The organism is Roseovarius ramblicola, from assembly GCF_042430665.1.
GTDB classification, from domain to species: domain Bacteria; phylum Pseudomonadota; class Alphaproteobacteria; order Rhodobacterales; family Rhodobacteraceae; genus Roseovarius; species Roseovarius ramblicola.
The window spans coordinates 1-43,595 of the sequence record NZ_JBHMEC010000024.1 but is presented as its reverse complement, the minus strand read 5'-3'; the positions used below and the strand labels follow the sequence as shown (position 1 = coordinate 43,595).

At 65.1% G+C, this 43,595-nt stretch carries 38 protein-coding genes, 1 tRNA gene and 1 pseudogene; 25 read left to right on the top strand and 15 right to left on the bottom strand.

Translation table 11 applies throughout. The annotated features are described in order from the left end of the window. The 3 genes from ACFFU4_RS14790 to ACFFU4_RS14780 all read left to right on the top strand — a co-directional run. Positions 1-236: EF-Tu C-terminal domain-related protein (locus ACFFU4_RS14790; RefSeq protein ID WP_446692669.1), on the top strand; the 236-nt coding region annotated here is incomplete at its 5' end. A 119-nt stretch (positions 237-355) separates the two neighbouring features. Continuing rightward, on the top strand, positions 356-1,387 hold the full coding sequence (locus ACFFU4_RS14785; protein WP_377070584.1) for an SDR family oxidoreductase: 1,032 nt from the start codon (positions 356-358) through the stop codon (positions 1,385-1,387). 154 nt (positions 1,388-1,541) lie between these two features. Then, the gene (locus tag ACFFU4_RS14780; RefSeq protein ID WP_377070583.1) at positions 1,542-2,225 is read left to right on the top strand and encodes a CatB-related O-acetyltransferase; all 684 of its coding nucleotides are present in this window, start codon (positions 1,542-1,544) and stop codon (positions 2,223-2,225) included. Between the two features lie 223 nt (positions 2,226-2,448). Here ACFFU4_RS14780 and ACFFU4_RS14775 read toward each other — a convergent pair whose 3' ends face one another. The 8 genes from ACFFU4_RS14775 to ACFFU4_RS14740 form a co-directional block, all read right to left on the bottom strand. Further along, complete coding sequence (locus ACFFU4_RS14775) at positions 2,449-3,510, bottom strand: ATP-binding cassette domain-containing protein (protein ID WP_377070582.1); 1,062 nt, start codon at positions 3,508-3,510, stop codon at positions 2,449-2,451. A gap of 14 nt (positions 3,511-3,524) precedes the next feature. Further along, positions 3,525-4,568, bottom strand: a complete 1,044-nt coding sequence (locus ACFFU4_RS14770; protein WP_377070581.1) for an ABC transporter permease — start codon at positions 4,566-4,568, stop codon at positions 3,525-3,527. Between the two features lie 97 nt (positions 4,569-4,665). Next, positions 4,666-5,628, bottom strand: coding sequence for an ABC transporter substrate-binding protein (locus ACFFU4_RS14765; protein WP_377070580.1), 963 nt, complete (start codon positions 5,626-5,628; stop codon positions 4,666-4,668). Positions 5,629-5,681: 53 nt separating this feature from the next. Then, complete coding sequence (locus ACFFU4_RS14760; RefSeq protein ID WP_377070579.1) at positions 5,682-6,395, bottom strand: DUF3726 domain-containing protein; 714 nt, start codon at positions 6,393-6,395, stop codon at positions 5,682-5,684. After that, positions 6,395-8,008, bottom strand: coding sequence for a hypothetical protein (locus ACFFU4_RS14755; RefSeq protein ID WP_377070578.1), 1,614 nt, complete (start codon positions 8,006-8,008; stop codon positions 6,395-6,397). Before ACFFU4_RS14755 ends, ACFFU4_RS14760 begins: the two co-directional genes overlap by 1 nt. Before the next feature lie 62 nt (positions 8,009-8,070). Continuing rightward, entirely contained in the window at positions 8,071-9,078 is a 1,008-nt protein-coding gene (locus ACFFU4_RS14750) for a membrane dipeptidase (RefSeq protein ID WP_377070577.1), read from the bottom strand. After that, positions 9,075-10,526, bottom strand: a complete 1,452-nt coding sequence (locus ACFFU4_RS14745; protein ID WP_377070576.1) for an aldehyde dehydrogenase family protein — start codon at positions 10,524-10,526, stop codon at positions 9,075-9,077. The genes ACFFU4_RS14750 and ACFFU4_RS14745 overlap by 4 nt, the downstream gene beginning before the upstream one ends. A gap of 27 nt (positions 10,527-10,553) precedes the next feature. Beyond that, a complete protein-coding gene (locus ACFFU4_RS14740; RefSeq protein ID WP_377070575.1) occupies positions 10,554-11,555 on the bottom strand; it encodes an Ldh family oxidoreductase in 1,002 nt (333 codons plus the stop codon). A gap of 100 nt (positions 11,556-11,655) precedes the next feature. Here ACFFU4_RS14740 and ACFFU4_RS14735 point away from each other — a divergent pair, with 100 nt between their 5' ends. The 13 genes from ACFFU4_RS14735 to rpoC all read left to right on the top strand — a co-directional run bounded on the left by ACFFU4_RS14735 (position 11,656) and on the right by rpoC (position 26,907). Further along, positions 11,656-12,570 carry a LysR family transcriptional regulator gene (locus ACFFU4_RS14735; protein WP_377070573.1) on the top strand — a complete coding sequence of 305 codons (915 nt, stop codon included), beginning with the start codon at positions 11,656-11,658 and terminating at the stop codon, positions 12,568-12,570. Positions 12,571-12,584: 14 nt separating this feature from the next. Further along, positions 12,585-12,660: transfer RNA gene (locus tag ACFFU4_RS14730), tRNA-Trp, on the top strand. Positions 12,661-12,930: 270 nt separating this feature from the next. Next, entirely contained in the window at positions 12,931-13,500 is a 570-nt protein-coding gene (locus ACFFU4_RS14725) for a hypothetical protein (protein ID WP_377070572.1), read from the top strand. Positions 13,501-13,574: 74 nt separating this feature from the next. After that, positions 13,575-13,772: a preprotein translocase subunit SecE gene (gene secE / locus ACFFU4_RS14720; RefSeq protein ID WP_377070585.1), complete on the top strand. Its 198-nt coding sequence runs from the start codon at positions 13,575-13,577 to the stop codon at positions 13,770-13,772. 80 nt (positions 13,773-13,852) lie between these two features. Beyond that, complete coding sequence (locus ACFFU4_RS14715; protein ID WP_377070571.1) at positions 13,853-14,596, top strand: hypothetical protein; 744 nt, start codon at positions 13,853-13,855, stop codon at positions 14,594-14,596. Then, positions 14,596-15,036, top strand: a complete 441-nt coding sequence (locus ACFFU4_RS14710) for a hypothetical protein (protein WP_377070570.1) — start codon at positions 14,596-14,598, stop codon at positions 15,034-15,036. The genes ACFFU4_RS14715 and ACFFU4_RS14710 overlap by 1 nt, the downstream gene beginning before the upstream one ends. Positions 15,037-15,196: 160 nt before the next feature. Next, positions 15,197-15,730: a transcription termination/antitermination protein NusG gene (gene nusG, locus ACFFU4_RS14705; protein WP_377070569.1), complete on the top strand. Its 534-nt coding sequence runs from the start codon at positions 15,197-15,199 to the stop codon at positions 15,728-15,730. 108 nt (positions 15,731-15,838) lie between these two features. Next, entirely contained in the window at positions 15,839-16,264 is a 426-nt protein-coding gene (rplK, locus tag ACFFU4_RS14700; RefSeq protein WP_377070568.1) for a 50S ribosomal protein L11, read from the top strand. Next, complete coding sequence (gene rplA, locus ACFFU4_RS14695) at positions 16,264-16,962, top strand: 50S ribosomal protein L1 (RefSeq protein ID WP_377070567.1); 699 nt, start codon at positions 16,264-16,266, stop codon at positions 16,960-16,962. The genes rplK and rplA overlap by 1 nt, the downstream gene beginning before the upstream one ends. A gap of 254 nt (positions 16,963-17,216) precedes the next feature. Then, positions 17,217-17,735 (top strand): 50S ribosomal protein L10, encoded by a 519-nt coding sequence (gene rplJ / locus ACFFU4_RS14690; RefSeq protein WP_377070566.1) that lies wholly within the window; start codon positions 17,217-17,219, stop codon positions 17,733-17,735. A 74-nt stretch (positions 17,736-17,809) separates the two neighbouring features. Beyond that, on the top strand, positions 17,810-18,187 hold the full coding sequence (gene rplL, locus ACFFU4_RS14685; RefSeq protein ID WP_377070565.1) for a 50S ribosomal protein L7/L12: 378 nt from the start codon (positions 17,810-17,812) through the stop codon (positions 18,185-18,187). A gap of 234 nt (positions 18,188-18,421) precedes the next feature. After that, the gene (rpoB, locus tag ACFFU4_RS14680; RefSeq protein ID WP_377070564.1) at positions 18,422-22,558 is read left to right on the top strand and encodes a DNA-directed RNA polymerase subunit beta; all 4,137 of its coding nucleotides are present in this window, start codon (positions 18,422-18,424) and stop codon (positions 22,556-22,558) included. A 98-nt stretch (positions 22,559-22,656) separates the two neighbouring features. After that, positions 22,657-26,907 carry a DNA-directed RNA polymerase subunit beta' gene (gene rpoC / locus ACFFU4_RS14675; RefSeq protein WP_377070563.1) on the top strand — a complete coding sequence of 1,417 codons (4,251 nt, stop codon included), beginning with the start codon at positions 22,657-22,659 and terminating at the stop codon, positions 26,905-26,907. Between the two features lie 530 nt (positions 26,908-27,437). Here rpoC and ACFFU4_RS14670 read toward each other — a convergent pair. The 5 genes from ACFFU4_RS14670 to cobU all read right to left on the bottom strand — a co-directional run bounded on the left by ACFFU4_RS14670 (position 27,438) and on the right by cobU (position 32,575). After that, positions 27,438-29,471 carry a dipeptide ABC transporter ATP-binding protein gene (locus tag ACFFU4_RS14670; protein ID WP_377070562.1) on the bottom strand — a complete coding sequence of 678 codons (2,034 nt, stop codon included), beginning with the start codon at positions 29,469-29,471 and terminating at the stop codon, positions 27,438-27,440. After that, the gene (locus ACFFU4_RS14665) at positions 29,472-30,347 is read right to left on the bottom strand and encodes an ABC transporter permease (protein WP_377070561.1); all 876 of its coding nucleotides are present in this window, start codon (positions 30,345-30,347) and stop codon (positions 29,472-29,474) included. After that, entirely contained in the window at positions 30,344-31,303 is a 960-nt protein-coding gene (locus ACFFU4_RS14660; protein ID WP_377070560.1) for an ABC transporter permease, read from the bottom strand. The genes ACFFU4_RS14665 and ACFFU4_RS14660 overlap by 4 nt, the downstream gene beginning before the upstream one ends. Positions 31,304-31,484: 181 nt before the next feature. After that, on the bottom strand, positions 31,485-32,057 hold the full coding sequence (locus tag ACFFU4_RS14655; protein WP_377070559.1) for a histidine phosphatase family protein: 573 nt from the start codon (positions 32,055-32,057) through the stop codon (positions 31,485-31,487). Next, a complete protein-coding gene (gene cobU / locus ACFFU4_RS14650) occupies positions 32,054-32,575 on the bottom strand; it encodes a bifunctional adenosylcobinamide kinase/adenosylcobinamide-phosphate guanylyltransferase (protein WP_377070558.1) in 522 nt (173 codons plus the stop codon). The genes ACFFU4_RS14655 and cobU overlap by 4 nt, the downstream gene beginning before the upstream one ends. Before the next feature lie 108 nt (positions 32,576-32,683). Between cobU and ACFFU4_RS14645 the strand changes: the two genes are divergently transcribed. From ACFFU4_RS14645 to dut (ACFFU4_RS14605), 9 genes and pseudogenes are all read left to right on the top strand, one after another. After that, positions 32,684-33,562 (top strand): RNA polymerase factor sigma-32, encoded by an 879-nt coding sequence (locus tag ACFFU4_RS14645; RefSeq protein WP_377070556.1) that lies wholly within the window; start codon positions 32,684-32,686, stop codon positions 33,560-33,562. Beyond that, positions 33,559-34,329 carry a ChaN family lipoprotein gene (locus ACFFU4_RS14640; RefSeq protein WP_377070555.1) on the top strand — a complete coding sequence of 257 codons (771 nt, stop codon included), beginning with the start codon at positions 33,559-33,561 and terminating at the stop codon, positions 34,327-34,329. The genes ACFFU4_RS14645 and ACFFU4_RS14640 overlap by 4 nt, the downstream gene beginning before the upstream one ends. 68 nt (positions 34,330-34,397) lie before the next feature. Further along, positions 34,398-35,591, top strand: a complete 1,194-nt coding sequence (coaBC, locus tag ACFFU4_RS14635) for a bifunctional phosphopantothenoylcysteine decarboxylase/phosphopantothenate--cysteine ligase CoaBC (RefSeq protein WP_377070554.1) — start codon at positions 34,398-34,400, stop codon at positions 35,589-35,591. A 40-nt stretch (positions 35,592-35,631) separates the two neighbouring features. Continuing rightward, positions 35,632-35,919, top strand: a pseudogene (gene dut, locus ACFFU4_RS14630) (dUTP diphosphatase); the annotation flags it as partial. Between the two features lie 87 nt (positions 35,920-36,006). Beyond that, complete coding sequence (locus ACFFU4_RS14625) at positions 36,007-37,287, top strand: site-specific integrase (protein ID WP_377070553.1); 1,281 nt, start codon at positions 36,007-36,009, stop codon at positions 37,285-37,287. After that, positions 37,280-39,358: a hypothetical protein gene (locus ACFFU4_RS14620; RefSeq protein ID WP_377070552.1), complete on the top strand. Its 2,079-nt coding sequence runs from the start codon at positions 37,280-37,282 to the stop codon at positions 39,356-39,358. The genes ACFFU4_RS14625 and ACFFU4_RS14620 overlap by 8 nt, the downstream gene beginning before the upstream one ends. Continuing rightward, entirely contained in the window at positions 39,358-41,397 is a 2,040-nt protein-coding gene (locus tag ACFFU4_RS14615; RefSeq protein WP_377070551.1) for a hypothetical protein, read from the top strand. Before ACFFU4_RS14620 ends, ACFFU4_RS14615 begins: the two co-directional genes overlap by 1 nt. Further along, positions 41,394-41,879, top strand: a complete 486-nt coding sequence (locus tag ACFFU4_RS14610; protein ID WP_377070550.1) for a hypothetical protein — start codon at positions 41,394-41,396, stop codon at positions 41,877-41,879. Before ACFFU4_RS14615 ends, ACFFU4_RS14610 begins: the two co-directional genes overlap by 4 nt. After that, positions 41,866-42,315 carry a dUTP diphosphatase gene (gene dut, locus ACFFU4_RS14605; protein ID WP_377070549.1) on the top strand — a complete coding sequence of 150 codons (450 nt, stop codon included), beginning with the start codon at positions 41,866-41,868 and terminating at the stop codon, positions 42,313-42,315. The genes ACFFU4_RS14610 and dut (ACFFU4_RS14605) overlap by 14 nt, the downstream gene beginning before the upstream one ends. 158 nt (positions 42,316-42,473) lie before the next feature. Here the strand turns inward: dut (ACFFU4_RS14605) and ACFFU4_RS14600 are convergent, their stop codons facing one another. Both ACFFU4_RS14600 and ACFFU4_RS14595 read right to left on the bottom strand, forming a co-directional pair. Then, entirely contained in the window at positions 42,474-42,758 is a 285-nt protein-coding gene (locus tag ACFFU4_RS14600; protein ID WP_377070548.1) for a CopG family ribbon-helix-helix protein, read from the bottom strand. A 402-nt stretch (positions 42,759-43,160) separates the two neighbouring features. Then, a complete protein-coding gene (locus ACFFU4_RS14595; RefSeq protein WP_377070547.1) occupies positions 43,161-43,445 on the bottom strand; it encodes a hypothetical protein in 285 nt (94 codons plus the stop codon). Positions 43,446-43,595: the final 150 nt, after the last annotated feature.

Sequence of the window (43,595 nt, the reverse complement as noted above, 5' to 3'; positions counted from 1 at the left end):
GCGGGCGGCACACGCCGTTCTTTGCCAACTACCGTCCGCAGTTCTACTTCCGCACCACGGACGTGACTGGCACGGTGGAGCTTCCCGAAGGAACCGAGATGGTGATGCCCGGCGACAACCTGAAATTCGCCGTCGACCTGATCGCGCCGATCGCCATGGAGGACGGCCTGCGCTTCGCCATCCGCGAAGGCGGCCGCACCGTCGGCGCCGGCGTCGTCAGCAAGATCATCGAGTGACCTTTCGGTCAAACTGATTGCAAAGGGCGCCCCACCGGGCGCCCTTTTTCTATGATGGGTGTTTTGTTTCGGCACCTGCCCTATAGTACCCGGATAACCTATTCCTTGAGGCGGTTCATATGGCATCGACGACCCCTGTTTTTGTCACTGGTGCGTCGGGTTTTATCGCGCGCCATATCGTGTTGCAGCTTCTTCAGAAGGGTCATGTCGTGCGCGGCTCGGTCCGGTCCGAGGCGAAGGCGGCACATGTACGCACGACCATGGAGAAAGAGCTGGGAGACCCTCTGGACGAGGACCGGTTGAGTTTTGCGCTGCTGGACCTCAAGGATGACGCAGGTTGGGCCGATGCACTTGCAGGCACGGGCGTGTTGATCCATACGGCATCGCCCTTTCCGATGACGATGCCAAAGGACGAAGATGACCTTATCCGTCCGGCGGTGGATGGTACGTTGCGGGCGCTTGAGGCGGCGCAGTCTGCCGGTGTGAACCGGGTTGTAATGACCTCTTCGGTGGTGGCGGTGGTCTATCAGAATCCGATGCCCGACCATGCGCTCATGACCGAGGCGAACTGGAGCGACCCGGAAAGCCCCGCCTGTCACGCCTATGCGAAATCCAAGACCCTGGCCGAGCGCGCGGCCTGGAAATACGTTAAGGTTCATCCGGAGATCGAGCTGACCGTCATTAACCCCGGCTTTGTCATGGGGCCACCGCTGGACGATGATTTCGGAACGTCGATGGATTTTGTGAAACGCGTGCTTGGCGGCAAGGATCCGGTCGTGCCACGGCTGAAACTGGACATTGTGGATGTGCGCGACATTGCACGCATGCATGTGGCCGCGCTGTCAAAACCCGAGACAGTTGGTGAGCGTCTAATCGGTGTCTCTGACCAGATGTGGTTGCGGCAATTCGCGGATTGCTTGCGAGGTGCCTACCCCGACCGCCGCATTGCCAGACGGGAGGCACCGGACTGGGTTTTTCGGGCCTTGGGCATTTTCGACAAGGCGATTGCGGGAATCGTCCCGGCTTTGGGCAAGGATGTGGGATCGAGCGGCAGCAAGGCGCGCGCGATGCTGGGGATGGATTTTATCCCGGCGGAACAGGCGGTGCAGGCGGCTGCAGGTTTCCTGATTGAACGCGGGCATATGGGCTGATCCGGGTCGGTGCCCCGGGATTTGAGGCAGCGGAGAAAGCCGGGTGCGCAATCGGGCTGGCGTTACGCTTCCATTTGTTCCCGGCCTCTGGTAGCGGTTGCAACCCAGCCAATGGAGGAAGCCATGAACAAAGCCGCCTGATCGCCAACCCCTGATGACACGCGACCAGATGCGAGGCTTTGACATGCCTGGACCCTTTCCCGACCCCACGACCCGCAATCCCGTGATCCTGCCGGATGGCAGCCCCCATGCCGGCACAGTATTCCTGCGCGCGGTGCTCGATCACCCGCGCATCACGGTGGGCGAATACAGCTATGCCAGCAGCGCCACCCCGCCCGCGGACTGGGCCGCGCGGCTGGCCCCCTACCTCTACCCCGGATCACCCGAACAATTGGTCATCGGCAGGTTCTGTCAGATTGCCGATGGCGTGGAATTCATCACCGCTTCGGCCAATCACCGGCATGACGGCATTTCGTCCTATCCGTTCGCGATTTTCAACGGATCGGCCGATCCAGCGCGCCCGTCCATGCCCGGTCCGGGTGACGACACGATGCTGGGGCACGACGTCTGGTTGGGCCGCGGGGCTACGGTGTTGCCCGGCGCGCGTATCGGCAATGGCGTCATCGTCGGCGCGGGCGCGGTGGTTGGAGGCGTGGTTCCCGCCTACTCCGTCGTCACGGGAAACCCCGCGCGCGCGCTGCGGCGGCGCTTTGCGCCCGGCGACGTCGCACGGCTCGAGGCACTCGCCTGGTGGGACTGGCCCATTGAACGAATCATGGCGCAGGAGGCCGCGATCTGCGGTGCGGATATCGCGGCGCTGGAGGCGGCGAAACCCTGACCGGCGCGCCTGACGCTCCGTATTCGGCAGGCACAAGGCCAGGCGGGGGCAACATGCCGCGCCGGCGGCCGGCACGCGGACGCGGTGGACGCCGGCGGTTTCGTGGGTGTTCCGGTCCGAGCGGGCGGGGATTACCCAATGATCTCAACGCCAGCGCCCATTTACTACGCATGCGGTTCTGCTGCTGCATACGGCGGTATGTGGTGCAGGGTCCGCGCCCCTTTCAAACCGCGCGGGCGCGCATGCCGTCATCGGCGGCGCTGGTGGGGACGAGCGCGCGCACGAGGTTCTGCATGTCGAGGACACCCACCTGACGACCGTCGCGCATGACCCGGTAGCTGAGCGCGGTATCCCCGCCGGAGACGGCGATCACCGATTCCAGCGTGTCGTCGGGCCCGACCTCTCCCGCGAACGGCCCGCTGCCGTCCGCGCCTGCGGTCATCACCGAGCGCACGCGCAGCACCCGCGCGCGGTTGATGTCGCTGATGAAGTCGACGATGTAGGGATCGTTGGGGTGCAGCAGGATGTCCTGCGGCTCGCCCTGTTGGACCACCCGGCCATCCTTGAGGATCACGAGGTGATCGGCGAGCTTGAGCGCCTCGTCGAGGTCGTGGCTGATGAAGATGACGGTCTTGTGCAGCTCTTCCTGCAATTCGAGCAGCAGGTCCTGCATGTCGGTGCGGATGAGCGGATCGAGCGCGGAAAACGCCTCGTCCATCAGCATGATGGGCGAATCCGAGGCCAGCGCGCGGGCGATGCCCACCCGCTGTTGCATCCCGCCCGAGAGCTGATGCGGATATTGCCCGCCCTGGCCGCCGAGGCCCACGCGGTCGAGCCACCTGAGCGCGTCGTCCTGGTAGTCGGCCCGGCGCTCGCCGCGCACGGCGCGGGCCATGCCGGTGTTTTCCAGCACGGTGCGGTGCGGCAGCAGCGCGAAATGCTGGAACACCATCGACATCTGCTGCCGCCGCAGGCGGCGCATGTCGCGTTCGCCATAGGCCAGCACGTCCTCGCCATCGAGCAGGATTTGCCCCGCCGTCGGCTCGATCAGCCGGTTAAGGTGGCGGATCAGCGTGGATTTGCCAGAGCCCGAGAGCCCCATGATGACGGTGATATCGCCGCCGCGCATGTCGACATTGATGTCCTGCAGGCCCAGCACATGCCGGTGCTTTTCCATCAGGTCCGGCTTGCCCATGCCGGCGCGCACATGTTCCAGCGCGCGCTGCGGGTCCGACCCGAAGATCTTGTAGAGATTGCGGATCGAGATCTTGACGTCTTTGTCCATTCCAGCGGCCCCGTTCATGAGTTTCTCTGCGCCGCACTTGCGGCATTGACGCGGGCCAGCGCCGCCTTGGTCACCCGGTCGAGGATCACCGCCAGAAGCACGATGCCCAGACCGGCGATCAGACCGACGCCCAGTTCCAGGTTGCGGATGCCGCGCAGCACCAGCACGCCCAGACCGGGGGCCGACACCAGCGAGGCGATTACCACCATGGCGAGGCTCATCATGATGGTCTGGTTCACCCCCGCCATGATATTGGGCAGCGCCAGCGGGATCTGCACCCCATAGAGCTTTTGCCGGTCGGTCATGCCGAACGCCTCGGCGGCCTCGATCACCTCCTTGTCGACCAGCCGGATACCGAGATCGGTCAGTCGGATGACCGGCACGATGGCATAGAGGATGATCGCGATGCCGTAGAGTTTCGGCTCGGTCACCGAAAAGAGGAAGATCAGCGGAATGAGATAGACGAAGGGCGGCAGTGTCTGGAGCATGTCCAGCACGGGGATCGTCAGGCGCTGCATCGTGTCACTGCGCGACATGGCGATGCCTATGGGCACGCCCAACAGCACGCATAGAAACGCGCAGACGAAGATGATCGCCAGCGTCTGCATGGCGAAGTTATAATGGTCGATGAACGCCAGAAAGAGGATCGAAAAGGCGACAAAGCCCACCAGCTTCATGGATTTCGACGCGAACCAGACCACCGCCAGCAGGATCGGGATCATGATGAACCACGGTGTGTTCTGGAACGCGTAGAGCGCGCCCTCCAGAAACCAGCTCAGCGGTTGGGTGATCGGGTCGAGCACCACCTTGAGCGAATCCTTGACGCCGAGAAAGCTGGTCTCGACCCCCTTGGTCAGGTCGCGGGTCCGGGCGATCGCCGGGCACGCCTCGTTCAGCGCATCGAGAGAGGGAAAAGGCAACTCCCAGATGGGGGTGCCCTCACCGCCGCCCGAGCCCTGGGCGAGCAGGTCGGCCATGCTCATCGGGCCGGTGCTCGCATCCTTGTCGCACCACTCCCGCAGGCCGAGCCCGTTGAAGATGAAATCATATGTCGCCATGTTTCGGCTCTCCCTGCGCAGGCCCTTGGGCAGGCCTTGTCGTGGTCTTGGGCAGGTGGGGCCGCGCGCATGGCACGGCCCCGCCCATGGGCATGATTTACTTGATGATGCCGCTCAGCTTCTCGGCGGCGGCGTCATTGACCCAGCCCTTCCAGGTGTCGCTGTTCTGCGTCAGGAAATGGACGGCGGCCTCTTCTGCCGAGGCGCTGTTGTCGGCCTGCCATGCCAGCAGGTTGCTCAGCTCCTGCGTGCCGAAGGAGATGTTGCTCACCAGTTCGAACACCTCGGGGTTACGCTCTGCGAAATCCGAGGTGACGACGGTCAGCACCGGAGCCGCCGGGTAGGCGGATTTGCCGGGGTTTTCGCAATCCTGCGTCTGGTTGCAGTCGTGGATTTCGGCGATATGCGGCCCCATGTCCACGGCCACCATGTTGTAACGGCCCAGCACGGCGGTCGGCCCCCAGTAATAGCCGAACCACGGTTCCTTGTTCTCGTAGGCCGAGGCCATGGCGGCGGGCAGCGTGTCGCCCGAGCCGTGGTTGAACACCTCGATGCCGTGGCCCTCGAAATCGAACGCCTTGACGAGGTTGTCATTGGCGATCCGGCAGCCCCAGCCGTCGGGGCAGTTGTGGAAGCGCCCGCCGACCAGTTCGGGATTGGCGAGGATGCCCTCGATGGTGGCGAGTTCGGGGTGCTCTTCCACCAGATAGTCGGGCACCCACCAGTTCTCGCTGCCGCCCTCGGCAAAGACATCGGCCGCCTTCTTGACCTTGCCTTCCTCTTCGAGCTTGAAATAGGCGGGGGCCGAATTGACCCAGAGTTCGGGCACGACGTCGGGCTCGTTGTTCTCGGCCAGCGAGGTGATCGCGGTGGTGGTGGCCGAGGGCACCAGCGTCACGTCGCAGCCATAGCCCTGCTCCATCAGGAACTCGGTGATCTTCGAAATGATCGAGCCCGAGGCCCAGTTCATCTCGGCGACAGAGACTTCGCCGCATTCGGCATGTGCCATCGCGGGCGCGGTCAGCGCGCCGAAGGCCAGTGCAAGTGTCAGTTTTTTCATGGTCTTTCTCCCGGTTGAGTGATCTTCATCATGGTAGGTCGTCTTGTTGCGGGTCAATCGTTGTCATCCCCCGCAGCCCCCGCCCCGGCGCGCGAGGCGGCCGAGGGCGGGACGGTGACGCGCAATGCCAGAGCATCGAGCGCCTGCCAGTCGGTAAGTGCGATGCCCTGGATCGGCACGCTGTAAACTGTCGGTATCGCGTCGGTATCGGGGCGGTCCAGAGTGGCGATGCGCAGATCGGCGGGGGCCTCGTGCTCTTGCCCCGGGGGCAGGGTGATCGGACCGGTCCCGTCCCGATCCAGCGTGACGTCCGCGCCACCCCAACGGATCCGCAGCGGCAGGTCAAGCCTTGTGGCCGAACGCGCCACGAAGGGCAGCAGGACAAGCGGGTGCGCGACGGTCTCGATAGACAGGCCGTCCTCGCCCGGCCCCTCGGGCAGCCCGGCATGATCGGCAAGCGCCAGCCCCGCGCGCAGCGGACAGAGCGGCCCGGTGGGGGCGCGCCAGCGGCCCTGTTCGGGCACCGGGCGCGCCAGCGTGGCGCAATCCCGCAACCAGTTCAACACGAGTGAAGGCCCGGAAAGCCCCGCGCGCGTCAGCCACGCAGCGGCCCATCCCGCCTCTTCCGCCTCGCCCCAGCTCAGCCCGCACCCGCGCGCGGCCTTGAAGCACAGCGCGTTGATCTCCGACAGCGACAGGCGCACCGTGGCGGCGTGATGCGCGTGGGGCTCCGAGGCGCTGTGCGCGGGGTCGTTGGGCGGCAGCATCACGATGCCTCCTCCCGGTTCAATTCGTCGGGGTAGGGCGCGCCCTGAAAGAGGCTGATCCGCACCCACCGATCCGAGCGCGGATCGAAGCGTGTCGCGCCGAAAAACGCCAACTTGCAACGCAGCAGGTCGATGGGCAGCATCCCGGCATCAATCAGGTTGTCGCGAATTTCCGCGAACGGGTGGCGCGCGGCGATCTGTACGCGGCGCACCATCAGGCGGTGTTCGGGATGGGCCAGCAGGAACCGTGCCAGCGGGGCATCACCGTCCTCCTCCTGCAGGGCGTGCCACAGCGCCGCCGCCTGCCGCCCGGTATCGAGCGGCAACTCGCGGCTTGCGCCCTCCTCCTCAAACCGCTCGCCAAGGCGCGGCTCCAGCTTTTCCTCGGAGATGTACCAGAATCGCGCGCAATGGGCGGGGTCGGTGTAATCGGTGTCGATGGCCCAGTCGTAGTGCGCTTGCAGGATGTCGCGCAACGCGGCCACGCGCATCGCGCCGTCGATGCCGAAATGCGCCTCTTCGTCGGCCTGCATGCACGCGCCCAACCCGTCGATCAGATCGCCATGCGGCTCCAGCATCGCGGCGAGCAGCGCCTCCTGTGCCTCCAGCGGCAGATGCGCCTGCCCCCAGTGCCAGAGCGCGTCCCAGGGCTGTGGGGCGGCCGCGTCCCAGCCCTCTGCGACGAAGCGATCCAGCCGGGCCAGACCATCGCGCAGATCGGTCAGCTTGGCCTGCTGTATCGGGTGTGCGCTCTGCCAGTCGGTGGCGTTTTGCACCGCCGCCGCGAGCGCCGTGTGAAAGCCGGCGCGTGCCGCCGCGTCCGCAGTTTCTTGCGCGCGCACGCGGGCCAGCGCCTCTTCGCGGGCCATCATCCAGTTGTTGAGAAGCACCGGGTGCCGCACCAGAAACGGTGCCATGCCGAGGCCGGTGGAATTGCCCACGCCAAGGCCCCGGCGCAGATCCTTGCGCAGGGGCACCGCCGCCGCGCCGCCCCGCGCGCGCGCCAGATGTTCGACCAGATCGACGGTAAAGGCGCGGGTCAGCCAGACCGACAGCATCTCGGCCTGAAAGGGCGCGTTCAGAGCGGGCCGCCCGGCGATCATCGCGCGGTCGGCGGCCCCGAACTTGCCCGAGCCGTAGACGGCGGTGGTGCGCATCAGATAGCCGGTCTCGCGCAGCATCGCCTCGTCGGGCTGTTGCCCCGCCGCCAGCCGCTCGACCACATGGTTGAAGAGCCGAACCGACCGGTTCGCGCGGCTGAGCGACAGCTCGCGCGGGCTGACCCGCCCGGCCTCTTGCAGCGGCACATTGGCCGCGAGCCGGTCCAGATCACCGGCATCCGGTGTGCCATCGAACAGCGCGAAGGTCGCGTCCCAGGCGGTGGCGATCACCCGGTCAGAGCGCTGGTCGGCGGGCAGGTCATGGCCGAACGCCACGAGGCTGAGATCGCCGCCGGGTGTGCGCATCCGGTAGACCGCGCGGCCCACGCCGCGCGCGTCCATGTCCCAGACCGGGCGGTCGAAGACCCAGCCCTCGGCCTCGATCCGGCGCAGCAATTGCCGCAGGAACGACAGCCGCGTCGGGTGGCTGCATCCCATCCGGTCGAGGCGCATGACCTCCGACGGCGGTCGCCGGAACGCTGCTGCCTGCGGCATGGGGTTGCGATCCGCGCAGGTCACTGCGCGGCCTCCCGCTGCCGGGTGTCGGCTGCGCCGAAGCTCTCGGCAAAGAAGCGCGCCCAGTTGCCGCCCATGATCCCCGCCACCTCCGCGTGGCTCATGCCGGTGGCGAGCAGCCCCTGCGCGATATTGTCGAAATCGCGGTTGTCGCGGAACCAGTCGGGCATCGGCGGAAAGCCGGGCGCGTCGGCGCTGCCCTCGCCGAAGTCGCGGTGCTTGGTCCAGCGGCCCGCACGCATCCAGTCCACCACGCTGTCGGGCTGATCCTGGCACAGGTCCGAGCCGATGCCGACCCGGTCGATGCCCATCCGCTCGGCGGTGCGGGCGATCATCGCGCAGAATTCCGTCAGCGTGCAGTCGCCGCCGCCCTTCAGGTGATGCGGATAGAGCGAAAAGCCCAGCATCCCGCCGCTTTCCGCCAGCGCGTCGAGCACGCGATCCGACTTGTTGCGCCGGGCGGGGTGCCAGCTTGCCGGGTTGGCGTGGGTGATGGCGATGGGGCGCGTCGAATGCGCGATGGCCTCCAGCGTGGAGCGCTCAGAGGAATGGCTCATGTCCACCACCAGCCCCACCCGGTTCATCTCGGTCACCACCTCGCGGCCCATGCGGGTGAGGCCGGTATCCTCGGCCTCGTAACAGCCCGTCGCCAGCAGCGACTGGTTGTTGTAGGTCAGTTGCATGAAGCGCAGGCCAAGCCGGTGCAGCACCTCGATGAGGCCGATATCGTCCTCCATGCAGGAGGGATTCTGCGAGCCGAAGAAGATCGCGGTGCGATTGGTCGCCCGGCCCAGCGCGATGTCATCGGCGGTGAAGCCCTGAAAGATCAGGTCGGGGAAGCGCTCGAACCAGCGGTTCCATGCCTCGATATTGAGCACCGTCTCGCGGAAATTCTCGTGGTACGTGATCGTCACATGCACCGCATCGACCGCGCCCGCGCGCATCTGCCGGAAAATATCCTCCGACCAGTTGGCATATTGCAGGGCGTCGATGCGGGGTGGCGTCATGCGGGCACCCCCGAATGGATGTAGGAGGTCTTGACCGTGGTGTAGAATTCCTCGGCATAGCGGCCCTGTTCGCGGGGGCCATAGCTCGATGCGCCGCGCCCGCCGAAGGGAACGTGGTAATCGGTGCCGGCGGTGGGCAGGTTGACCATCACGCAGCCTGCGCGCGCGTTGCGGCGGAAATGGGTGGCGCGGGCGAGCGAGCGGGTCATGATCCCCGCCGTCAGGCCGAATTCGGTTTCGTTGGCCATGTTGAGCGCCTCGTCGTAGCTGCCCGCCTTGAGGATGCAGGTGACGGGGGCGAACATTTCCTCGCGGTTGATGCGCATGGCATTGTCGGTGCCCGCGAACACGGCGGGGGCCATGTAATAGCCGTCGGTCGCGCGCTCCAGCCGGGTGCCGCCGCAGAGGAGGTCCGCGCCCTCGGACTGGCCGAGTTTGATGTAATCGAGATTGCCGCTGAGCTGCCCCTCGCTGACGACGGGGCCGATCTGCGTGCCGTCTTCCAGCGCGTGACCGACCTTGAGCGCCTGCGTGGCGGCGACCAGCTTTTCGACGAAGGCGTCGTGAATGCCGTCCTGCACGATCAGCCGCGAGGCGGCGGTGCATTTCTGCCCGGTGCCGCCGAAGGCTGCGTTCGCCGCGTGGGCCACGGCAAGATCGAGATCGCAATCGTCGCAGATCACCATCGGGTTCTTCGATCCCATCTCCATCTGGATCCTGGTCATGTTGACCATCGCCGCCGCCGCGATGCCGCGGCCTACCGGAACGGACCCGGTGAAGCTGATGGCGTCCACCTGTGCGCTCTCGACCAGGCGTTGCCCCACTTCGCGCCCCGGCCCCATGACGAGGTTGAAGAGGCCCTCGGGGAGGTCCTGCCGCACGATGATTTCGGTCAGCGCCACGGCGCTCGCCGGGGTCTGGTTGGCGGGTTTCCAGATCACCGCGTTGCCGAAGGCCAATGCGGGCGCGATCTTCCACGCGGGCGTGGCGATGGGGAAGTTCCACGGGCTGATGATCGCCACCACGCCCACCGGCTCGCGGCGCACGTCGATCTCGATATCCGGGCGCACGCTGTCGGCGGTGTCGCCAAGCTGGCGCAGCGCCTCTGCGGCGAAATAGGTAAAGAATTGCCCGGCGCGGTAGGTCTCGCCCTTGCCCTCGGCCAGCGGCTTGCCCTCTTCGCGGGCGATCATGGCCCCGATCTCCTCGGCGCGGGCCATCAACTCGGTGCCGATGGCCATCAGCACATCGTGGCGTTTCTGCGGGCCGGTGGCACCCCATGCCGCTTGTGCTGTGCGCGCGGCGGCAAGGGCGGCGTCAAGCTGTGCCGCGTCGGCCTGCGCGTAGTGGCCGATCACGTCCGAAAGGTCGGACGGGTTGCGATTCTCGGCGGTGCTGGCACCGGTCTGCCATTGGCCTGCGATGAAATTGCGGGTCTCGTTGGTCATGCTCGTCCTTTTGGTTGTCGCCGGGCCTCAGGCCGCCGCGATCCGGTCCAACAGCTCTTGGGGTACCGTGACGCCCCCGGCCTCGATGCGGGCGCGGTTGGCGGCGCGGCGGGCGCCGGGCAGGCGGGCGCCCTCCTGCTCGGCGATGCTCTGGGCCAGCCGCGCCATGGCGGGGCCGAAGGCGTCGCCGGAGAACGCGCCCGGGTCCACCGCGATGAAGAATTGCCCGGTGCCGGGCGGGCCGCCCTTGGGACCGGAGAAGGGGCTGGCGTCGAGGCCGAGATTGCCCCCGGAGAGAGCGGCGGCGAAGATCTCGACCATCAGCCCCGCGCCAAAGCCCTTTTGCCCGCCCGCGGGGCGCATCGAGCCTGCGAGCGCGGCCTCGGCGTCCTCGGTCGGGTTGCCGCTCGAGTCGAGCGCCCAGCCCGGCTCGATCGGCTCGCCCTGGCGGGCGCGCAGCACGATCTCGGATTTGGCGATGGCGCTGGCGGACTGGTCGATGACCAGCCGCGCGCCGCCGGACTCATCGGGCACGGCGAGCGCGAAGGGATTGGTGCCGATCACCGGGCGGTGGCCGCCGGTGGGGGCCATCGAGGCGGGCGCGTTGGTGAAACAGAGGCCCACCAGCCCGTCACAGGCCAGCCGCTCGGCATGGTGGCCCAGCACGCCGCAATTATAGGAGCGGTGCACGGACATGGCGGCGATGCCCTGCTCGCGGGCAGCGGAGGTGAAGACAGGCCAGCCCGCGTCGATGGCGGCATGGGCAAAGCCGTGGGCGGCATCGACGCGCACCGCGCCGGGGCGGGGGCGGGCGACCTGTGGCGCGGCATCGCCCAGCACCTTGCCGCAGCGCAGATGCTCGGCATAGACGGGCACGTACATGAGGCCGTGGCTGCGGATGCCGTCGCGTTCGGCGAGCCGGGTGGAGCGTGCCACCGGGGCCGCCTGCGCGACTGAGGCGCCGGCGCGCACAAGCGCGTCGCGCGCGAGGGTTTCGATACTGTCAAGCTCCAGATGCTGTGCCGTCACGCGGGCCCCCTTTTGCAACGGGCCGAGGGTGTCGAGGGCATGGCATAAGGTCAATCGAATTTAACTTGACCGTATTTCAATCATTCTGAAGTATGGGGGCATGATCGGCATCACCTCCCTGCGCGTGTTCGTGCATGTCGCGGAGTGCGGCAATATCCGCGATGCGGCGGCGCGGCTCTATCGCACGCCCTCGGCGGTTTCGATGACGCTGAAGAGCCTTGAGCAGGATTTTGGCGCGCCGCTGTTCGAGAGCGACCGCAAGAACCGGCTGACCGGGCTGGGCGAAGAGGTGCGGGGGATCGCGGCGGAGATGCTGCGCGAGCACGACCGCGCGCTGGAACGGATCGAGGCGGTGGCGACGGGGCGGCAGGGGCGGCTGCAACTCGCGTCGGTGCCGTCGGTCGCCGCCGAGTTGCTGCCGGGGCTGCTGGCGGGATTTCTCGACGCGCGGCCCGGCGTGACCATCGAACTGGTCGATACCGACAGCCGCAGCGTGCACGCGATGGTGGCCGATGGCACGGTCGAACTGGGTATCGCGGGGCCGGTGGCGCGCGGCGCGGGGCTCAGTTTCGCGCCGCTGTTTCGCGATCCGTTCCGGCTGGTCTGTCGGCGGGGTCATCCGCTGGCCGCAGGGGCGGGACCGGTGGGCTGGGATGCGTTGGCAGGCGAGCGGATCATCGGCAACGACGCGGCAAGCGCCATCGCGGCGGGCGGCTACCGGGCGCTGGTCGCCGCCTCGGCGCTCCGGGCGCGTAACGTCATCTCGCTTTTGGCGCTGGTGCGGGCGGGTGCCGGGGTGACGCTGCTGCCGCGGCTGGCCACGGTCTCGCTGACGCCGGATCTGGTGGCTCTGCCGCTGGCCGACGGGACGGCAGAGCGCGAGGTGGGCGTGGTGCTGCGCGAGGGGCGCAGCCCCGGCCCGGTCTGCGCCGCCTTTCTCGATTGCCTGACGCGGGCCTGTCCGCCGCCGATTTCCGGCGCACGCCCGCTTGACGGGCCGGGCGAAAGGCAATAACACGCCGCCTCGACAGGGGTATAGCTCAGCTGGTAGAGCGACGGTCTCCAAAACCGTAGGTCGCGGGTTCGAACCCTGCTGCCCCTGCCATATCCCTCGGTTCAGTGATGTGCGTTGCGACCGTCGGGTTGCCGCCCGCGTCTGTGCCCGTGCCCGTGCCCCGGCCATGCGGCAAGAGCATCCATCAATCGACAAATAAGTCTAAATTGTGGTGAAAATGCGAATTTCCACATTTTTGACCCGCATTTGCCACGTTTGCGCCACATTTGCGCCCCACCCACGCCGCCAATCGGCATTGGCCTTGCGCCGGGTGCCGATCCGCGTGGGGGCGTGGACACAAGATTAAAGAGTGCTGCCATCATGACACATCACATGGATGCCGGGCCTGCCCGGACCGAACATGTCGCCGCCGGGCTCGATGGCGGCGAGGGCCGGTCGCCAGAGGATGCGGCGACCACGGAGATCGCGGTCCATAACGCCGTGCGCAGGATCGAGAAGCTGATGCGCGAGGATCGCAGGCGGCGCGCGCGCGACGGGCTGCCGGATCTGACGCTGCCCGACGACCTTGCGGCCGCGGCGGCCGCGCGCGGGGCGAAGAGGCGGCATCCCCGCACCGTGACGCATGCGCGCGGGGCGCTGGCGCGGCTTCTTGCGTGGCGGCCCGGGCCGGCGCACGGGGCGTGGGCGGCGGTCTTTGCCGCGGTGCTTGTCTGGCCGGCGACGGTGCTCGCCCTGCTGTTCACGGGCTTCGTGATCTGCCTTGCGGGCGTGGCGCTGTTCGGCCCCGAAATCCTCGAACGGCTGCGCGAGCGGGCGGAGCGGCTTGTCGCGCGGAGCGGCGAGCGGGGCGGTGCCGCCGCGGATGCGGATGAAGAGATGCCGGAGGCGCGCGCCGCACGGTCCGAGCGGCTGCACGACCTGCGCGGCTGAGCGCGCTCGGCCCTTGAATTCGGGGCGTGGCCCGCGTATGTCGCGCCATGTCGAATTCAGGAAAGACCGTGCAGATGGCCCAAACCAACCCGCTCCAGTTCATTCAGCAGGTCCGCTCGGAAGTGTCCAAGGTGGTCTGGCCCACCCGGCGCGAGGTGCTTCTGACCACGGTGATGGTGTTCATCATGGCGACGCTGACGGCGATCTTCTTCGCGCTGGTCGATCTGGCGATCCGCAGCGGTTTGCAGGGTGTCCTCGGCATTTTCGGGTGACCCGCGCGCCACGGGACACTTGACCGCCCCCGCCGCGTTGGCGCACCCTGTGGATGACGCGGTAGCAGGGCGGCGGGCGCATGGCGGAAACCTTCTGGACATCCGGCCCGGGACCATCCGGTGTCTCGACCGATCACGACGAGCGCGCGGCGTTCGAGCGCGCCATCGAGGTGCTGCGCGCGGATGTGACCGCCGCGGCGGCGATGGCGACCAACGATGCGCAGGTGCGCCTGCTCTACCAGCGGCAGATTTCCGAGGCGGCGATCGAGCTTGAGCGCGCGGTGCGGGCCGGGCGGCTGAGCTGGGCGCAGGCCGCGGACGAGGCGATGCTGCTGCGCAACACCACGCTGGAGGCGCTGCGCGGGCGCACCTCGCCCGTGGGGCGCGCGCTGGCCGAGCAGATGAAATCCTCGGGCCTGAACCGGCAGACCCTCCTGACGCGCTATACCAAGCGGCTGTTCGGTGCGGGGGTGCGTTTCGATCAGTTGTCGGCCGCGGACCAGAACCGCGTCTATGCCGAGATCGTGCGCGCCTCGGGCCGCGCCAATCCGCGCGTGAACGCGATGATGCGGCGCGCCTCGCGCTTTGGGCGGGGCCTCATCGTGCTGAGCATAGGGGTGTCTGTCTACAACATCGCGGTGGCCGACGACCCCGGCGCTCAGGCGGTCGAGGAAGGGGCCGTGATGGGCGGCGGCATCGGGGGCGGTGTCGTCGGCGGCGCGGCGGCGGGCCTCGTCTGCGGGCCGGGCGCGCCGGTCTGCGTGGGTATCGGTGCCTTTGTCGGCGGGGCGCTGGGCGCGTTCGGCGTGAGCCTGTTCTTCTGATGGCCGCGGGCTGGCAGGTGCTGGAGCGGCGCGAGGGGCCGGACGGTCCGGTCCTGCGGCTGCGCTGCGATGATCCGGGTCCCGAGCTGTGGGTGCCGGGGCGGCATGTGCTGGAGGTGTTCGCGGTCGGGGAGGAGTGGATCGTGTTCTCCGATCACGACATCCCTCACGAGGAGCTGCTGGAGCTGAGCCTCGTGTCGGGGGGCGACATCGTGGAGCAGGCGAGCCTTGCCTTTCCCGGCTGGGCGAGCGCGGGGATCGTGCCCGAGCGGCTGGCGCCGCGGGTTTTCGGCTTTGACTTTCCCGCCGGGCGGCGCTGGCGGCTCGAACTGGGGAGGCGGCCCGCGCTGGTGCGGCCGCGGCTGGGCGTGGACCGGCACGGGCGATGGCGGGCGCGGCTGTGGCTGTCGTCCGCGAGATTTGCGGCAGAATGCCCTTGAAATCAGGGTGAAACGGGGATAGTCCGCCCCGTACCCCGAACGATGGCGCGCGACGATTCGTGTTGCGCGCCGATTTTCATTTGGGGACTGCGGCTCCAGCCGCTTGAAAGATCAGGGAAATACGGCCCAAGGCCGGTCAAGACAAGGGTATGGAGCGGCGATGGCAAAGCGGTGGTACTCGGTGAGCGTTCTCTCGAATTTCGAGAAGAAGATCGCCGAGCAGATCAGGCAGGCAGTCGCCGATAACGGCCTCGAGGACGAGATCGACGAGGTTCTCGTGCCGACCGAGGAGGTGATCGAGATTCGCCGCGGCAAGAAGGTCACCGCCGAGCGGCGTTTCATGCCGGGCTATGTGCTGGTGCACATGGAAATGTCGGATCGCGGCTATCACATGATCAATTCGATCAACCGCGTCACCGGCTTTCTCGGGCCGCAGGGCCGCCCGATGCCGATGCGCGACGCCGAGGTGAACGCCATCCTCAACCGCGTGCAGGAAGGCGAGGAGAGCCCGCGCACGCTGATCCATTTCGAGATCGGCGAGAAGGTCAAGGTCAACGACGGCCCGTTCGAGGATTTCGACGGAATGGTCGAATATGTCGACGACGACAACCAGCGCCTGAAGGTGTCGGTGTCGATCTTCGGCCGGGAGACGCCGGTCGAACTGGAATTCACGCAGGTCACCAAGCAGACCTGACCGTGTGAACCGTGGGAGGCGAGGCGGCCGCGGCCGCCGGGCCGGACCACGCAACGAGAGAGCCGGAGGGGCGCGTCCCGACGGTGTTGGACGTAAAGGAGAGGCCAAATGGCCAAGAAACTGATCGGGAAGCTGAAGCTCCAGGTGAAAGCCGGGCAAGCCAACCCCAGCCCGCCCGTCGGCCCCGCACTGGGCCAGCGCGGCATCAACATCATGGAATTCTGCAAGGCGTTCAACGCCAAGACGGCGGAGATGGAGCCGGGTGCCCCCTGTCCGACGGTGATTTCCTATTATCAGGACAAGTCCTTTGACATGGACATCAAGACGCCGCCGGCGTCCTACTACCTGAAGAAGGCAAGCAAGCTGAAATCCGGCTCCAAGACGCCGGGCCGCGCCACCGCCGGCACTGTCAGCACCAAGCAGGTGCGCGAGATCGCCGAGGCGAAGTGGAAGGACCTGAACGCGAACGACGTCGAATCCGCGATGAAGATCATCCTCGGGTCCGCGCGCTCCATGGGCATCGAGGTGAAGTGATGGCAAAGCTTGGAAAACGCACCCGCGCCCTGCGCGAAGCCGCCGCCGGCAAGGACAATCTCAGCGTCGAGGACGCGGTCGCGCTCATCAAGGGCAACGCCACCGCGAAATTCGACGAGACGGTTGAAATCTCGCTGAATCTCGGCGTCGATCCGCGCCACGCCGATCAGATGGTGCGCGGTGTCGTCGGCCTGCCCAACGGCACCGGCAAGACCGTGCGCGTCGCCGTCTTTGCCCGCGGTGCCAAGGCCGAGGAGGCCGAGGCCGCAGGGGCCGACATCGTCGGTGCCGAGGACCTGATGGAGACCATTCAGGGCGGCACGATCGAATTCGACCGCTGCATCGCCACGCCCGACATGATGCCGGTCGTGGGCCGCTTGGGCAAGATCCTGGGCCCGCGCAACCTGATGCCGAACCCCAAGGTCGGTACGGTCACCATGGACGTGGCGCAGGCCGTCACGGACGCCAAGGGCGGGCAGGTGCAGTTCAAGGCCGAGAAGGCCGGTGTCGTGCATGCCGGCGTCGGCAAGGCGTCGTTCGACGCCGCGAAGCTGGCCGAGAACGTGCGCGCCTTTGTCTCTGCCGTGCAGAAGGCGAAGCCCGCCGGGGCCAAGGGCACCTACGTCAAGAAAATCTCGCTGTCGTCCACGATGGGCGCAGGCGTGTCGATCGACGTCAGCAGCGCCGCTGTAGAATGAGAATTTGCTCCCGTGCCCTGGCGCGGGGGCGAATGGCAGGGTCGCGAGCCGGCCCTGTCCTGTCCGAGACGGAGGGTTCATCGCAACCGCGGTGAATAATTCCTTCCCGAGATGGGGAACGAGATGAGATTTCCGGCGGCGGTATTCGCTCTCGGGTGATCTTGGCCTCGGGACCCTGACATTGGACCCGAACGCCGCCCCCTCGGGGTGGCACAACTGAGCCGGGGGGAAACCCCCGAATTTGGAGTGAAACTGTGGATAGAGCCCAGAAAGAGAAAGTGGTCGATGAACTCGGCCAGATCTTCGAAAGCTCTGGCGTCGTGGTGGTTGCCCACTACACGGGTCTGACAGTTGCCGAGATGCAGGATCTTCGTGCCCGTGCCCGTGCGGCCGAGGCATCGGTCCGCGTCGCCAAGAACAGGCTCGCCAAGATCGCCCTTGAGGGCAAGCCCTGCGCAAGCATCGCTGACTACCTCTCGGGCATGACCGTGCTCACCTTCTCCGAAGACCCCGTGGCAGCAGCCAAGGTCGCGGAGGGCTTTGCCAAGGACAACAAGAAGTTTGAAATCCTTGGTGGGGCAATGGGCGAGACGGCACTGGACCGTGCCGGTGTCGAGGCCACGTCGAAACTGCCGTCGCGCGATGAACTCATCGCGACGATTGCCGGCATGATCGGCGCACCTGCCTCGAACATCGCGGGGGCCATTGGCGCACCTGCTTCGAACATCGCGAGCATCCTCTCGACCATCGAAGAGAAGGCCGAGGCCGCGTAAGGCAAACTGTAACATTCGCGTAGGGTTTGTTTCCCGACGTTGGAACACATCTAGAGAACGGAAAGAGCTGAAAAATGGCTGATCTGAAAAAACTCGCGGAAGAGATCGTCAACCTGACGCTTCTCGAAGCACAGGAACTGAAAACCATCCTCAAGGACGAGTACGGCATCGAGCCCGCCGCCGGCGGCGCGGTCATGATGGCCGGTCCCGCCGAGGCCGGCGGCGAGGCCGAAGAGGAGCAGACCGAATTCGACGTGATCCTGAAATCGGCAGGCGCCTCGAAGATCAACGTGATCAAGGAAGTTCGCGCGATCACCGGTCTGGGCCTCAAGGAAGCCAAGGACCTCGTCGAGGCCGGTGGCAAGGCCGTCAAGGAGCAGATCTCCAAGACGGAAGCCGAAGAGATCAAGGGCAAGCTGGAAGCAGCCGGCGCCGAGGTCGAACTCAAGTGATCACGCGCTAAGTGTGGCACGACAAAAGGCTGGGCCCGGAAAATCCGGGCCCGGCCGAACCTGTCTCAGAGAGGCCCCGGATGCGACGGGGGTTCTTTCAGGCGAGGTTCGCGCGATCGGGAGGCCTCTGGTGGGACAGGGGCCGGGAATGGATCGCCCCGCCATCTCGGAGGACCGCGGCGCTGGAGCCCGACAGCGTAAGCGGCCGGTGAGAAACGAAAGGTGAGATCAATCATGGCTCAGACCTACCTCGGCCAGAAGCGTTTGCGCAGGTTCTATGGCAAGATTCGCGAAGTTCTGGAGATGCCGAACCTCATCGAGGTGCAGAAATCCTCGTATGACCTGTTCCTGAACTCCGGCGACGAGCCCGAGCCGCAGGACGGCGAGGGGATCAAGGGCGTCTTTCAGTCGGCCTTTCCGATCAAGGATTTCAACGAGACCAGCGTGCTCGAATTCGTCAGCTACGAGCTGGAGAAGCCGAAATACGACGTCGAGGAGTGCATGCAGCGCGACATGACCTATGCCGCGCCGCTCAAGGTCAAGCTGCGGCTGATCGTGTTCGATCTGGACGACGATACCGGCGCGAAATCCGTCAAGGATATCAAGGAGCAGGACGTGTTCATGGGCGACATGCCGCTCATGACCCATAACGGCACCTTTGTCGTTAACGGCACCGAGCGCGTGGTCGTCAGCCAGATGCACCGCTCGCCCGGCGTGTTCTTCGACCACGACAAGGGCAAGACGCACAGCTCCGGCAAGCTGTTGTTCACCTGCCGCATCATCCCCTATCGCGGTTCGTGGCTCGATTTCGAATTCGACGCCAAGGACATCGTCCATGCCCGCATCGACCGTCGCCGCAAGCTGCCGGTGACGACGCTGCTCTATGCGCTGGGTCTCGATCAGGAAGGCATCATGAATGCCTATTACGACACGGTCGATTACAAGCTGAAGAAGAAAAAGGGCTGGGTCACCACATTCTTCCCCGAGCGGGTGCGCGGCACCCGCCCGACCTATGACCTGGTGGATGCCAAGACCGGCGAGGTGATCTGCGAGGCGGGCAAGAAGGTGACGCCGCGCGCCGTCAAGCAGCTCATCGACGAGGGCAAGGTCACCAACCTGCTGGTGCCGTTCGAGCAGATCGTCGGCAAGTTCGTGGCGCGCGACATCATCGACGAGGAAACCGGCGCGATCCATGTCGAGGCGGGCGACGAACTGACGCTCGAGCACGACAAGGACGGCACGGTGACCGGCGGCACGCTGCAAGCGCTGCTGGATGCCGGGGTGACCGACATTCCGGTGCTCGACATCGACGGTATCAACGTGGGGCCCTATATCCGCAACACCATGGCCGCGGACAAGAACATGAACCGCGAGAGCGCGCTCATGGATATCTATCGTGTGATGCGCCCCGGCGAGCCGCCCACCGAGGAGGCCGCGACCGCGCTCTTCGAGACGCTGTTCTTTGACGCCGAGCGCTATGACCTGAGCGCGGTGGGCCGCGTCAAGATGAACATGCGCCTCAACCTCGACAAGCCCGACACGCAGCGCACGCTCGACCGCGACGATATCGTGGCCTGTGTGCGCGCGCTGGTGGAGCTGCGCGACGGCAAGGGCGATATCGACGATATCGACCACCTCGGCAACCGCCGGGTGCGCTCGGTCGGCGAGCTGATGGAGAACCAGTATCGCGTGGGTCTGCTGCGCATGGAGCGCGCGATCAAGGAGCGGATGTCATCGGTCGAGATCGACACGGTGATGCCGCAGGACCTGATCAACGCCAAGCCGGCGGCGGCGGCGGTGCGCGAATTCTTTGGCTCCTCGCAGCTTTCGCAGTTCATGGACCAGACCAACCCGCTATCGGAAGTGACGCACAAGCGCCGCCTGTCGGCGCTCGGGCCGGGGGGCCTCACGCGTGAGCGCGCGGGCTTTGAGGTGCGCGACGTGCACCCCACCCACTATGGCCGGATGTGCCCGATCGAGACGCCGGAAGGCCCGAATATCGGCCTGATCAACAGCCTCGCCACCTTCGCGCGGGTCAACAAGTACGGCTTCATCGAGACGCCCTATCGCCGCGTCGAGAACGGGCAGGTCACCGACGAGGTGGTCTACATGTCCGCCACCGAGGAGATGCGCCACACCGTGGCGCAGGCCAACGCGACGCTCGACGAGGGCGGCAAGTTCGTCAACGAGATGGTCAACACGCGGCGCTCGGGCGAGTACATGCTTGCCCCGGTGGAGCACGTCGACCTGATCGACGTCAGCCCCAAGCAGCTTGTGTCGGTGGCCGCCTCGCTGATCCCGTTCCTGGAAAACGACGACGCCAACCGCGCGCTCATGGGCTCGAACATGCAGCGGCAATCGGTGCCGACCCTGCGCTCGGAGGCGCCGCTTGTCGGCACCGGCATCGAGGGCAAGGTGGCAGAGGATTCCGGTGCCGCCATCATGGCGCGCCGCACCGGCGTGATCGACCAGGTCGACGCGCAGCGCATCGTGGTGCGCGCCACCGAGGATCTCGAGATCGGCGATCCCGGTGTCGATATCTACCGGCTGCGCAAGTTCCAGCGCTCGAACCAGAATAGCTGCATCAACCAGCGCCCGCTGGTCAAGGTGGGCGACACGGTCGACAAGGGCGAGGTGATCGCCGACGGCCCCTGCACCGACATGGGCGAGCTGGCGCTGGGCAAGAACGTGATCGCCGCGTTCATGCCGTGGAACGGCTATAACTACGAGGACTCGATCCTGATCTCGGAGCGGATCGTGCGCGACGACGTGTTCACGAGCGTCCATATCGAGGAATTCGAGGTGGCTGCCCGCGACACCAAGCTGGGACCGGAAGAGATCACCCGCGACATTCCCAACGTCGGCGAGGAGGCGTTGCGCAACCTCGACGAGGCGGGGATCGTCTATATCGGGGCCGACGTGCAGCCCGGCGACATCCTGGTGGGCAAGATCACCCCCAAGGGCGAGAGCCCGATGACGCCCGAGGAAAAGCTGCTGCGCGCGATCTTTGGCGAGAAGGCCAGCGACGTGCGCGACACGAGCCTGCGCGTCAAGCCGGGTGATTTCGGCACCGTGGTCGAGGTGCGTGTGTTCAACCGCCACGGCGTGGAAAAGGACGAGCGTGCGCTTCAGATCGAGCGCGAGGAGGTCGAGCGCCTGGCGCGTGACCGCGATGACGAGATGGCGATCCTGGAGCGCAACATCTATGCGCGCCTCAAGGCGCTCATCCTCGGCAAGGTGGCGGTCAAGGGGCCCAAGGGCATCAAGGCCAATTCCGAGATCACCGAGGAATTGCTGGCGACGCTGACCCGCGGCCAGTGGTGGCAGCTTGCCCTCAAGGACGAGGCGGACGCGCAGGTGGTAGAGGCGCTGCACGAGCAGTTCGAGGTGCAAAAGCGCACCCTCGAGGCGCGGTTCGAGGACAAGGTGGAGAAGGTGCGCCGCGGCGACGACCTGCCGCCGGGCGTGATGAAGATGGTCAAGGTCTTCATCGCCATCAAGCGCAAGCTGCAACCCGGCGACAAGATGGCCGGGCGCCACGGCAACAAGGGCGTGATCTCCAAGGTGATCCCGATGGAGGACATGCCGTTCCTGGCCGATGGCACGCCGGTCGATGTCTGCCTCAACCCGCTGGGCGTGCCCAGCCGGATGAACGTGGGCCAGATCCTCGAGACGCATATGGGCTGGGCCGCGCGCGGCCTCGGGCTGCAGATCGACGAGGCGCTCAAGGACTATCGCCGCAGCGGCGACCTGACCCCGGTGCGCGAGGCGATGCGCATCGCCTATGGCGACGCGGTCTACGAGGAGGGCATCGGCGGCATGGACGAGGAGACCCTCGTCGAGGCGGCGGGCAACGTGACGAACGGTGTGCCGATCGCGACCCCTGTCTTTGACGGTGCCAAGGAACCCGATGTCAACGACGCGCTGCGGCGCGCCGGCTTTGACGAGAGCGGGCAGTCGGTGCTGTTCGACGGGCGCACGGGCGAGCAATTTTCGCGCCCGGTGACCGTGGGCGTCAAGTACCTGCTCAAGCTGCACCACCTTGTCGACGACAAGATCCACGCGCGCTCGACCGGGCCCTACAGCCTCGTCACCCAGCAGCCGCTGGGCGGCAAGGCGCAGTTCGGCGGCCAGCGCTTCGGCGAGATGGAGGTCTGGGCACTGGAAGCCTATGGCGCCGCCTACACGCTTCAGGAGATGCTCACCGTCAAGTCCGACGACGTGGCGGGCCGCACCAAGGTCTACGAGAGCATCGTCAAGGGCGAGGACAATTTCGAAGCCGGTGTGCCGGAATCGTTCAACGTGCTCGTGAAAGAGGTGCGGGGTCTCGGCCTCAACATGGAACTCCTGGATGCGGAGGAGGATGAGTAAGCGCCGCGCGCCGGACCCTTTCAAAGGGTCCGGTCCGTTTTCTTTTCAAGAAAACGGCGTTGTCCCTCCTTTCACCGCCAGCCTCTAAGGATATGAAAATGAACCAGGAACTCACCAACAACCCGTTCAACCCCTCGGCTCCGGCCAAGGTGTTCGACGAAATCAAGGTCAGCCTAGCCAGCCCCGAGCGCATCCTGTCGTGGTCCTATGGCGAGATCAAGAAGCCCGAGACCATCAACTACCGCACGTTCAAGCCCGAGCGTGATGGCCTTTTCTGCGCGCGTATCTTTGGCCCGATCAAGGATTACGAGTGCCTGTGCGGCAAGTACAAGCGCATGAAGTATCGCGGTGTCGTCTGCGAGAAATGCGGTGTCGAGGTGACGCTGCAAAAGGTCCGTCGCGAGCGCATGGGCCATATCGAACTGGCCGCGCCCTGCGCGCATATCTGGTTCCTGAAATCGCTGCCGTCGCGCATCGGCCTGATGCTTGACATGACGCTGCGCGATCTGGAGCGGGTGCTCTATTTCGAGAACTACGTGGTGATCGAGCCCGGTCTGACCGATCTGACCTATGGCCAGATGCTGTCGGAAGAAGAGTTCATGGACGCGCAGGACGCCTATGGCATGGACGCCTTCACCGCCAATATCGGTGCCGAGGCGATCCGCGAGATGCTGGCCAATATCGACCTCGAGAACGAGGCCGAGACGCTGCGCGCCGATCTCAAGGAAGCCACCGGCGAGCTGAAGCCCAAGAAGATCATCAAGCGGCTCAAGGTGGTCGAGAGCTTCCTCGAATCCGGCAACCGCCCGGAATGGATGGTGATGACGGTGCTGCCGGTCATCCCGCCCGAACTGCGCCCGCTGGTGCCGCTCGACGGGGGCCGCTTCGCGACCTCGGACCTCAACGATCTCTATCGCCGCGTGATCAACCGCAACAACCGCCTCAAGCGGCTCATCGAGCTGCGCGCGCCCGACATCATCGTGCGCAACGAAAAGCGGATGCTGCAGGAGGCGGTGGACGCGCTGTTTGACAACGGCCGCCGCGGCCGCGTCATCACCGGCGCCAACAAGCGTCCGCTCAAGTCGCTGTCGGACATGCTCAAGGGCAAGCAGGGCCGGTTCCGCCAGAACCTGCTGGGCAAGCGGGTCGATTTCTCGGGCCGCTCGGTGATCGTGACCGGCCCGGAGCTCAAGCTGCATCAATGCGGCCTGCCCAAGAAGATGGCGCTGGAGCTGTTCAAGCCGTTCATCTATTCGCGGCTGGAGGCCAAGGGCCTCAGCAGCACGGTGAAGCAGGCCAAGAAGCTCGTGGAAAAAGAGCGCCCCGAGGTCTGGGACATCCTCGACGAGGTGATCCGCGAACATCCCGTGATGCTCAACCGCGCGCCGACGCTGCACCGACTGGGCATCCAGGCGTTTGAGCCGATGCTCATCGAGGGCAAGGCCATCCAGCTTCACCCGCTGGTCTGCGCCGCCTTCAACGCCGACTTCGACGGCGACCAGATGGCCGTGCACGTCCCCCTCTCGCTGGAAGCCCAGCTTGAGGCGCGGGTGCTGATGATGTCCACCAACAACGTGCTGTCACCGGCCAACGGCGCGCCGATCATCGTGCCGTCGCAGGACATGATCCTCGGGCTCTACTACGTGACGCTGGAGCGCGAGGGGATGAAGGGCGAGGGCATGGTGTTCTCGTCGCTCGACGAGGTGCAGCACGCGCTCGACGCCGGCGAGGTGCACCTGCATGCCGGGATCACTGTCCGCGTGCCGCAGATCGACGACGAGGGGCTCGAGACCTTTGCCCGCGTCGAGACCACGCCGGGGCGCGCCAAGCTCGGCGCGATGCTGCCGCCCAATGCCAAGGCGCCGTTCAGCCTCGTGAACCGCCTGCTGCGCAAGAAGGAGGTGCAGCAGGTGATCGACACCGTCTACCGCTATTGCGGGCAGAAGGAATCGGTCATCTTCTGCGACCAGATCATGACCATGGGCTTCCGTGAGGCGTTCAAGGCCGGGATTTCCTTTGGCAAGGACGACATGGTGATCCCCGAGCAGAAGTGGCCGATCGTCGAGGAGACCCGCTCGCTCGTGAAGGGATTCGAGCAGCAGTACATGGACGGTCTCATCACCCAGGGCGAGAAGTACAACAAGGTCGTCGATGCCTGGTCCAAGTGCAACGACAAGGTGACCGAGGCGATGATGGGCGCCATTTCCGCCGAGAAGCGCGACGCTGACGGCGGTGTGATGGAGCCCAACAGCGTCTATATGATGGCCCACTCCGGTGCCCGTGGCTCGGTCACGCAGATGAAGCAGCTTGGCGGCATGCGCGGCCTGATGGCCAAACCCTCGGGCGACATCATCGAGACGCCGATCATCTCGAACTTCAAGGAGGGCCTGACCGTTCTTGAGTACTTCAACTCGACCCACGGCGCGCGCAAGGGCCTCAGCGACACCGCGCTCAAGACCGCGAACTCGGGCTACCTGACCCGTCGCCTGGTGGACGTGTCGCAGGACTGCATCGTGCGCCACCACGATTGCGGCACCGAGCGCGCGATCACCGTCGAGGCGGCGGTCAATGACGGCGAGGTGATCGCCTCGCTGGCCGAACGCAGCCTGGGCCGCGTCGCCGCCGATGACATCGTCGATCCGTTGACCGAGCGCGTCATCGCCTCGGCCGGCGAGCTCATCGACGAGCGCATGGCCGACGCCCTCGGCGAGACCGCGATCCAGAGCGTGCGCCTGCGCTCGCCGCTGACCTGCGAGGTCGATGACGGGGTCTGTGCGATGTGCTACGGGCGCGACCTTGCGCGCGGCACGCTGGTCAACATCGGCGAGGCGGTGGGCATCATCGCCGCGCAGTCGATCGGCGAGCCGGGCACGCAGCTCACCATGCGCACCTTCCATATCGGGGGCGTCGCGCAGGGCGGGCAGCAATCCTTCCAGGAATCGAGCCAGGAAGGCACCATCGCCTTTGACAGCGCGCAGACGCTGGTCAACTCGCGCGGCGAAACGCTGGTGATGGGCCGCAACATGAAGCTGCGGATCATGTCCGACGCGGGTGTGGAACTGGCCAGCCACAAGCTCGGCTATGGCACCAAGCTGTTCGTGGAAGAGGGCGAGAAGATCGCCCGCGGCCAGAAGCTCTTCGAGTGGGACCCGTACACCCTGCCGATCCTCGCCGAGAGGCCGGGCAAGGCCAGGTTCGTCGATCTCGTCACCGGTGTCGCCGTGCGCGACGTCACCGACGAGGCGACGGGCATGACCCAGAAGATCGTGACCGACTGGCGCGCGGCCCCGCGCGGCAACGAGCTCAAGCCCGAGATCTTCATCATCGGCGAGGATGGCGAACCGGTGCGCAACGACGCGGGCAACCCGGTGATCTACCCGATGTCGGTGGACGCGATCCTGTCGGTCGAGGACGGGCAGACCGTCGAGGCCGGCGACGTGGTGGCGCGTATCCCGCGCGAGGGCGGCAAGACCAAGGACATCACCGGCGGTCTGCCGCGGGTGGCGGAACTGTTCGAGGCGCGCCGACCCAAGGACCATGCCATCATCGCCGAGATCGACGGCTATGTGCGCTTTGGCAAGGACTACAAGAACAAGCGCCGCATCGCCATCGAGCCCGCCGACGAGAGCCGCGAGCCGGTGGAATACATGGTGCCCAAGGGCAAGCACATCCCGGTGCAGGAGGGCGACTACGTCCAGAAGGGCGACTACATCATGGACGGCAACCCGGCGCCGCATGATATCCTGTCGATCCTCGGGGTCGAGGCGCTGGCCAACTACATGATCGACGAAGTGCAGGAGGTTTACCGCCTGCAGGGCGTGAAGATCAACGACAAGCACATCGAGGTCATCGTGCGCCAGATGCTCCAGAAATGGGAGATCGACGAGTCGGGCGACACCACGCTCCTGAAGGGCGAGCATCTCGACAAGGTCGAGTTCGACGAGGCCAACGCCAAGGCCGAGGCCCGCGGCGGACGCCCCGCCACCGGCGAGCCGATCCTCTTGGGCATCACCAAGGCGTCGTTGCAGACGCGGTCGTTCATCTCGGCGGCGTCGTTCCAGGAGACGACGCGCGTGCTCACCGAGGCTTCGGTGCAGGGCAAGCGCGACCGGCTCGTCGGGCTCAAGGAGAACGTCATCGTCGGGCGCCTCATCCCGGCGGGCACGGGGCGGGCCACGGCAGAGGTGCGCCGTGTCGCCCAGGGCCGCGACAACGTGGTGATCGAGGCCCGTCGCGAGGAGGCCGAAGCCGCCGCAGCACTCGCCGCGCCGATCATGGACGAAGGCGACATGAGCGCCGACGACGTGTTCGACAATTTCGTGGAGACACCGGAGAGCCGCGAGGACTGATCGCCTCGGTCAGATGAGACAGGAAAGCCCGGCCAAACGGCCGGGCTTTTTTGTGGACGGCTGTCAGGCGCAATGGTCGATGCTGCGGGTGCGCAACTTGTGTGCAAATGGCAGGGGTGAGCCTGAAGGAGACATTGGGGGTGAGCCGCGCCATCGCATGTCCGCGGGCAGGCGACCCTACCGTCTTTTCAGTGCACTTTATCCCTGCAAACCCGCAAGACATGCAATCGGCGCGCTGGCTTGACCACATCGCCTGTCCGTCACGCCGAAGGCGTGCCGCGTATACCGGCGCACCTCCGGTGCGACGGGGCGGACATGCGATGGCGCGGCGGGCTTCGCCCTTGATTCCGCGCCGGGGCCAGAAAGGCGAATGACAGGTATAGGCCAAACCGCGCCCTTCACAACGGATTCGGGCACAGACTGTTCCGGCCCGCATACCCGGCATCGCGGATCGCAAGCGCGGCGAAATTCGGCGCCGCTGCTTTCTTGACGGGGTGCTGCCATGCAATGAAAGCGGCCCCGAAATCTGTTCAGGACGCCGCCTGTTCCCCCTCCCGCGCGCGCAGATCCTCGAGCGGGATGTGGCAGTGGATGACGTGGCCCTCCGCCGTTTCCCGCGCGGGCGGCGTGTCGGTCTCGCAGATGGTGCCGCACTTCACCGGGCAGCGCCGCTGGAACGGGCAGCCCTGCGCGGGCGGGGCAAGCTCGGCGGCGTCCTCGGCCAGCAGGCGCGGCGCGTGGTCGGGATCGGGGGCGAGGACCGCGCCGAGCAGCACGTCGGTATAGGGATGGTGGGGTGGGGCAAAGACCGCCTCGGTCGGTCCCGCCTCGCAGATGCGCCCCTGATAGAGCACCGCCACCCGGTCCGATAGCGCGCGCACCACCGTCAGATCGTGGCTGACGAAGATGAAGCCGGTGCCGTGGCGCGCCTTGAGATCGCCCAGCAATTCGAGCACCGCGGCCTGCACCGAGACATCGAGCGCCGAGGTGATCTCGTCGCACAGCACCGCCTCGGGCCCGGCGGCAAAGGCGCGCGCCACCGCCACGCGCTGTTTCTCGCCGCCCGAAAGCTGCCCGGGCAGCCGGTCGAGGTAATGCGCGCCGAGGCGCACGGTGTCGAGCAGCTCGGCGGCGCGGTCGCGGCAGGGCTGGCCGCGCAGCCCGAAATAGAGCCGCAGCGGCTGGGCGAGGATGTCGCCCACGGACTGGCGCGGGTTCAGGCTCTCGTCAGGGTTCTGGAAGATCATCTGGATACGGCGCAGCGTCTCGGGGCGGCGGCGCTCGGCGGCGGTGGCCAGGTCGGTGCCGTCCTCCAGCGCGATCCGTCCTCCGGCGGGCGGCAGCAGGCCCGCGATGGCGCGCAGGATCGTGGACTTGCCGCTGCCCGATTCGCCCACGAGGCCCAGCGTCTCGCCGCGTCGGAGCGTGAGGTCGATGCCGTCGACAGTGGCCGGGGGGCGCGGCGCGCCGCGCAGCCGTGCCAGAATGCCGGGGCTGTCATAGCGCACCGCCAGCGCGCGGGTGGTGAGAAGCGGCGGGCCATCGGGCGATGCGGCGGGCGGGGCGCTCTCGGCGTGGCCGAGCGGGCCCACCTTTTCGGGATAGAGGCAGCGCGCGCGCTGATCGTCGCGTGTGTCGATCATCGGAGGCGGGGCGGCGCGGCAGTCATCGGTCGCGAGGGCGCAGCGCGGGGCAAAGGCACAGCCGGTTCGCGGCATGTCGGGCGTGGGCGGCCGCCCGCCGAGCGCGCGGGGCAGGGCGCGCGCGCCGAGCCGGGGGATCGCCGCCAGCAGCGCCGCCGCGTATGGATGCGTGGGCGCGGTCAGCACCGACCGCGCCGGCCCCGCGAGCACCGTTTCGCCCGCGTAGAGCACGTGAACGCGGTCGCAGACCTGCGCGATCACGCCGAGATCGTGGCTGACATAGACCATCGCCATGTCGCGCTCGCGCGCCAGCCCGCGCAGCAGCGCGAGGATATGGGCCTGCGTGGTCACGTCGAGCCCGGTGGTGGGCTCGTCGAGCAGGAGCGCCTCGGGCTCGCCCGCCAGCGCCATGGCGATCGCCACGCGCTGTTGCTGCCCGCCCGAGAGCTCGTGCGGGTAGCGGGTGAGGATGGTGTCGGGATCGGGCAGGCGCACCTGCGCCAGCAGGTCGCGGGCGCGGTCGCGGTGGCTCGCCGGGTCGTGGTCGCAGTGCAGGCGCAGCGACTCGGCGATCTGCGCGCCGATGCGCTGCGTCGGCGTCAGCGCCTGCCCCGAGTTCTGCGGGATCAGGCCCAGCTTGCCGCCGCGGATGCGCGACAGGGCAGGGGGCGCGAGGGCAAACATGTCCTGCCCGTCGAACCGCGCCTCGCCACCCAGCCGCGCCAGCCCGTGGCGCAGATAGCCCATCGCGGCGAGCGCCAGCGTGCTCTTGCCCGAGCCGCTCTCGCCCACGATGCCCACGCTCTCGCCCCGGCAGACCGCCAGATCGACCTCGTGAAGCACCGGAAGCATCGCGCCCGAGCGCCCGCGAAATCCGACGCTGAGCCCGGAGATGTCGATCAGGGGGGGCTGTGTGCTCATTCAGATCACCGCCTTGCGGGCGCGGTCGAGCCCCAGTGTCTTGGCCAGCGCGTCGGCGGTGAGGTTGATGCCGATGATCAGCGTCGAGAGCGCCACCACCGGCGCGATCACCCCCAACGGCGCCAGCGACATGTAGACCCGCGCATCCGACACCATCAGCCCCCAGTCGGGGCGCGGCGGGGCCACGCCGAAGCCCAGGAACGACAGCGCCGAGAACCCCAGCAGCATCCACGACCAGCGCATCGCGCCCTCCACCAGCAGCGTGTCGGTCACGTTGGGCAGGATCTCGCGGCGCACGATGTCGAGCGGGCGGTGGCCGCGCGCCCGCGCCGCCGAGACGAAATCGCGCGCCACCACCTCGTGCGCGGCGGCGCGCGCCACCCGGATCACAGGGATGCCGAAGAAAAAGGCGAGCGTCGGCAGCAGCACCTCGCCACCGGTGCCGAACACGGTGATGAGCACCAGCAGCGGCAGGATGCCGGGCAGGGCGAGAAACGCATCGACCAGCCGCATCGCCACCTCGTCGGGCCAGCCGCCGCGCAGCCCCAGCCAGACGCCGGTGAGCCCGCCCCAGATGAGCGCCACCGGCGTGGCGATGCCGGTGATCAGCAGCGCCTCGCGCCCGCCCAGCATCACGCGGGTCAGCACGTCACGCCCGAGGTGGTCGGTGCCCAGCCAGTGCATGGCCGAGGGCCCCGAGAGCGTACCGGTGGCGTCCATCGCCTTGTAGTCATAGGGCACGATCCACGGGCTGAGAATGGCGAGCGCCAGGTGAAACGTGACCAGGGCGAGGCCGATGGCCCCGGAGGGCCGCGCCAGCATGTCGCGCAGCACGCCGCCCGCGCGCGCCCTGACGGAGAGCGCCGCCCCGCTCATCGCTGCCTCGCGCGGTGGCTGCGCAGGCGCGGGTTGAGCGCCAGGCTGAGGATGTCGGCCACGAGGTTGACGCCCACATAGGTCGCCGCAACGATCATCGTGACCGCCTGCACCACCGGCAGGTCGCGGTCGGAAATGGCATCGACCAGAAGCCGCCCGAGCCCCGGATAGTTGAACACCACCTCCACCACCACGACGCCGCCCAGCAGCCACGCCACGGTAAGCGCGATCACGTTGATCGCGGGCAACAGCGCGTTGGGCAGCGCGTGACGGAACACGATGCGCCAGTAGGGCACGCCCTTGAGCGTGGCCATCTGCACGTATTCGCTTGCCATCGCGTCGATCACCGAGGCGCGGATCATCCGCATGACATGGGCGATCATCAGCATCGTCAGCACCGTCGAGGCGAGGATGAACTCAGGGAAGAATTCCAGCGGCGGCGCGTCGGCGGGGGTGAGCACGATGGCGGGCACCCAGCCCAGCCAGATCGCGAAGACGAGAATCAGCACCGTCGCGGCGACGAATTCGGGGATCGTCATGGCGAGGATCGCACCGGTGGAGAACAGCAGGTCCGGCCAGCGGTCGCGATTGAGCCCTGCCGCGACGCCCAGAGATATCGCCAGCGGGATGCCCACCGCCAGCGCCCCCGCCGCCAGCAAGAGCGAGTTGCGCACCCGGTAGCCGACCATCTGCGCGATGCTCTCCTGCCCGCCCGCCGACATGCCAAGATCGCCCTGCACCACGCCCGCCGCCCACTCGGCATAGCGGGCGAGGGCGGGGGTATCGAGCCCCATCGCGTCGCGACAGGCGGCCAGCGCCTCGCCGTGCGCGTCGCGTTCCAGGATGGCGGTGCAGGCATCGCCCGGCAGCGCCTCGACCCCGAGAAAGATGATGACGGACACCAGCCAGACAGTCACCAGACCGAGCGCGAAGCGCCGTGCGATCATCCCCAACATGCAGCCGTGTCTCCCCGAGATCGGCCCTTGGCCGGGCCGTTTGAATCCGGAGCTTAGACCAGCCGCGCGCCCCGCGTCGAGAGGGGCGTGCGCCGCGTTGGTGGTTTGCGGTCAATTTCGTGTGTCGGACGCAAGGCGGACAGCGCGCGTCCGTGCCGGTGCGCCCCGGTCCCCGGCCCTGTCAGGGACGGTGATTCACGCTCCCGAGCCGCCAGCCGCCGTCCCGCCAGTGCAGGTCTGTCACCGACAAGGGATCGATGCGGTGGCCGAACGCCTCGAACGCGGCGATGCCCGTTGCCGCCTGAACCTGCGTCAGGATGGTGCCCATATGCGCCACGACGACGATGTCGCGGCCGGCATGGGCCGCGCGCAACCGCGCCACCGCGCGGCCAGCGCGGGCCGATATCTCGTGCCAGCTCTCGCCTCCGGGCGGGCGCACATCGCCCGGCGCGTCCCAGAAGGCGCGCAGCCGGTCCTGATCGGCGATGGTGTCGAACGCCTGCATTTCCCACGTGCCGAAATGGATCTCGCGCAGGTCCGGGTCGTCGGGCAGGCGCGGGCGCGGCCCGGCGATGGCGTCGGCGGTGGCGCGCGCGCGGGCGAGGTCCGACGAGATCACCAGCGCGCCCCCCGGCAGATGCGCCGCCAGCCGCGCGATCCGGGCGGTATCGCTCAGGTCGGCGGGCAGGTCGGACCAGCCGACCATGCCCGTCGCGTGGGTAGGCCCGTGCCGGACCCAGAACAGCCGGCTCATGGCAGCCGCCCCTTGAGCACCTGCGGCAGCCCCGCGATGACGTTGACCACCAGACCGGCGCGCGCCGCCAGCCGCTGGTTGAGCGCGCCCTGCGCCGCCTGAAACCGCCGCGCCAGCGCGTTGTCGGGCACCACCGACAGCCCCACCTCGTTGGAAACCACGACGACCGGCGCGGTGCAGGCGGCGAGCGCGCCCATGAGCGCGGCCTCCGCCGCGGCGAGATCGCTCTCGGCCAGCAGGTGGTTGGAGAGCCACATGGTCGCGCAGTCCAGAAGCACAACCTCGCCCGCCTGCGCCTGCCCGAGCGCAGGGGAGAGATCGCGCGGCGCCTCGATCGTGCGCCATTCGGGCCCGCGCCGCGCGCGGTGCCGGTCGAGCCGCGCGCGCATTTCCGCGTCATGCGCCTCCGCCGTCGCGAGATAGACCCGCGCCCCCCCTGCCGAGGCAACAAGTCCCTCGGCAAAAACGGATTTTCCGGAAGATGCCCCGCCGAGAACAAGGCTGAGACGGGGTATCATGAGTCTGAAACCCTCCATATTGTGATCCGGTTGCCCCTTGTCTGCGTAGCACCGGGTGACTTGCTCGAAAAGAGCGCATCCGCACCAGACGCATGACAGGGGGATCACATGCCGCTCGATGCACCGCAGACAAGTACCATGTCCCGCACCGCGATGAAGGCGGAGATGCTGGACGCGGAGACGGAACTCGCGCTGGCCTATGCCTGGCGTGACCACCGCGACGAGGCGGCGCTGCACCGGCTGATCACCGCCTACATGCGGCTGGCGATCTCGATGGCATCCAAGTTCCGCCGCTACGGCGCGCCGATGAACGACCTCATCCAGGAGGCGGGGCTTGGCCTGATGAAGGCCGCCGACAAGTTCGACCCGGACCGGGGCGTGCGCTTTTCGACCTATGCCGTGTGGTGGATCAAGGCCAGCATCCAGGATTACGTGATGCGCAACTGGTCGATGGTGCGCACCGGCTCCACCTCCAGCCAGAAATCGCTGTTCTTCAACATGCGCCGCGTGCAGGCGCGGATCGAGCGCGAGGCGATGGCCAATGGCGAGGAACTCGACGGCTTTCAGTTGCGCGAGATGATCGCGCACGAGGTGGGTGTGCCGCTGCGCGATGTCGAGATGATGGAGGGGCGGCTCTCGGGCGGGGATTTCTCGCTCAACGCGACGCAATCCACCGAGGACGAAGGCCGCGAGTGGATCGACACGATCGAGGACGAGGGCGCGCGCGGCGATGTCGGCGTCGAGCGCGATCTCGACATGGGTGCGCTGCGCGGCTGGCTCGCGCAGGCGATGACCAACCTGACCGAACGCGAGAGTTTCATCGTGCGCGAGCGCAAGCTGCGCGAGGCGCCCCGCACGCTCGAAAGCCTCGGCGAGGAGTTGAACCTCAGCAAGGAGCGGGTGCGCCAGATCGAGGCGGCGGCGTTCCAGAAGATGCGCCGCTATCTTGAAAGACACGCGGGCGAGGTGCAGAACCTGCTCGCATGAGCCTGCGCCTTGCCCTCGTCTGTGCACTGAGCCTCGTCGCCCTGCCGGTCGCGGCGCAGGATGTGATGATCCTGGGCGAGGTGCACGACAACCCGGCCCATCATACCGAACAGGCCCGCCGCGTCGCCGCGCTCGGGCCCCGCGCGCTCGTCTTCGAGATGCTGACGCCCGCTCAGGCGGCGCGCGTGACGCCCGGGCTGATCGCCGACCCGGAGGCGATGGCAGAGGCGCTCGGCTGGGCCGATAGCGGCTGGCCGGAATTCTCCATGTATCACCCGATCTTTGCCGCCGCGCCCGGGGCGGCGATCTATGGCGCACAGGTGCCGCGCGCCGCGGCGCGCGACGTGTTCGGGGCCGGCCCTGCCGAGGCGTTCGGGCCGGAAGCGGCGGCCTATGGCCTGAGCGGGCCGCTGCCCGAGGCGGAACAGCAGGCACGCGAGGCGATGCAGATGTCGGCGCATTGCGACGCCCTGCCCGAAGAGATGCTGCCCGGGATGGTGGCGGTGCAGCGTTTGCGCGACGCGGTGCTGGCGCGCGCCGTGGTGCGGGCGATCGACGAGACCGGCGGGCCGGTTGCCGTGATCACCGGCAATGGCCATGCGCGGCGCGACCACGGGGTGCCCGTCTATCTCGGCCGCGTGGTTCCCGGTCTCGACCTGCATGTGCTGGGACAGACCGAGGACGGCGCGCCGCTTGCGGGCGGTTTCGACGAGGTGGTCTCGGCCCCGGGCGTGGACCGGCCCGACCCCTGCGATGCCTTCCGCTGAGCCACGCCGCCTTGCACCGCCCCCCGCCGCGCCATAGGGTCTGACCAGACTTGGCGGGAGATATGGAAATGCTGGCCTCGCGGCGCATTCTCTTGATCATCGGCGGCGGGATCGCGGCCTACAAGGCGCTCGACCTGATCCGCCGCCTGCGCGAGCGCGGGGCCGAGGTGGTGCCGGTGCTGACGCGGGCGGGGGCGGAATTCGTCACGCCCCTATCGGTCTCGGCGCTGGCGGGGCGCAAGGTGTTCTCCGACCTGTTCGACCTGACCGACGAGGCCGAGATGGGGCACATCGAACTCAGCCGGTCCGCCGACCTGATCGTGGTGGCCCCTGCCACCGCCGACCTGGTGGCGAAGATGGCGCAAGGCCGCGCCGACGACCTCGCCTCGACGCTGCTGCTGGCGACCGACACGCCCGTGCTGCTCGCCCCGGCGATGAATGTGCGCATGTGGCAGCACGCGGCCACGCAGCGCAATATCGGGACGCTGAAGGGCGACGGGATCGGGTTCGTCGGTCCGAACGAGGGCGACATGGCCTGTGGCGAGTATGGGCCGGGGCGTATGACCGAAGTGGCCGAAATCCGGGCGGCGATTGAGGCGGCGCTGGCCGATGGGCCGCTCCGGGGGCGGCGCGTGCTGGTCACGTCCGGCCCCACCCACGAGCCCATCGACCCGGTGCGCTACATCGCCAACCGCTCGTCGGGTGCGCAGGGTGCGGCGATCGCGGGCGCGCTGGCCGCGCTGGGGGCGGAGGTGGTCTTTGTCACCGGCCCCGCCACCGTGCCACCCCCCGAGGGGGTGGCGGTGGTCCGCGTCGAGACCGCGCAGGAGATGCTGGTGGCGGTGCAGGGGGCGCTGCCCGCCGATGCCGCGATCTTTGCCGCCGCCGTGGCCGACTGGCGCGTGGCCGGACCGAGCGACCGGAAGATCAAGAAGCGCGCGGGCGGTGCCCCGGCGCTGGAGTTTGCCGAGAATCCCGACATCCTCGCCACCGTGAGCGCGATGGACGAGGGGCGCCCGGCCCTCGTCATTGGCTTTGCCGCCGAGACCTGCGATGTGCTCGGGAACGCCACCGCCAAGCGCGCGCGGAAGGGCTGTGACTGGATCCTCGCCAACGACGTGAGCGCCGGGACGGGGATCATGGGCGGGACCGAGAATGCCGTGACGCTCGTCACCGCGGACGGGGTGGAAGACTGGCCGCGCATGGGCAAGCGCGAGGTGGCGCGCAAGCTGGCCGACCGGATCGCGCAGGCGCTGGCGTGAGGATTTTGAGTATTTTAGCCAAGAAGAAGGCGGGGGACGGATGCCGAGCATCGAGGTCGCATGGGAAGACGGAGCGGATCGTGCGCTGGGCCTGCCCGCCTACGCGACGGCGGGGGCGGCGGGGGCCGACCTGCGCGCGAATTTCCCCGACCGGGGCGCGGTGACGCTGGTGCCGGGCGCACGGGCGCTGGTGCCGACAGGGCTGCGCATCGCGATCCCTGAGGGCTATGAGGTGCAGTTGCGTCCGCGCTCCGGGCTGGCGCTCAGACACGGGATCACCCTGCCCAACAGCCCCGGCACCATCGACAGCGATTATCGCGGTTATCTACATAGGCATTGATACCGACTAATTTAGATTGACCGGTCGGACCATCCATTTTACTTTAGACACGCGGGAAGCGTTTTAAGGTGACCGATGGCCTATCTCATCATTTCCCATCCTCGGCACTACCGTCACACCGAATTGTCCCATATTCCGGGCATCTGGACACGGGACTGGACGCTTTGGACGGAAGGCGTTGATTATCTGATTGCGAAAGGAACCGGAAAATTTAGCAAGGGAAGGGAGTGCTCTCCCTATGCGTATGAGCAGGCGCCTTCATGGTCGCCCTCGAAGGGGTCCGCGCGGACCCCTTCGAGGGCGACCATGAAGGCGGTCGGGCATGACCTCACAAACTTTCTCGACTGGTGCGAGGCGCGGGCCGTAGATTGGCGAGAGATAGGTTACCGGGACCTTATCCAGCACTACCAAGGTGACATGCAGGCTGGCAAATGGAATCAGCGGCAGCGAGGAGTTCCTCTCGCTTCATCAACTATCAACCGCCGCATACTTTTCGTTTGCGACTTTTTGTCGTTCGCAGCGCATAAGGGATATCGAGGCCCTTTTGAGGTGGAATATTTAACAGTCCTCGACCCGAGACAGAAGAGAAGTTTCACGAAAAGTCGCGATGGAAAGGTTAGACAGCATCCGAGGGATCTCCGCATTCCGACCATCGAGGAAGCTGCGCACTGGTTGGAGGCCCTAAAGAATGAGCGCGGGCGCACTCCTAATCTGATGGCGAAATCGGCCATTGGAATAGCTCTGCGGGCGGAAGAGCTGCTGCTGCTGCGCGCTGATCAAGTTCCTGCCATGCCGGAACGGGATGTTAGGACAGTCGCCATGCGTGTCTGCTATGGTGCTAAGGGCGGGCGTGATCCTCACGATCCGGAGAAAAAAGGCAAACCGCGCGACGTCCGGGTGTCTGTTAAACTCCTCGCCGAGCTTCACGGCTATATGAGCGGGCACAGAAAGCTCTGCCTCAAGAGGTTTCGCGACCGAAACCCAGGCAAGTCGCTGCCCAAGGAACTATTTTTGTCGAAGCATACTGGCAGGCCGTTGAGCTACAGCCGTTTTTACGCGCTGTGGAGATCCGTCGAGCTGCCTTTCAATGGCTTCTCTCCACATGTGGCGCGGCATATGTGGGCTTGTTACACACTGGTCGAAAAAATCCGGGAAGAAGTCGAGCTGTCCACTGGCGTCGATGGGCCGCTGCGTGGTGTAGCCGCCAATATGCACGAAACCCTAATCCAGACATATATATTGCCGCAGCTGGGGCACGTGGATGAAAAGACGTCTCAGATGTACCTGCGGTGGGTCGTCGACCTTTTCGACATGACGAGCCCGCGCGAAAGCTGGTGGGATTTCCTGAATGAGTAAGTTCGCAAAGGCACGCCGTGAGGCTGCGATCGAGCCGCTTGATCTGGCACAGATCGAGGTGGTCGTTCCGTTCTCTATAGAACCTTTGGATTTCAGCTTGGTTACCAAAAAAGGCCCTTACGTCGATGTAGACCTCAGACGTTATAGAGACGGCGACAGTTGCGTCGGCATTGTTGGATTTCCCGAGCTGATCGAGGAGCTTCTGCTGGTTGTCAGGCGAATGATAGGTCCGCGTCCGTCATCCCCAGGCTCTGTAAAAACATGGATCAGTTTTCGCCTCCCGCTACTGTTCATGTGGCTCACGCGTTTGAAACGTGAGATCGGCTCAGCGCCCGTGCGCGTGGCGGAATTCGAAGATAGCCATGGCGAATTGTTCAAAAGACATATCCTTGAGCTTGGAGGGAAGCCAAAGGGGCGGCAGAAGCAGTATTCCGCCATTTGGAGCCTTTTGACGGAAGCACGAGGAGATGATGCGCCCCCTCTGAATTGGCCATCTATCAAAGTTGCGGAGGAGATAGAAGAGCACCCAGATGTCGACCCTCGCGCGGTGAAGGCTCTCTATAACGCGTGCAAACGTGTTGTTGACGAGGCTTTCGCCGACCAGCGCCGAGGCAGCGCATGGCTGGAAGAAGGCGTCGACCCCCGCGATGCGGAAGGTGAACGCAGGACTTGTCAGAAGGGCAAACGGGGCGCCGTCAAGAATCCAGTTTGGCACGACCATGCCAACCTTGCAGTTTTGACCAAAAAGCTCATCCGCGACCGGATCGTCGGAACGTCTAACCTCGATGAGAAAACCAAGACGAAGTTCGATAACCATACAGGCGTGGTCGCCAAAATGTCGGTCGGCGTCACACGTCAGAAACTCGAGGCGGCGATAGCACCGACACCGCTGGAAGTGGCCGCCTCGATCTTGATCGTGTCGATGGAAACGGGATGGATCGATCCGGTCGGCAACATCGATCTAAGCAGTGAATGGTATATACTGCGAGGAACGGTGGATCCCCATGCGCTCGGGAAAACTGAAACCGTGGTACTTCAGGCCGTAAGACCCAAGACCCGCAAGGTTGTCACCGCGGTAGGGATGGCTGGTTCAAGGTTCCGCAGTTACCAACTAATCAGGTTCATGGAGACTCGTACTGCGTTTCTGCGCGAATGCCTGCGGGAACGCAGGGATCTTCTGGCTGCCGAGCCCAATTCGGAGGCATCACGCTGTGAGATGGCTGACATTGACGCAAGACTAAAGTCTCCTTGGCTATACTATTCTTCAAAGTGCAATCGGCTGAATTTCTCCAAGGGCACCGAGATCGCTTTCGTTATGAGTGATCAGCTCAAGAAACTGAGGCAGCGTGCAATAGCCTCCCTGAAGCCAAGCCAAAAGAACGACGCCGAGTTGATCGCCGCAATCGGTAGGCTGAAGTGGTCAGATATGCGCGACGCTTTCGCCTCACATATTTATGCGAGTTCTGGCAACAACATATTCTTGGTTAAGCAAGCGTTGGCGCACGCTGACGTCGGAACGACCCGCGCCTATTTGCGTCAGCGCCGTCAGATACGTCAGAGGTTCGACGCCTTCCGAGACGTAGTGGAAACAGCTTTAACCGAAGTGGACGAAGGTCGTTCGATTGATCCAACCCTTTTGTTTTTGGCAAACAATTACAAGGACTTTGGGGAATCTGACAGAGACAAACTCTTTGCCTATCGTACAAGGATGGGTATGGGTTGTGCAAATCCTACGGATCCCGAGCATCACTTAGCGCCCAATCATCCTCACGGCGCGCGCTGTGCGGTGCAGCGATGCATTCTATGTCGCCACGGCATCGTCTTCAGCGACGCGTTTGAGGGCCTCGCGGATCGCCACGCTGATCTCGTCTGGCTGCGCAGAAATACTCCACCAAATCGCTGGCTGACCTCCACGCTTAGTTGGGAATTGGAAGCCATCGAATACGTGCGCGATAGGGTGTTCGCGGCTTCGACGGAACGGTTCGTCGCCCGATCCGAGAACCGTGTGGTTAACATCAACGCAGGCAAACTCTTCGTTTTTGACGATCCAGAGGTTATTGGGGGACGTTGATGGACGCTACAGCCCAGAAACGCGTGGCCAGAGAATTTTACAATGGCTTCCAACCGCGGTTCAGCTTCAGCAATGCGTGGACCTGCGCTTGGGAAGACTTGGCCGAGTTTCCGGTTTCGCCGGTCTCTGTCGCAAGCAACGATCGCGCCTCCCTTGTGGAAGACGATATTTGGTTGCTGGCGGAAATATGGCTTCCAATAAACTGGCGATCAACAGCCGATAGAACGGTTGATTTTACGAAAGCCGTGCCGGCTGGTTGGGGAAAGGCTGATGCCGAAAGCTTGAAGCGCCGCATAAAAAGATTAGCGTTATTGGATGGATTTTTGACTTTGCGCATAAGCTCGCAGACGTCGAACCCCCCTACTCCTGCGACATGGGCAAATAAAACGCGTAGCTTGATTGGCGCGGTACGGCATTCTTTGGAAATTCTCCGTCCAGACAATAAGGTCTCGTCTTGCCCGGACGGCCCGACGCTGTTCGCCGGATTGTCACCTGAAAAATTCAGAGAACTTCAGACTGCTTGCCCATCGTGGAACAATGTCTGCATCTCTCGCCTAAACGGCCTTTTGGCTGGAGGTTTTATCGATGATTGGCCAGCTCCTGACGTTGAGCGCATAAAACACCAGAAACGCGAAAACTCAAAAGCTGACCAACCTTTTACGGACACCACGTTCACAGAGATCGTCCGAGCAGCGCTATGGTTATGTGAGATTCAGCACGACGTATTACAGGCATATTTGGACCTTCGAGACATCGGCAGAATACCCAAAGGTGGAAAGAGACGAGTAGCCACTCCAACGTATCGGCGTGAATGTGTGCGCAATTGGTCGTCATCAGCCCTCCGTGAGGGCACGCCTTTTCCGTACAAGGTTTCGCTCTCAGGGCCGCAGAGACGAACCACCAAATATAGTGCGTGGCCACTCGATACAGTGAGGGGGTTACGAGATCTTGTGTGGTGCTGTCAGATCGCCAATGCCGTAATAATATTGGCATCGACCGGGATGCGGGTCGGCGAACTCACTGCACTCCCTGCAAGCGCCTTGGGGCAGGTCGGCGGACGAATCTACATCAACGGCTCAACCTTCAAGGATACTGACGCGATACAGGGGCAGGCGCGCCAGTGGCCGCTCCCTCGATTGGCCTGCCGTGCAGTCGAAGGTCAAATCGCATTGGCTCATGCTCTGGGCGACGGAGGAGCTCTCTGGGTCTCGTTCATTGGTGACAAAAACAGCTCTGGAATCCCGGACCTCGGTCATGGGCTTGTCAATTTTGGAAAGCGGGTCGGGCTTCATGGTGGGAGGTCGCTCCACGATCTGGACGGGACTCTCAGTCCCCACCGATTCCGCTACACTATCGCGCGTCTTATCGCATTGTCCCTGACTAACGCATCCCAGGTATTGTTTGACGTGCTCGGGCATGACGACGTCGAGGTGACGTTGGGCTATGCGCACCGTGATCCGGAATTGCTCGAGGAAATCAACAAGGTCCGGCGCGAGGTCAAGGCGATCCGGGTCCAGGAGGCTTTCCGTGATGTCGAGGGTAACGGCGGAGGGGCGGCCGCTTTGCTTCGGCGGATCAAGTCGGAGATGCTCGCGCGCTCCGGCAAGGACGAATTGGACACCGACGACATCGGCGAGGCTGGGGAAATCCTGGGCGAGGCCGAGCTGGTCAAGCATGGAGTTCTCTGCACCGCTCAACCTCTGGAAAGGGGTGCCTGTTCCTCGAGCCTTGGTCTGAGAGACTTTGCTTCGTGCACTTCAGCATGCGTCCATCATCTTGAATTTGCCGCAAAGCGACAGGATCGAAAACTCGCGCTGGAACAGATCCTGAGCCAGATCGGTCGTGCCGAAGACGGATCGCGCGTGTTTCTTCAGGGCCAGGTTCTCGCCAACCTGCACGCGTTTCCGGGGCTAATTGATGAATATGCGTCCGACCCCCGACTGTCGACTGCGTTTCGAGATTGCGACAGACGGACTTGGGATGCATTGCCGAGCGATCTTCGGCAGCGCTTAAACTCTTTATTGGAATATGAACGATGAGCGAGAAGCCGACCGGTGCCCACTTGGCAAGGCATCAAAAAAAACGGAAGGAGTCGACGTTGGAGAGGGCGAAGTCCGCCATGCGAGCCATCGAGGCGGAAATCAAAGAACACGGCACCTACCCCTATAACAATGGAGTTCTTAACATGACTGAGGTTTGTAAACGGGCGGGAATCGGTAGCACGACACTACGGAATAAGCATCACCATCCCATTCGGGATTCCGTCAAGAGATGGCTCGATTCTATTGAGAAAAGGGCGGCCACAAACCTGGCGGACGTGCACGCCGCCCACCGGGAGAAGATCTCATTTTATGAAGAAGCCCTGAGAAAAGTGAACGCGGAAGCTGTAGAATGGAGAGCCGAAATGGTCATTCTTGCAGAAGAAAATCGCGAACTCCGAGAGCAGATCGCCAATATGTCCTTCGATAAAGCGACCGTCGTTGGTATCAAGCAGAGAAAGAACCAAGATGACAGAAATTAAGTTTAAGCGCGTAGACGGCAACCATGACCTACCGGTTCCCGCTTATGCCACCGCCGGTGCCGCCGGAATGGATCTTCCTGCGTTTCTTCCGGACGGCCCGATAACTTTTGGGCACGGGGAGTTAAAGATGGTCTCCACTGGCTTCTGTGTCGAACTTCCTCCCAATACGGAGATGCAGGTTCGGCCGCGCTCAGGCCTTGCCCTAAAGCACGGCTTCATCATTCCTAATAGTCCGGGTACGGTAGACGAGGATTATCGCGGTTGCGTGATAGTTGGACTCTACTATCTCGGGCAGAAGCCCTACACCATCAGTCATGGTGATCGGATTGCCCAAGCCGTCATTGCGGACGTCAGGCGTCTCCCTATTGTGCTTGTAGATAAACTTTCCAATACAAAACGCGGTATCGGCGGATTCGGGTCGACTGGATTGAACTGATCTGTTTCACTCCAGCGAAGGCCGACCTGCTGTATTTCTTAGGAAGCCTCAGCATACCCACTGACAGATTAGAACAAAGTACGAACAAGCACGCATTGCCGACACCGCCTGTAATTCAGTGTCTACGAGATGCGCCGCGCTTTCCAGGAAGGCGATCTTCATGCTTTGTCGGGAGTGATGTCAGTCTTTGGTGGGGAGATCTCGCTTTCGCTATCCCACGAGTCGATCCAGGCATTCATCGCTTCGGCGGAGATAAATTTTCCCTGGTCTGCTTCTTCAATGGCAGAGTAGATTTCCGCGCGTTTGGCTGCCTTGGATTCCAGCATTGAGCGGATGGCACGCACCGCGAGCTGCGCAGGCGGACGGCCCTCGATCTCCGCCTCCTTCTCCAGTGATCTCCTCAATTCATCGTCGAGGCAAATCGAATACGGTGTGGCGCCCATGTCGTATTCCTTTCGGTGCTGATGAGCTACAATGTAATACACGATGAAGCCAAGGGTAAGCGATGCCCGATGAGCATCTCGTTAAACGAGGCTCTCGAAGATCTTTTCGACGAATGACGCGTTGTAACAGGCAAAGCTTTCTAAGCTGCCAGAGATGTCTTCAACACTTGCCGTCAGTGGCTGGCACCTGCCGGGCCTTCTTCCTATTTGGCGGCAGTCATTCGAGCGGCAAGACAGAGACCAAGCAGTGGAACGGATGTGCTCGAAGGTGTAGCTTGGGAACATGAACGATCGCCCCGCCTACAAGATGACGCGCCAAGAGCTTGAAGATGAAGTTCGCCTCCTGCGGGCGGCGCTCGCGCGCGTCGGCGGCAGGATCAGGTCCGCTCTCGCCACAGCCCATTATCTATCGAAGGCCTGCGAAATTCTTACAAAGGCGGTGGCTTTTTCGTGGGTGGAATAGTGGCTTATGTCTGCAGGGTCGACGCAGTAACTATCGAGTTGAGCTAATCGCTCGAAAACCCAACCCAGCCCCATCAATGCAACCCTTGCTTCGTCCCGTGCCTGTCTCGCTGAGACCGCGCCGATACCGATCACCGCAATGGCGCAAAGATTTTCTGGCTTTTGGGAGAAATGCCGAAAGCCCTGTACGTGGAAACGTGTATTGTATCGGTTTTCCAGCCACATGTGGACTTCGGCAAGATCACGACAAACCCTGTCATCAATCTCGTGGAACTGGCTTTCTGTTCGGCCTGTGTTTCGTAGAGAGTGAGCTACTCCCCGTCTCTTGGACAGGATCTGGCGTAAATCAAGCTACTCTTTGCACCTGCTGATCGG

Excerpts from the sequence above, each read along its gene's own strand:
- ACFFU4_RS14725 (WP_377070572.1), top strand. The coding sequence starts at position 12,931 with ATGACACATCACATGGATGCCGGGCCTGCCCGGACCGAACATGTCGCC.
- ACFFU4_RS14760 (WP_377070579.1), bottom strand. The coding sequence starts at position 6,395 with ATGCTGCCGCCCAACGACCCCGCGCACAGCGCCTCGGAGCCCCACGCG.
- ACFFU4_RS14765 (WP_377070580.1), bottom strand. The coding sequence starts at position 5,628 with ATGAAAAAACTGACACTTGCACTGGCCTTCGGCGCGCTGACCGCGCCC.
- rpoB (WP_377070564.1), top strand. The coding sequence starts at position 18,422 with ATGGCTCAGACCTACCTCGGCCAGAAGCGTTTGCGCAGGTTCTATGGC.
- nusG (WP_377070569.1), top strand. The coding sequence starts at position 15,197 with ATGGCAAAGCGGTGGTACTCGGTGAGCGTTCTCTCGAATTTCGAGAAG.
- ACFFU4_RS14620 (WP_377070552.1), top strand. The coding sequence starts at position 37,280 with ATGAGTAAGTTCGCAAAGGCACGCCGTGAGGCTGCGATCGAGCCGCTT.
- ACFFU4_RS14710 (WP_377070570.1), top strand. The coding sequence starts at position 14,596 with ATGGCCGCGGGCTGGCAGGTGCTGGAGCGGCGCGAGGGGCCGGACGGT.
- ACFFU4_RS14625 (WP_377070553.1), top strand. The coding sequence starts at position 36,007 with ATGGCCTATCTCATCATTTCCCATCCTCGGCACTACCGTCACACCGAA.
- ACFFU4_RS14750 (WP_377070577.1), bottom strand. The coding sequence starts at position 9,078 with ATGACGCCACCCCGCATCGACGCCCTGCAATATGCCAACTGGTCGGAG.
- ACFFU4_RS14715 (WP_377070571.1), top strand. The coding sequence starts at position 13,853 with ATGGCGGAAACCTTCTGGACATCCGGCCCGGGACCATCCGGTGTCTCG.
- ACFFU4_RS14785 (WP_377070584.1), top strand. The coding sequence starts at position 356 with ATGGCATCGACGACCCCTGTTTTTGTCACTGGTGCGTCGGGTTTTATC.
- coaBC (WP_377070554.1), top strand. The coding sequence starts at position 34,398 with ATGCTGGCCTCGCGGCGCATTCTCTTGATCATCGGCGGCGGGATCGCG.
- ACFFU4_RS14770 (WP_377070581.1), bottom strand. The coding sequence starts at position 4,568 with ATGGCGACATATGATTTCATCTTCAACGGGCTCGGCCTGCGGGAGTGG.
- cobU (WP_377070558.1), bottom strand. The coding sequence starts at position 32,575 with ATGATACCCCGTCTCAGCCTTGTTCTCGGCGGGGCATCTTCCGGAAAA.
- rplL (WP_377070565.1), top strand. The coding sequence starts at position 17,810 with ATGGCTGATCTGAAAAAACTCGCGGAAGAGATCGTCAACCTGACGCTT.
- ACFFU4_RS14755 (WP_377070578.1), bottom strand. The coding sequence starts at position 8,008 with ATGCGCCTCGACCGGATGGGATGCAGCCACCCGACGCGGCTGTCGTTC.
- ACFFU4_RS14640 (WP_377070555.1), top strand. The coding sequence starts at position 33,559 with ATGAGCCTGCGCCTTGCCCTCGTCTGTGCACTGAGCCTCGTCGCCCTG.
- rpoC (WP_377070563.1), top strand. The coding sequence starts at position 22,657 with ATGAACCAGGAACTCACCAACAACCCGTTCAACCCCTCGGCTCCGGCC.
- secE (WP_377070585.1), top strand. The coding sequence starts at position 13,575 with ATGGCCCAAACCAACCCGCTCCAGTTCATTCAGCAGGTCCGCTCGGAA.
- ACFFU4_RS14595 (WP_377070547.1), bottom strand. The coding sequence starts at position 43,445 with ATGTGGCTGGAAAACCGATACAATACACGTTTCCACGTACAGGGCTTT.
- rplA (WP_377070567.1), top strand. The coding sequence starts at position 16,264 with ATGGCAAAGCTTGGAAAACGCACCCGCGCCCTGCGCGAAGCCGCCGCC.
- ACFFU4_RS14615 (WP_377070551.1), top strand. The coding sequence starts at position 39,358 with ATGGACGCTACAGCCCAGAAACGCGTGGCCAGAGAATTTTACAATGGC.
- ACFFU4_RS14745 (WP_377070576.1), bottom strand. The coding sequence starts at position 10,526 with ATGACCAACGAGACCCGCAATTTCATCGCAGGCCAATGGCAGACCGGT.
- ACFFU4_RS14670 (WP_377070562.1), bottom strand. The coding sequence starts at position 29,471 with ATGAGCACACAGCCCCCCCTGATCGACATCTCCGGGCTCAGCGTCGGA.
- ACFFU4_RS14655 (WP_377070559.1), bottom strand. The coding sequence starts at position 32,057 with ATGAGCCGGCTGTTCTGGGTCCGGCACGGGCCTACCCACGCGACGGGC.
- rplK (WP_377070568.1), top strand. The coding sequence starts at position 15,839 with ATGGCCAAGAAACTGATCGGGAAGCTGAAGCTCCAGGTGAAAGCCGGG.
- dut (WP_377070549.1), top strand. The coding sequence starts at position 41,866 with ATGACAGAAATTAAGTTTAAGCGCGTAGACGGCAACCATGACCTACCG.
- ACFFU4_RS14610 (WP_377070550.1), top strand. The coding sequence starts at position 41,394 with ATGAGCGAGAAGCCGACCGGTGCCCACTTGGCAAGGCATCAAAAAAAA.
- ACFFU4_RS14665 (WP_377070561.1), bottom strand. The coding sequence starts at position 30,347 with ATGAGCGGGGCGGCGCTCTCCGTCAGGGCGCGCGCGGGCGGCGTGCTG.
- ACFFU4_RS14775 (WP_377070582.1), bottom strand. The coding sequence starts at position 3,510 with ATGGACAAAGACGTCAAGATCTCGATCCGCAATCTCTACAAGATCTTC.
- ACFFU4_RS14645 (WP_377070556.1), top strand. The coding sequence starts at position 32,684 with ATGCCGCTCGATGCACCGCAGACAAGTACCATGTCCCGCACCGCGATG.
- ACFFU4_RS14735 (WP_377070573.1), top strand. The coding sequence starts at position 11,656 with ATGATCGGCATCACCTCCCTGCGCGTGTTCGTGCATGTCGCGGAGTGC.
- ACFFU4_RS14660 (WP_377070560.1), bottom strand. The coding sequence starts at position 31,303 with ATGTTGGGGATGATCGCACGGCGCTTCGCGCTCGGTCTGGTGACTGTC.
- ACFFU4_RS14780 (WP_377070583.1), top strand. The coding sequence starts at position 1,542 with ATGACACGCGACCAGATGCGAGGCTTTGACATGCCTGGACCCTTTCCC.
- ACFFU4_RS14600 (WP_377070548.1), bottom strand. The coding sequence starts at position 42,758 with ATGGGCGCCACACCGTATTCGATTTGCCTCGACGATGAATTGAGGAGA.